The sequence below is a fragment of the Ruegeria sp. N10 genome, from assembly GCF_056531545.1.
Genome location: NZ_JBQFLY010000004.1, coordinates 226,445 through 283,586, shown reverse-complemented (window position 1 = coordinate 283,586; position 57,142 = coordinate 226,445). Strand labels below are relative to the sequence as shown.

Below are 57,142 nucleotides of genomic sequence, written 5' to 3'. Positions count from 1 at the left end.
GAGAACTGACTATCCGAGGTCTGACGCACTCCATAACCTTGGAAGCCAACCTGTACCGCCAGCCTGGTACAGCCGCGAACGACCTGAGCCGCCTGTCCATAGGTTTGATCGGGACTTTGAACCGGCACGATTTCGGTGCCTCGGGTTATCCCGATCTGGTAGGACAACATGTTGGGCTGGACATTCGTGCCGAGATCATTCGAGCAACCTGACTGACAAAAAGCAAAAAACGACTGGATAAAGTCGAATAGTTGCGCGCATTGTCCGGTGACGCCGCCTATCTGAGAAAACCATGCGCACGATCATTTCATTTGCCGCCCTGTTTCTGTCGGTCATTCTGCTTCAGCTTTCAACAGGCGGCGTCGGGCCACTGGATGCCATCTCCGGGATCACGTTAAGCTTTTCGACCGAACAGATCGGTATGCTGGGTTCGGCGCATTTTCTTGGCTTTTTCATAGGTTGCTGGTGGGCGCCGCGACTGATGGGCAGCGTCGGGCATTCCCGCGCATTTGCCGTATGCACAGCGCTGGGCGCGATGGGGTTGATCGGCCACACCCTGACAGACAATCCTTATGTATGGGCGGCGCTGCGCATCGCCTCGGGCACATGTGTGGCAGGCTGTTATACCGTCATCGAAGCCTGGCTGAATGCAAAAGTAACCAATGAGACACGTGGACGAGCCATGGGCACCTATCGCATCGTCGATATGGGTGCCTCGCTGAGTGCTCAGTTGATCATCGCTGTCCTGCCACCCGCCTCGTATGTATCCTACAACCTCTTGGCGATCCTGTGCTGCGCCTCGTTGCTGCCGCTGACGCTGACACGCGCAAGTCAACCGAAGACGCCTGACGCCCCCCGCCTGCGCCCGAAACTGGCGTGGCACAGTTCGCCATTGGCCGTAGCAGGCGTCATTGTTTCTGCACTCAGCTCAGCATCTTTCCGAATGGTCGGGCCCGTCTACGGTCAGGAAGTCGGGCTGGGAGTGGATCAAATCGCCTTCTTCCTAGCTTCTTTCGTTCTGGGCGGGGCACTGGCGCAGTATCCGATGGGGTGGCTCGCTGACAAGTACGACCGGCGCTGGGTCTTGATCTGGCTTTCGGTCGCGGCGGTACTAAGCTGCGGGGTCACAATGGCGGCAAGCGACACGGGAACTGTCGGTGTCATGCTGGCAGCAGGGCTTTTTGGGTTTACGACATTCCCGATCTTTTCGGTGTCATCCGCACATGCCAACGATTTTGCGACAACCGAGCAGAGGGTCGAGTTGTCTGCCGCCCTGATGTTCTGGTACGCGCTGGGGGCAATTGCGTCACCCTATATCACATCAACACTGATCCAGGATTTTGGACCCAGCGCGCTGTTTGCATTTGTCGCGGTCGGCCACGTATTCCTGATCGGCTTCGGCCTGGCCCGAATGCGGTCGCGTCCAACACCCGCGGAAAGAACCAATTACGTCTACGCACCGCGTACATCCTTTACGGTCGGAAGGTTGCTGAAACGCGCCCGCGAGGAATGAAAAGCGAGCCCGCAGCCCTGCATTGCGGAGAGTCTGCGAATTGGCTGACTACAATCTGACCGTATTGCAACGGCCATCGGCGGCTTGGTCGTCCCATCAGGGGCGCGTCACAAATCAGAGTTATTCCAGTCATCTACGAAACCGGGCTTTTGCTGAGCGGTGACATAGGTTAGACGAACGCGCAGTTAGATATGCGGAAACGGAATATGGCTCGGATTCTCATCACCTCGGCAATCCCATACATCAATGGGATCAAGCACCTCGGCAACCTGATCGGCTCGCAACTGCCTGCCGACTTGTATGCACGCTATCAGCGTGGCCGGGGGAACGAGGTCATGTTCCTGTGTGCCACCGACGAACACGGCACCCCGGCCGAACTGGCCGCTGCTAAAGCTGGAAAGCCTGTGGCCGAGTATTGCGCGGACATGTACGAAATTCAGGCCGACATCGCCAAGCGTTTTGGGATGAGCTTTGATCACTTTGGCCGTTCATCCAGCGAGCAGAACAAAAAGCTGACCCAACATTTCGCCGGAAAGCTGGATGAGGCCGGGTTGGTCCGTGAAGTCACGGAAAAGCAAATCTATTCCAACGCGGATGGTCGTTTTCTTCCCGACCGCTATATCGAGGGTACCTGCCCCAATTGCGGGTATGAGAACGCACGTGGCGACCAGTGTGAAAACTGCACCAAGCAGTTGGATCCGACCGACCTGATTGAACCGCGCTCGGCCATTTCGGGCTCGACCGATCTGGAAGTGCGTGAGACCAAGCACCTCTATCTGCGCCAATCGGCGATGAAGGATCAGCTGGATGCCTGGATTGACAGCAAAACTGACTGGCCGATCCTGACCACATCCATTGCCAAGAAATGGCTGCATGACGGCGACGGGCTGCAAGACCGGGGGATCACCCGCGATCTGGACTGGGGTGTTCCGGTCAAGAAAGGCGATCAGGACTGGCCCGGTATGGAAGGCAAGGTCTTCTATGTCTGGTTCGACGCGCCGATTGAATACATCGCCTGTGCCAAGGAATGGGCGGATTCCACGGGGAAACCCGATTCCGAGTGGGAACGCTGGTGGCGCACCGACAAGGGCGCGAACGATGTGCGCTATGTCCAGTTCATGGGCAAGGACAACGTGCCGTTTCACACGCTTTCTTTCCCCGCCACCATTCTCGGGTCGGGCGAGCCGTGGAAAATGGTCGACCACCTGAAATCCTTCAACTATCTAAACTACGACGGCGGCCAGTTCTCGACCTCGCAGGGTCGTGGCGTTTTCATGGATCAGGCGCTCGAGATTCTGCCAGCTGACTACTGGCGGTGGTGGCTGCTGAGCCATGCACCGGAAAGCAGCGACAGCGAGTTCACGTGGGAGAACTTCCAACAATCCGTGAACAAGGATCTGGCCGATGTTCTGGGCAACTTCGTCAGCCGCATCACCAAGTTCTGCCGCTCGAAATTCGGTGAGGTGGTGCCCGAAGGCGGTGAGTTTGGCGAGCGTGAGAACGCTCTGATCGATGAACTTACCAAACGTGTCCGCGCCTATGAGGCGCATATGGAAGCAATGGACGTCCGCAAATCGGCTCAGGAGCTGCGGGCCATCTGGGTGGCTGGCAACGAATTCCTGCAAGCTGCGGCGCCGTGGTCAACCTTTAAGGAAGACCCCGAACAGGCCGCTGCACAGGTGCGTCTGGGTCTGAACCTGATCCGGTTCTATGCCGTGCTCAGCGCGCCGTTCATCCCTGATGCTGCGGCCAAGATGCTAAGCGCCATGAACACGCTTGATACCAGCTGGCCGGAAGACGTAGCCGCAGCGTTGAACGCGCTACCCGCGGGTCACGACTTTACCGTGCCAGACGTTCTGTTCGCCAAGATCACAGACGAACAGCGCGAAGAATGGCAGGCAAAATTCGCCGGTAAACGCGGCTGACCACCCAGATATTCGGAAGCTCAAACGGGGGCCGTTGGCCCCTGTTTTCGTTCGGCACCTCGGAACGGGCCGACACCTAAACCAGCTTAGTTGCACAAATTTTTGGCGTCATCGCGAACCACCTCGGGATTCATCGCGCTTGAGAAATCGTGGTAAACAAGCCATCCTGCAACCAAGTTTTGTCGACTCGCGCGATTGTGACCGCCGGGATGGGCACCAATTGTTTCTGAAATGCACGAGGCTTTCGCCATGTCCCAAGTTTTCCCTTTTCCAACTCAGGCCAGCAATCCAATTGCCACCGCATTATTGCTGATATCCCTGGGACTGGCCCAACCTGCAACTGCACAGGACGAAGGAGCGGCACCGAAAGTTACGATTGCGGCCGCCTACACCGAAGAAATCACCGACGAGGCTTCCTTCATAGGGCGCGCTCAGGCGATCAATAAGGTCGACATCGTCGCCCGCGTGAACGGTTTTCTCAACAGCCGAAATGTCGAGGATGGGGCAACGGTCAAAGAAGGCGACCTGTTGTTCACCATCGAACCGGACCTTTACGAAGCGACATTGGAGGCCCGAAAAGCTGATCTGAACCGGGCCGAGGCAAATCTTGAGTTGGCCAAGGTTGACCTGGCGCGTAAGGAAGAGCTTTACAAGCGCGACGCGACACCTGAATCCGAACGTGACATCGCGCGGGCAAACGAACTGGTCGCCGAGGCTCAGGTCAAGGCCGCAAATGCAGCGATCCAGCAGGCCGAACTGGACCTCAGCTATACACAGATCCACGCGCCTTTTGATGGGCGTATCGGCAGCATCACCACCAGTGTCGGTGATGTGGTCGGCCCGACCAACCCCCCACTGGTGAACATTGTCAGCGAGACGCCAATCTATGTGAATTTCTCGCTGAACGAAAAACTTTTCACTTCGGTTCTTCAGACCGTTGGCGCAAATTCCGCTTCTCTTGCTGACAGCCCGCAAAGCCCCAATGTGCATATTACGCTGCCAAATGGAACCAAGTTGGATGAAACAGGCAGGATCGTATTCGTTGACAATCGTATCGACCCGTTAACCGGTGCGATCACAATGCGCGCCCAGTTCGAAAATGCCGACCGTTTGATCCTGGATGGTGCATTCGTGAATGTGCAGATTGAAGCGCTGCAACCAACCCTGCAAGTTCTGGTGCCGCAAGCTGCACTGCAACGCGACCAGCGTGGTGACTTTGTTCTTGTAGTAAACGACAAACAGATGGTGGAGCAGCGATACATCACCACAGGCAACACGGAAGGTACTGCCATCATCGTTACGGAAGGCTTGCGTGAGGGCGAAAGCGTGATTGTCGAGGGCCTGCAACGGGTCCGCCCCGGCGTGGCCGTTGACGCGGTCTTCGCTTCTGAACAGCCGGGAGAATAAACGATGTTCTCAGCCCTGTTCATTAGCCGGCCAAAGCTGGCGTTTGTCATCTCGCTGGTACTGACCATCATGGGTGGCATCGGCTATCTGGTGCTGCCGGTCGCGCAGTTCCCTGACATTACCCCGCCCGTCGTCAACGTATCCACCAAATATACCGGCGCAAATGCGGAAACAGTGGAAAACACTGTTGCCGCACCGATCGAGGCGCAGGTCAACGGTGTGGACGACATGATCTACATGACGTCCAGATCGTCTGACAACGGCTCGTATTCATTGGACGTAACCTTCGAAGTTGGCACCGACCCCGATATCGCCTCGGTCAACGTGCAGAACCGGGTGGCGCAGGCAATGTCGTCGTTGCCCGCCGAAGTGACATCTTCGGGCGTTGTCACACAAAAATCGTCGACCAACATGCTGATGCTGGTCACGCTGACCTCGCCCAACGGCACCTATGACAGCGTGTTTCTTTCCAACTATGCCTCGATCAACCTGCGCGATGCGCTGGCGCGTGTGCAGGGCGTGGGCAAGGCTGATGTTCTGACCAACCTGGAATACGCCATGCGGGTCTGGATGGACCCGGACAAGATGGCAGCCCTGTCCATCACACCAGGCGATGTGATCAACGCGATCCGCGAACAGAATATCGAAGTGTCCGCAGGCTCGATTGGTGCACCGCCTGTTCCCGAAGGCCAGACCTTTCAATACACGATCAAGTCCAAAGGGCGACTGACGTCAGCCGAAGAATTTGGCAACATCGTGATCCGTACCGGAGATGCCGGCGCAATTGTCCGCGTAAGGGACATCGCCCGGGTTGAGCTTGGTGCACAGTTTTACTCGGCGTCCGGTTATTTTCAGTCCGTGCCCGCCACCGTGATCGGTATCTATCAGGCCCCCGGCGCAAACGCCCTGGCCGTTTCAGAGCGCGTGCAGGCGGAACTGGAGCGGCTGTCCCGCGCATTCCCGACGGATGTGGAGTATGATGTCCCCTTTAACACGACAGACTTTGTCGAAGCTTCTTTGAATGACGTCGTATCGACACTGATCCTGACCTTTACCCTCGTGATCTCGGTCGTTTTTGTGTTCCTGGGAAGTTGGCGCGCGACGATCATTCCGGCGGTTGCCATCCCGGTCTCACTGATCGGCACGTTTGCTTTCTTGCTGGCCTTCGGCATGTCTTTGAACACGATCTCGCTGTTTGCGCTGGTTTTGGCCATCGGCATCGTGGTCGATGACGCCATTGTCGTGGTCGAAAACGTCGAGCGCATCATCGCTGATGAGGGGCTGCCCCCAGCCGAAGCCACCCGTAAGGCTATGGGGCAGATCACCGGCCCCGTCATCGCGACCACACTGGTTCTGTTGGCGGTGTTCGTACCGGTGACCTTCATGCCGGGTATCTCCGGGCGGCTGTACTCTCAGTTCGCTGTTACGATCTCGACCGCTGTTGTAATATCATCCATCAACGCGCTGACACTGTCGCCCGCGCTGTGTGGGCTGGTCCTTAAGGCCCGCTCGGGGCCACCCAAGGGGCTGCTTGCGCTGTTCGAAAATCTCATTGGTGGCGTTCGCAATGGCTATGTCGCCATTGTTCGCAAACTGCTTGTCTTTCCGGCTATCGCGCTAGCCATCGTGGTTGGGCTCGGCATGGGAACAGGGGCAATCATGTCGAACACGTCAGCTGGGTTTATCCCGCTGGAAGACAATGGTTATCTCTTTGTTGACGTACAACTGCCTGACGCCGCGACGCTGGAACGGACCGAGGCCGTGACAAAGCGCCTTGATGACCAGATACGCGAGATCCCGGGTGTGTCCAGCACCGTTCTGATCAATGGCTTCTCATTGCTGAACGGCACAATCACCAACGGCGCTGCGATCTTCGTGAACCTCGACAACTGGAGCGAACGGCAGGAGGAAGACCTGAGCGCCGAAGCCATTTTGGCTAAGGTGCTGGCCATCGCGAATAATGAGACCGCAGCCTCGACCGTTGCCTTCAACCCGCCACCAATTCAGGGTCTCGGCATGTCGGCCGGGGTCGAGATGGAGGTGCAGCAAACCGGCGGCGGTTCACCGCAGGATCTGGCATCGGCTGTGGGGTCGTTTGTCTATTCGGCCAACCAACGACCCGAGATCGGGCAAGCCTATACGACATTCCGTGCCAACGTTCCGCAACTTTTCGTCGACCTGGACCGCGAGAAAGCCAAGACACTGGACGTCTCGGTGGCTGAGATTTTCCAGACCATGCAGGCCCAGCTGGGGTCGTATTATGTCAACGACTTCAACCTGTTTGGTCGCGTCTATCGCGTAATGATCCAGGCGGAAGGCAGCTATCGCGACAATGTCGATGACATTGCCAGCCTCTATGTGCGTTCACAGAAGGGCGACATGGTGCCACTGGGTACCCTGATTGACGTGGAAAACGTTTTGGGGCCGGTTCTGCTGAAGCGACATAACCTTTTCCGGTCGGCAACGGTGACAGCGGTGCCAGCGCCGGGCCTGTCCAGCGGCGATGCGATCACCGCGATGACAGAGGTCTCTGCTTCGGCTCTGCCGCCGGGATACTCGTTCGAATGGACGGGAACGGCACAACAACAATTGGCGTCCGGCAGCTTGGTGATCGTCATTCTGGGGCTGGCTATCCTATTCGGTTACCTGTTTCTGGTTGGACAGTATGAAAGCTGGACTATGCCGGTCTCGATCCTGCTGTCTGTGGTCGTGGCCCTGTTCGGGGCGGTGGCCGCGGTTGCCATCGTTGGCAGTGACATCAACCTCTATACGCAGATCGGTATGATCATGCTGGTGGGCCTTGCTTCGAAGAACGGCATTCTGATCGTCGAGTTTGCAATGGAACAGCGCGCCAAGGGTCTTTCGATCAAGGACGCTGCCGTCGAGGCAGCTCATCAGCGGTTCCGCGCTGTCATGATGACCGCCCTGTCTTTCCTGCTAGGCGTCGTACCGCTGCTGGCTGCCAATGGTGCGGGTGCGGCCAGCCAAAAAGCCATCGGTGTCGCCGTGTTCGGTGGCATGTTGGCCGCGACGCTGGTAGGCGTGATCGTGGTGCCTGTCCTCTACGCCCTGATGCAAAGCATGCGTGAGTGGCTGAAAGGCAGCAAAAACGATCCCGGCCCTTCAGAAGAAGCGGCCTGATCCGATCAAAGCCCCGCCCATCAGCGGGGCTTTTTTCTGGCGTCAGTCTGTTCTTCCCCGCCGACGTTCAGAGAGTTCGTGGATCACCACCTTTGCCTCTGGTGTCGGTGCCTGCTCGACCCGGCGATAATCCGATCCATCCCGGTTCCGTGTCAGCAGCCCACAGGAAATCATGGTCCGGCGCAGGGTTGCAGGGTCATCAAAACAATGTTCGGCATTGAGGCACGCGTTGACGTCACCCTCTTGCAGCACCGCGGCTGCCGGTACCGCAGACCAGAGCCCCCACAAGGACAAAGTCTGCACCAATCGTTTTGACGGCCATTGCCGAAGTCTGCCCTGCCCGTCGAACAGGTGCAATGTGCGCTCAACCGTGCGCATGTCAGCAACTGGTTGTTTCGGGCGGGCCTCGGTCCGCCGGGCAGCGGCACTGGTGGCGCGCATATGTTGCACGTTCTGAAACCCGGCGGCACGGGCGACCATATTCATCAGGGTCAGGTGCGACGGGCTGGAGTCGCCAAGTTGTTGGGACAGGATACGCACGAATCCGGTCAGATCATCGGCGTGCAAGGGTACAGGAGTTTTGCTCATCACAAATCCATATCGGGCGTTTTGCGCGATCGTTGGTCGCTGACTTGACGAAACAACGCCCTGATGGTTGCGATAGTTTCACATACACTGGCAGGTTTAGCACTCTGGGTAAGAGCAGCGACGCCTCGGTGTCTGCCGACCGTATCCAACGGCTAGCACAACACTCATCACGCGCCAAGAGGATAGAAAGATGGATCAGGTCGAGCCGGGGGCCAGCCGTTCAGTCATCCAGCCGTCGATCCGCGCATTCTGCTCGGCATTCAGTCGCAGGCCCAGCTTGTTGCGCCGCCAGACGACATCTTCGGCGGTCCGTGCATATTCCTTGTCCATCAACCACGCGACTTCCCGCGCGGTCAGGGTTGCGCCAAAATCCTCACCCAGATCAGACAGCTGTTGCGCATCCCCAAGGACATCTGTTGCTTCGGTTCCATAGGCCCTGATCAGGCGTGCAGCCCAGGCGGCACCCAGAAACGGATACGCGGCCTGAAGCTGATCAGTCAGGGCTTCAACAGCGTCAACCGGAAAGTCACCGCCCGGCAGCGCCACACCAGCGGTCCAGGGGCCCGGCATATTCGGAAAGAATTCACCAACCTTCTCCAGAGCACTTTCCGCGAGCCTGCGATAGGTGGTGATCTTGCCGCCAAACACGTTCAAAACAGGCGCCCCACCCTGCGCATCGACTTTCAGCGTGTAATCTCGCGTTGCTGCGGTGGCACTGCTGGCACCGTCGTCATAAAGCGGCCGCACACCGGAATAGGTCCACACAACATCTTCGCGGGTCACAGGGCGCATGAAATACTTCGATGCGAAGGCGCACAGATACTCCTGTTCGACCTCGGTACAGACGGGTTTCGTGTCAGGGTCCGGATGATCCTGATCCGTTGTGCCGATCAGGGTAAAGTCCTGCTCATACGGAATGGCGAAAATGATGCGGCCGTCTTCGCCCTGAAAGAAATAACACTTGTCGTGGTCATACAGCCGGGGTGTCACAATATGGCTGCCCCGAACAAGCCGAACACCCTCGCGTGAGTTCACACGGATCTTGGTCTGGATGATGTCCCCGACCCAAGGGCCACCCGCATTGATCAGCATTCTGGCCCGGACAAGACGGGTTTCGCCGCTGTTGCGATCACGAAGTGATACCTGCCAAAGGTCGTCCAACCGCTCGGCCGAAATCACCTCGGTTCGCACCATGATCTGCGCACCGCGCGCCTCGGCGTCGCGGGCATTCAGAACCACCAACCGCGAGTCTTCGATCCAGCAATCAGAATATTCGTATGCCGTTTCGAACGTGTCCTGTAGCGGGACGCCTTCTGGTGCCGATCGCAAGTTCAGCGACGTGGTGCCCAGCAGAATTTTGCGACCACCCAGATTGTCATACATGAACAAACCCAACCGGATCAGCCAGGCCGGACGCCGCCCGCGCATCCACGGCATGACCGTGCTGAGCAGCCGTGAGGTCGGCGTTTCCGAGTCAAACCGCATGTCCTTATGGTATGGCAGCACGAAGCGCATCGGCCAGCTGATATGCGGCATCGCGCGCAACAGGGTTTCACGCTCGATCAGGGCCTCACGGACCAGACGGATTTCGAAATATTCCAGATAGCGCAACCCGCCATGAAACAATTTGGTCGAGGCTGATGACGTCGCTGAAGCCAGATCATTCATCTCTGCCAAAGCAACTGACAGCCCGCGGCCAGCAGCATCCCGTGCGATGCCGCAACCATTGATCCCGCCACCGATGATAAAAAGGTCCGTTATCTGAACGTCCGCTGACTGCATGCCAATGATTCCTTGTCAGGATGGATGATAGGCATTTGCCAGAACATCCTTCGTATGGTCAATGTTTATGTTCGAATTTTTTCGTTTTACAACACTGATCTGAAATTTTCGCATGCCGTTCTTGCAAAACCGGCCAGAAAGAACAAAAACGAAAAGAAACACTTCAAGTCTGGAAACACCCATGTCCCTGTCTTTCCGCCAATCTGACATTCTGGACATTGCCGGGGCCGAAGGCCGCGTCACCGTTGACGGGTTGGCCGAAAGATTTGGTGTCACGGTCCAGACGATCCGGCGCGACCTGACCGAGCTGGCCGAGGCAGGTAAACTGGATCGGGTGCATGGCGGCGCGGTTCTGCGCTCGGGCGTTTCCAACATCGGATATGAAGACCGCCGCGCCCTGAATTCCGACGCCAAAACCCGTATTGCACAGGCTTGCGCCACCGATATCCCCGACGGTGCGTCGATCTTCATGAACATCGGGACCTCAACCGAGGCCGTGGCGCGGCAATTGCTGCACCACAAGAACCTGATGGTTGTGACGAACAACATGAATGTCGCAAACATTCTGATTGAGAACCCGGATTGTGAGGTCGTCATGGCTGGAGGCGTCCTGCGGCGCACAGACGGCGGGTTGATCGGGACCCTGACTGTTTCGACCATTCGGCAATTCAAATTTGATCTTGCCGTGATCGGCTGTTCAGCTTTGGACACTGACGGAGATCTTCTGGACTTCGACTTTCAGGAGGTACAAGTCAGCCAGACCATCATTGCGCAGGCACGCCGAACTTTTCTGGTTGCCGACCATTCAAAGTTTCACCGCTCGGCCCCGGCGCGCATCACTTCCTTGGCTGAAATAGACGCGATCTACACTGATGCGCCGTTACCTGGCGATCTGCACCTGCGCAGTCAGGAATGGCAAACGGACATCGTACTGTGTAACTAGCGGACATTAAGAATAGTCTCAAAATTACCACGTCGCTTGCCAGATGCCACCCGGCCTGACACTATCGTCTGCATAAAGATATGTGCACGGGAGGGGAGCACCGGGCCATGATTGCGCTTTTATTTGCACTACTTACCGCCACGATGGGGCTCAACTATTTCAACATGACGAAGGCAGGCAATGCGCTGTTCTTTGTTACAATTGCCCTGAGTGTCTACTGGTTGAAGTTCCACGCCACCAGTCAGCTGACAATTCAGCTTTGAGGGCCTCGTCATGACACCTGAACTGTCACGAACATTTAACGCGATCGGAATGTTGGCCGTCTGTCTCGTTCTGGCGCTGGCGTTTTTTTATCAACTTTTCCTTTACGAACTGCCTTGCCCGCTTTGCCTGTTGCAGCGTGTCGGCTTTGTTGCTGTCGGCGTCGGGCTGGGCTTGAACCTGCTGTATGGCGCGCGACCGCAGCACTATGCCATCATGCTGATTGCAGCTTTGTATGGCGGCAGTGTTTCGATCCGGCAAATCCTGTTGCACATTGTGCCGGGAACCGGCCACTATGGATCGCCCGTTCTTGGACTGCATTATTACACTTGGGCGGGCATCGCCTTTTTCCTAGTCCTGCTGGGTACGTCGTTCATGCTGCTGTTTGATCGCCAATATGTCTCGGGCGCGACCAGCGAGATACGATTTGGGGGAAACAAGCTGGCAAAAACCGCCTTCTTTGTCATGCTGGCACTGGCCGTGCTGAACGCCGGTTCAACTCTGCTGGAATGCGGACCGGGCATTTGTGATGACCCGCCCACCGACTACAAGTTGATTGACGAACTGAAAGCGAATGACTGAGGATACCCTAACCTTCCCCTGATGGAGGCACACGCATGGGACTACTGGGCCAGCCGCTGGGCTATTATGACTATCTGACATTGGCCGCGCTGATCCTGCTGCTTGCAGCAGTTATGGCGCTGTTCCTTTTCATTATGGGCCTTCCGGGGCGGATCGCGATCAAACGCAATCATCCCCACGCCGAAGCTGTAAAGATCATGGGATGGATGGGGTTCTTGGCTGTCGTGCCTTGGGTACACGCCTTCATGTGGGCTTTTCACGATGGCGTCACGGTCGATATTCGCCGCGGCCCGGACGAGGAAAAAGATGCCATTCGCGATGAAATCAAACGCCTGGGCGGCAAGGTCAAACCCGAATACCAGAATCGTCTGGACACAGACGACACACAACCCAGTTAAGACCGAAGGACCCTAATTCCTATGTTCGTCGCCCTCGGCATCACGCTGTTCTACATCATTTTCGTCTGGCTCATTTTCTTCAAGCTGGAATGGCTGAAGTTCAACATTGCCTGGGGCATTGTTTCGTTCTGGGTGGGCGCACATCTGCTGCTGATCTTCCTTGTGGCGTTGCGCTTCTTTCAGCCGTTTTCGGCAGACAGCCACGTGGTGCGTTCGACCATACAGATCATCCCAAAGCTGACACAGCCGACGATCCTGTCCGAGGTTCTTGTTGAACCGAACACACCGGTCACAAAGGGCGATCCGCTGTATCGGTTCGACGATACGGTGTTTTCGCTGGCGGTCGATAATGCACAGGCCCAGTTGGTGGCGGCAGCGCAGAATGCCAAAATCCTTGAACAGGATGTTATCGCGTCGACCGAAGCTGTCGAACGGGCCAATGCACAACTGGCTTATGCGCAAACCCAACAGGCGCGGTATGAGAACCTTGTTCCCGCCGGAGGTGCCCGTCAGGACGACCTCGACCGTTGGAACGAACAGGTGACGGAAGATCAGGCCGCCGTTAAACAGGCCGAGGCGAACCTGGCCAAGGCTCAGCTGGCGCTGGAATCGCAGATTGACGGCGTGAACACCGGCATCCTTCAGGCGCAGGCGCAATTGGCCGAAGCCGAATATTTTCTGGAAAACACAACAATCTATGCGCCTGAAAATGGCATGATCGTCTCACAGCAGGCTCGCCCCGGATTGGTAGTCGGTGACGTCCGATTGGGTGCGATTGCCAGCTTTGTGACTGATGAAAGCCCTTATATCCTTGCCACGTTCCGCCAGCAGAACCTGAAATTTGTCGAGCCGGGGCAAGAGGTCGAAGTTGCACTTGATCTTTATCCCGGTGAAATCCTGACGGGCAAGGTCGAAGCGATCTGGTGGGCCACCCGGCAGGGGCAACTCATCCCGTCGGGCCGCCTGCCCGGTTTCGAGCTGCCCAAACTGCCCGGTCGGATTGCGGTCCAGATCACCGTCGATGTTCCGGAAGACCACATTTTCCCAGCAGGTGGTCATGCCGCAGTGGCGATCTATACAGGCCAAGGCAAAAGTTTTGAGTTTCTGAGGCGTATCAACATCCGTCTCTATTCCTTCGCCAACTTCATCCGACCTCTGGATATCTGAGGATGCGCGCCATGACACTCCGCAGGTTGTTGGGAACCGCCATTTGTGCCGCCACTCTCGCGGCCTGCACACCCGTTGGGCCGGATTTCGTGCGCCCCAACTCACCGGTCGTGAAACAGTGGATTGAGGTCAACAACCCCAGCGCCGGTCAAAGCGGGCTGACGTCGCGCAGTGCGCCTGTCGTGAAATGGTGGCAAACATTCAATGATCCTACCCTCAACAAACTGATTGCCGAGGCCTACGCCCAGAACCTGACACTTCAGGTCGCTGGCGCGCGGGTTTTGCAGGCCCGTGCACAACTGGGTATCGCCTTTGGCGAGCTTTACCCGCAGTCGCAGGCCATTGGCGGCTCGCTTGAACGGCGCCAGATCAGCGACAATCTGGGGCCGATTTCGGATGTCAATCGCGTCATCCCGCTGGATACCGAATTCTCGACCTCGCAAGTCGGCTTCGATGCCCAGTGGGAGTTGGACGTCTGGGGCGCGCAGCGGCGCGGCGTTCAGGCCGCGCGATCCAATCTGGCCCTGCAAGTGGCGAATTACGACGACGCGTTGGTGACGCTGACCGGGGATGTCGCCGCGCTTTACGTCAATATCCGGGCGTTGCAAGAGACGCTGGCAATTGCGCGTGAGAACATCAAATTGCAGCAGGATTCGGCAGACCTGACTCAGCTGCGGTTTAACAATGGCGTCACCACGGAACTGGACGTGCAGGAATCCACCGCCCTGCTGAACAACACTAAGGCGCTGGTACCCGAACTGGAAAGCGACTTGCAACAGACCAAGAACGCGCTTGCGGTGTTGTTGGGCACGACACCTTCACGCATGACCGGTCTGTTGGGCAATTCCGGCCACATCCCATCGGCCCGAGCAAATGTGGCAGTGGGCGTTCCCGCTGAATTGCTACGCCGCCGCCCGGATGTGCGCGCGGCTGAACTGGCGGCAGCCACGCAATCGGCACAAGTGGGCATCGCGATGGCGGACCTGTATCCCCAATTCATCCTGTCTGGCGCGATCGGGCTGCAGGCATCCGGCGGGCGCGATCTGTTCAGCGGTGGCAGCACAACCGGTCTGGCCAGTGCCGGTGTGGTCTGGAATGTGCTGAACTATGGCCGCATCAAGAACAATGTTCGCGCGCAGGACGCCGCTTATCAGGCGCTGATTGCGAATTATCAGAACACTGTGCTGACCGCTTATTCCGAAGTTGAAAGTGCCATGGTCGCTTATGCGCAGGCACGTAAGCAGGTCGGGTTCTATCAACAAAGTGTCGAGGCCTCACGCAAAGCTGCCGAAATCGCCGTCAGCCAGTATACAGACGGCATTGCCGATTATTCGCGCGTGCTGAACACCCAGACCGCGCTATTGCGGTCGCAGGCCAATCTGATCGAGGCACGGCAGCAGGTATCCAGCAATCTGGTGGCGGTTTACAAGGGCCTGGGCGGCGGATGGCAGATCCGGCAAAACCAGGAATTCCTGCCCGAAACCGTTCTGGCCGAGATGGCCTATCGCACGGACTGGGGCGATCTGCTGCAGAAAACCCCAACCCGCGCAAGCCTGAATTAAGTGCTACTTGGTTAACCCGCGCAATCCGCCCGAGATCAGGATATTGACCTCATACAGAATTCGGGGCGCGGCCAGCCCGCCGGGGCTGGCCAGATAATTCGGGCTCCATTCCGGATCGAACTTCTGCTTGAACGCGCGCAGGCCTTCAAAATGGTAGAATTGCTCGCCATGTTCGTAAACGAACCCACCGATGCGGTTCCAAAGCGAAGCAAGCTGACGGTTTTCGATCCCTGAAAACGGTGCGGCACCCAGTGAAAACCAGTGAAACCCCTGCTGCGCGCCCCAATCCATCATGTCGGCGAAAAGAGCGTCCATAAGGAAACTTGGGCTATCGGGTTCATAGCGCATAAGATCCAGCGACAGCTCCGACTTGTTCCCCCCTTGGAACAGATTGGCAAAGGCCATGATCTTGCCGGTGTTGCCATCACGCAGGATAGCATGATCGAAATAGGACAGGTATTCATCATCAAATCCCCCCAGCGCAAAGCCCTTTTCTGCACCGGCCTTTTGCGCAAGCCAGCGGTCTGAAATCCCACGCAAGTCTGACAACAGAGGCGCCAGTTCTTCCTTCGGAACAATCTCGAACACATATCCTTCGCGTTCAGCACGGTTCTTGGCTTGCCGGAACCGCTTGCGCGACTTTCCGTCCAGCGAGAAATCGTGCAAAGAAACCCGCGCAACCTCGCCAATTTTCAGGATCGACAGTCCAAGATCCAGAAAAGTTGGCAGATATTTGGTCGAGACACTGTAGAACGCGCAAAGTTTACCTTCGCGATCCGCCATTTCCCGAAGCTGCCAAATCAGTTGCTGCCCGGCACCCTCGTCACCAACCGGTTCTCCTTTCGAAATCAGCGCATTGCCTGTGTCGGCGTAGGCAATAAACGCGGTCTCATCCGGTGAGATCAGGAATTGCTTGTCACCGGTAAGCGAGATTTGGGATTCCGTATCCTCACTCTCCATCACTAGCCGCTCGACAACCTCTGGGATTTCAACCCGCTGTGGTGTCGGAATCTCACGCCCGAACAGAGAGTTCATGGCAACAATGCCCACGATCACGGCCACGACAAGGCTGGACCGCAAAAAGCGCGAGGCGTCACCGTTCCAAGCAAACTGCCACCACAGATCATTTTGGTATTCGACATGCGAATATGCAAACAGCCCGATCCAGAAAATCACCGCCAGCAGAACTACGACACTGATCAGCCATGGGATGTTCAACCGAAATATCGACGCGCCACTGACCCGGTAGAACGCACCGCGAAACATGGCCAGCAGACCAATCGTTCCCAGCATCGAAAGCGCTTCGTGGATGTCGAGCCCCTTTGCAAGCGAAGCAAAGAATCCCGCCCCCATCAACACCATCGCAACGACCCATGCCCTGTAGAGCTTGCGGAACAACCCGCGCGAGACCAGCAACAGCAATACGCCTACGACGCTGCCTGCAAGATGCGAAGCCTCGACAAATGACAGGGGCAGCAGATCTTTCAGCGTGCCGAGCTTTTGCGCCCCCGCTGGCAGCGCGCCCGACACCAGCAAGATCACCCCGGCCACTGCGGCAACCCCGGCCGCGACCATTGGAACCATGGGGCGGATCACACGATAGACCCAAACCGCGGCACCGCCGATCATGTGTCTTTGGGTCAAGACCGATGCAACGGCAATGGAAAGGCTGGCGACTGCAAATGGCAAAAAAGTGTAAACCACCCGGTAAAGCAGCAACGCAGCAATCACATCCGAACGACCCGACGCCCCCAGACCGGCAATCAATGTCGCCTCAAACACGCCGATCCCGCCCGGCGCATGGCTCAGGATTCCAACGGCAATGGCAGCGATATAGATGGTGAAGAAATACGGGTACCCGACCCCCAAATCATCCGGCATCAGTACGTAAAGCGCCATGGATGCGCCAAACAGGTCGCCGATGGCAGCCAACGTCAGCAGGCCCGCCAGTTTGCCTCCGGGCAAATCGAAACCGACACCTGCAACAGCCAACCGTCGGCCACCGCTGGACAGCCAAATGAACATCGCGACAAATGCAACCAGCAAGCACAATCCTATGGTGGTTTCGACCGTTTCGCTGACGGGCATCACCTTGGATATTCCATCCGGGTGCAGGGTCAGCAACAGGCCCAGATTCAGGATCAGACCCATCCAGAACGCCACCCATGAGGTTGCGATTACACCAGCCACCCGGCCAAGATCCAAGCCAAGCGACGCGTATATCCGATACCGGATTGCGGTTCCGGTGATGTAGGAAAATCCAAGGCAGTTCGACACCGCGTATCCACTGGCTCCGGCCATCCCCGCCACAGGTAACGGCACCTTGCCATCCGCCACGCTTTGTACCGCGAACACATCATAGAGCGACAGCGACAAAAAGCTGAACGCTGTCCAGCACATCGCAAAAAACATCAACTTCCATGATGTCGCCGAAATATCTGTCTGGACATCCGACCATTTCACATGGGCCGACAGATCGTGCAAAACCGAAAGGGCAATCCCGGTAATAACGACCGGTATCGCGATGCGCAGCCAGGGTTTCTCCAGTAGACCAGCAAGACGTTCGGCCCACTTTTCGGCCAAAGGTTCGTCACCATTATCAGATGTGGTCATGCCGCAAGCCTTCCGGAAATACTGAACCCTTAATCAGCAAGCAGCCTACCTAAGGGTAAGCCGCACCCTGTCTACTCACGAACTCTGGCACAATTCGCATTTATCTCAAAGCACTAGAGCCGCCCCTTGCGCGTTGACAGCAGCAGGTTCGTTTCCGAACGTGTAACGCCGTCGATCCTGCGAATATGAAACAGAACCTCGTCCAGCTCGGCCAGAGTTTCCGTACTGATTTCGGCAATCAAATCCCAACTGCCGTTGGTCGAATGGACCGCCGTGACCTGCCGCATGGCCCCGATCCGGGACATCACGCGCTCGGTACCGCGCCCCTCGATTTCTAGCATCATCAGCCCACGCACAGGGCTTTGTGCCAGATCCCGACGCGTCAACACAGTAAAACCGACGATCTCACCAGATTGCTTGAGCCGTTGCAAACGGCTGCGCACCGTAGTGCGGGTTACGCCCAGCGTTTCCGACAACTCTGACAGGCTGGCGCGCGCGTCACGCTGCAATGCGCCCAGCAGACGACTATCCAATTCGTCCATATCACTTTCTCATTAAGGAGTTTCCTGAACCATTTTGAGCAATTTGCGCTCTTCACGCAAGACACAGTGACGGCCTAAATGGACCACATGGAACGCAATAACATCATTTTAGTCGGCGCGCCGATGGACGCCGGAAAACGGCGTCAGGGTTGCCGAATGGGTCCTGACGCATATCGCGTGGCCGGGCTGGATCAGGCTTTGACAGATCTTGGTCACTCCGTTTGCGATTGGGGCGACGTGCAACCTGAAGAAACCGGCTTGCCCGAACATCCGCACCTGTTCGCGCTGCCCGAATGCATCGGTTGGACGCAAGCGCTGAGCAAGGTCGCGCTGAAAGCGGCTGATCGGGGCATTCCGATCTTCATGGGCGGCGATCACGCGTTGTCCATGGGAACCGTGACCGGGATGGCCGCTTATGCTGCAAAGATTGACCGCCCACTGTTCGTTCTGTGGCTGGATGCCCATAGTGACTTTCACACCCCCGACAGCACAGACAGCGGCAACCTGCATGGCACACCCGTCGCCTATTTCACAGGAAGGCCGGGGTTCGAGGCATTTCCTTCCTTACCTGCCATCGTGCCAACGGACCGCGTCGGCATGATCGGCCTACGCTCTGTCGACCCGGCAGAACGTTCGGCGCTGGAACAAAACCGGGCCATGCTGGCCGACATGCGCAGCATTGACGAACATGGGATCAAGGCCCCGTTGCTGGCGTTTCTGGACCGTGTCAAAGTTGAAAACGCCCTTCTCCACGTTTCGTTGGATGTTGATTTCCTGGACCCGGCCATCGCCCCTGCCGTCGGCACCACTGTTCCTGGCGGTGCGACCGAGCGCGAGGCTCATCTGGTCATGGAACTGCTGCATGAAAGCGGACTGGTCAGTTCGCTGGATCTTGTCGAACTGAACCCGTTTCTGGATGAACGTGGCCGCACTGCAAAACTGATGGTCGATCTGGCCGCCTCACTTATGGGCCGTCGCGTCTTTGACCGCCCCACCCGGAGTTTCTGATGCTATCGCTACAAGCACCGTCTGCAGCAGTAATGATCCGGCCACATGCCTTTGCCTCCAACCCGGAAACACGCGATGACAATGCGTTTCAAACGCTGAGTATCACGTCGGCCGCAGCCACGTCGGAAGCTGCGAGAGATGAACATGACCAGGCAGTTCAACGCCTGCGCGACACAGGAATCACTGTTCACGTTTTTGATGATTTTGGCGATCTCGACACACCCGACAGCGTTTTCCCAAACAATTGGTTTTCCACACATCCTGGTGGTCACATAGCAGTTTACCCGATGTTCGTGCCGTCTCGCCGACGCGAGCGGCGAACCGATGTCATCGAACTGCTCAAACATGAGTATCGCGTGCAGGATGTCATAGACTATTCCGGGCTGGAACAAGACAACCTTGCGCTGGAAGGGACAGGTGCGATGGTGTTGGACCACATTGCCCGCATCGCGTATACAGTCACGTCCAATCGCGCCGACCCGGTCTTGCTGGAGCGGTTCTGCACTCATTTCAACTATGAACCAATTGCCTTTCAGGCCCGCGACGCAAAAGGCAGGGACGTTTATCATACCAACGTATTGATGGGGATCGGCACTCATTACGCGTTAATCTGCCTCGACATGATATCGGACCCCGACCGTCGCTTGACCATTCGCAATCGGTTAGAGGAATCCGGTCGAACCGTGATTGATCTGACTCATGACCAAATCGCCGAATTTGCGGGGAATGCAATTGAGTTGAAGGGACGCGATGGATTGGTGCTGGCATTGTCGAGCCGAGCGTTAGGCGCCCTCACCCCTGATCAAATCAAAATAATCCAAGCCAGTGCAACGCCTTTGCCACTGTCCGTCCCAACAATCGAAACTGCTGGTGGGTCAGTACGCTGCATGATTGCAGGCGTCCACCTTGCCCGCCGATAGGAGAGTACGATGCAACCTTCTGACAAGGCACTCGTGCCTTTTGTGTCCGTCGACAACATGATGCGTTTGATCCACCACATTGGCGTCGAACAGATGATCGTTCAGATCGCCGATCAAATCGAATCCGATTTCAAACGGTGGGAAAGCTTTGACAAGACCCCGCGTATCCCGGCGCATTCTCCGCACGGTGTGATTGAACTGATGCCCACCTCGGATGGTGAGGCATATGGGTTCAAATACGTGAACGGTCATCCCAAAAACACCTCCGAGGGTCTGCAAACTGTGACCGCATTCGGATTGCTGGCGGATGTTTACACCGGATATCCCACTCTGCTGACCGAAATGACGATGCTGACGGCGTTGCGCACGGCGGCAACGTCGGCTCTGGTCGGACGCTATCTTGCCCCGAAGAATGCCACAACCATGGCCATGATCGGCAATGGGGCGCAGTCCGAGTTCCAATGCCTCGCTTTCAAGGCAATGTGCGGGATCGACACTGTGCGGCTTTACGATACCGATCCCGGTGCAACAGCGAAATGCGCCGCAAACCTACAAGGCAAGGGCCTGACGGTCGTCCCATGCAAGACGCCGGAAGATGCTATTGAAGGCGCTCAGATCATCACCACCTGCACGGCAGACAAGAAAAACGCCACCATCCTCACCGACAACATGGTCGGTCCCGGCGTCCACATCAACGCCATCGGTGGCGATTGCCCCGGCAAGACAGAATTGCATCGCGACATCTTGCTGCGCTCAGACATTTTCGTCGAATATCCCGAGCAAACCCGGATCGAGGGCGAGATTCAGGCGCTGGATGCTGATCATCCCGTGACCGAGATGTGGCAGGTCATGACCGGTGCTGCCAAAGGGCGCACAGACAACCGCCAAATCACCCTGTTCGACAGCGTTGGCTTCGCGATTGAAGATTTCTCAGCCCTGCGTTATGTCAAGCAGGCGATCGAAAGCACCGCATTCTTTGAACCTCTGGACATGCTGGCAGACCCGGACGATCCGCGCGACCTGTTCGGAATGCTGATGCGGGCCGGTTAGGCGCACCTAAGGGGGCTCTGCCCCCGTCGCCCGTGCCGGGCGCCTCCCCCGGGATATTTATTAGCCAGATGAAGCAGGGGATCCGTTCTTCATCTGGCTTTAAATATCCCGGAGCGCGAGGCAGAGCCTCGCATCCCACCTAACCCGCAAGCGATGGCAGGTAGAGTACAATACCAGGGAACGCCACAAGCATTGCTATGGTCAGGGCGTCGGCCACGAAAAACGGCGTCACACCTCTGAAGACATCCTGAACACTCAAATCCGGACGCACCCCGGCGACGACAAAGCAATTCAATCCAATTGGCGGTGTAATCAGGCAGAATTCGGCCATTTTGACTACCAGAATTCCGAACCAGATCGCGCACATCGGCCCAGACATGCCAAACGCACTGTCTGCAGCACTGACCATTTCGCCGCCGTTCAGCGCCATGACCGCCGGATAAACAACAGGTAAGGTCAAAAGCAGCATTCCAATCGCATCCATGAACATGCCCAACACGGCATAAGCCAGCAGAATGCAGATCAAGATCATCATGGGCGACATCTCGAGCCCGGTTATCCAGTCAGAAAAGGCGCCGGGAAGGTCTGCAAACCCTAGAAATCGAACATAGATCAGAACGCCCCAGATGATCGAAAAGATCATCGCGGTAAGCTTGGCCGTCTCCAGCAGCGCGGATTTGAACTCGCTCCACCGCATCCCGTGAAACAGCGCGAAGCAGAAGACAATGAAGGCGCCGATTGCACCGCCTTCCGTCGGTGTGCCCCACGCTTTTTCACCAAACGGGTTATAGACAAAGCAGATGATGATCAGGATGACGGCGACAATAGGAATGGCTCCGGGAAGGGCCGAAAAGCGCTGTTTCCATGTAAAGCCTGTGACCGGGGGACCGACGGATTTAAAGATCACGGCGATCCCGACAATCAGCACGGCATAGATGATCGCTGAAAAAGCACCCGGAATGAACCCCGCCAGAAGTAGCTTCCCGACGTCCTGCTCGACGATGATCGCGTAGATCACCAGTATGGCCGATGGTGGGATCAACGAGGCCAGCGTTCCTCCGGCGGCCACCACACCAGCAGCAAAGCGTTTGTTGTAGCCGACCTTTAGCATTTCCGGGATCGCGATGCGGGCAAAGACGGCAGAGGTGGCGACCGAGGCACCCGAAACCGCGGCAAAACCGGCGGTGGCAAAAACAGTTGAAACCGCCAACCCTCCAGGAACCCAGGCGACCCAGCGTTTGGCAGCTTCAAACAACGCCCGCGTGAGCCCTGCGTAATAGGCCAGATACCCGATCAGGATAAAGGTCGGGATCAGGCTGAGGGTGTGAGAGGCAACTTTGGAATGCGGCACTTGCCCGGCGGTTTTGACCGCAACTGTCAGCGCCTTTCCAAACCGCGCAGGATCATACCCAAACTTGGCCCAAAAAATCCAAACCAGCCCGATAAGCCCGGCCAAGCCCGCAGCGAAGGCCACGCGCATGCCGACCACGACAAAGACCAGAAGCCCGCCCGTAACCCAGAGGCCAATTTCAATCGTGTCCATAAATCAGTCCTGCCCTTCGAACTGTTCGGCCTCAGCCGCTGCTTGTGCTGCCGCGTCCTGTATCAACGGAACGGCCACCGGAGCTTCCAGTCCCAGCCATAATGCGCGGCCATAGCCCCAAGCCTGCAAAGCAAGCCGCAGGCACAGTACGGAAAACGCGATGGGGGCCAGTAGTTTGGCGGGCCACAATGGAATTCCGATATCAATGGAACTGTCGCGGCTCCACAATGGTGCGCCCAAGTCAAAGGAGCGGTCGAAGTGAGACCAACTGCCCCAAACCAGTGCAAGCATCAGAAGCAGGATCAAAACCACCGAGACCAGTTCGAACAGCCACAACCCCCTGCCGTGAAGGCGCGATAGAACGATGTCCATGCGGATGTGGCCGCCATCGCGCTGAACATATGAAATGCCCAGAAATGCGATCAGTGGCATCGCCTGTTCGATCCAGTCAACATATCCTGGCAATGGGGCATTCAGGGCATTGCGCCCACTGACCGAAATAACGGCCAGCACCATCAAGCCAAATACTGCGAACCCGCTGATGAGCGCCAGAAAACGCTCCAGTTTCAATAACTTCTGATCCAGCTGGCTCAGACGGCTTCCGTCCACCAGCACTGTGGCCTGTCCTGCCATTCCGGTGTTCCCTAATATTGGTGTACCGGGTGCCTGGCAGGCACCCGGGTTCAGGATCAGTTGCCGCCGCGCTGTTGCGTCAGCGTCATCTGCACGAGATCATAAAGATCCTGCGCTGGCAGTCCCTGTTCCGTCATTTCCGCGATCCACTTCTCACGGATCGGGTCGGCTGCCTTGGTGCGGAATTCTGCGATCACGGCATCATCGATCATGACTTTCTGGACACCCTTTTCTTGCAGAACACTGTCCCATTGCTCGAGCAATCCGTCGTAATTTGTCAGGTAATGGTCAATCGCCTCATCAATCGAGCTGTCCAGCGCCTCGCGATGCGCGGCTGGCAGGGCCTCATAGGCGTCAATGTTGACCACGACTGGGCAGTTTACCGTTCCTGGGTTCAGGTTTGCCGTCCACCAGTCGGCTTCGTTGATCGTCCCGAAAGACAGATGTGCGTGCTGGGCAAAGGCCACGGTGTCGACGACACCTGATTCCATGGCATTGAACGCTTCGGTTGCGGGGACCGATGTCGGAACACCTCCGACCGCCTCAAAGGCTTGCCCCAAACCACCAGTTGCACGGACTCGCATTCCGTCAAAATCAGACAGTTCATCGCGTGGCTCGCCGGTACCGACCAGGTTATACTGCGGCATCGGTGAGGTCATGATGATGCGGGCGTTCCATTGGGCCATCTCATCTTTGACTGCGGGATGATCATAAACCGCATGGCTGACCGCCACCTCTTCCTTCAGGTTGTTTACGCCAAGGAAGGGCAGCTCCAGAACAGTAATCGCGCGGTTTTTGTCGCGGTGGTAGCCTGCGCAGAACTGAGCCATCTCGAAGGCGCCGATTTCAATACCGTCCAAGTTCTCGCGCGGCTTGGATAGTCCGCCATAGCTGACATTGATGGTGAATTCACCGCCGGTTTTTTCGCTGACAAGCTCGGCCAGTTTTTCAACATGCTCGGTGAAGGCACGACGTTTGCCCCAGACTGATGCGTTCCATTCAGTTGCAAAGGCTTCACCGACAAAAGCAAAGCTCAGGGCGGCGACGGCCGCGCCGCTCAACATCTTTTTCATCATTTGATCTCCCATTGCTGCGCCTCCTCCCGAGGCGCTTGAGGATCAAGCTAGCGCCAACATTCTACTGTGCCAACCCTGCCTTGGCTTTCCGCTGGTATCAGAAGAAGTTCCCGCTTGCATTGCGCATGCAGGAAAACCAGGTGTTCGTGGACTGACCCCCGCTTGTGTCAAGCAATGCAAGCAGGACATGTGTTACACCTATCCATTTACTTTAAAAAGATTTTCACAAAATTTACGCGTTTTCTTTACTAGATGTGGCCGTAGTTAGAAATTTCTTTACAAATAAATTCAGGGATTCCGGCAATTTATTTATTTATTTTCAGAACTCGGTAATATTCGACCTTGGGGAGGAACGGGATCGACATTGCCAGACCAAGTGGCAAAAAATGTCCCAACGTAATCCAGTCCAGAGGGAGGAGCCTCAAAAATGACCACCGCTGCCCAGGCAGATGCCAAGACCTATCCGCCATCCGCAGAAACCGTCGCCCGTGCGCATGTTGATGCCGAAAAATATGCCGGCATGTACGCCGCTTCGATCAGTGACCCCGACGCATTCTGGGGCGAGCAAGGCAAGCGCGTTGACTGGATCAAACCCTTCACCCAGGTCAAAGACGTTAACTACGATTTCGGTTCGGTTAAAATAAACTGGTATGCCGATGGCACCTTGAATGTCTCGGCCAACTGTTTGGATCGCCACCTGAAAACCCGCGGTGATCAAACGGCAATCATCTGGGAACCGGACGATCCAAATGATCCGGCTCAGCATATCTCTTACGCAGAACTGCACCGCCGCACCTGCCGCATGGCCAACATCCTTGAATCTATGGGTGTGCGCAAAGGCGACCGCGTCGTCATTTATCTGCCTATGATCCCCGAGGCCGCTTATGCCATGCTGGCCTGCGCGCGGATCGGCGCAATTCACTCTATTGTTTTTGCAGGCTTCTCGCCGGACGCTCTGGCAGCCCGGATCAACGGCTGTGACGCCAAGGTTGTCATCACCGCGGACGAGGCTCCGCGCGGTGGTCGTAAGACGCCGCTGAAATCCAATGCTGACGCGGCACTGCTACACTGCAAGGATACGGTCAAGTGCCTTGTCGTCAAACGCACCGGTGGCCAGACCACCTGGATTGACGGTCGTGACTTTGACTACAACGAAATGGCCCTTGAGGCGGACGACTACTGCGCACCAGCCGAAATGAGCGCCGAAGATCCGCTGTTCATCCTCTACACCTCCGGCTCGACAGGTCAGCCAAAAGGCGTTGTTCACACAACCGGCGGCTATCTTGTTTACGCCGCAATGACGCATGAGATCACCTTCGATTACCACGAAGGCGACGTTTACTGGTGTACGGCAGATGTGGGCTGGGTCACCGGCCACAGCTATATCGTCTATGGCCCCCTGGCCAATGGTGCGACAACGCTGATGTTCGAAGGCGTTCCAACCTTCCCCGACGCGTCGCGTTTCTGGCAGGTCTGCGAAAAACACAAGGTGAACCAGTTTTACACCGCGCCCACAGCGATCCGCGCCCTGATGGGTCAGGGCAAAGAGTTTGTCGAGAAATGCGACCTCAGCGATCTGCGCACTCTGGGAACCGTGGGTGAACCGATCAACCCCGAAGCCTGGAATTGGTACAACGAAGTCGTCGGCAAGGGCAAATGTCCCATCGTGGATACATGGTGGCAAACTGAAACCGGCGGTCACCTGATGACCCCCCTGCCCGGCGCCCATGCAATGAAGCCCGGATCGGCAATGAAACCGTTCTTTGGCATCGAACCGGTGGTGTTGGACCCGCAGTCCGGCGTTGAGATCGAAGGTAATGGTGTCGAGGGTGTGCTCTGCATCAAAGACAGCTGGCCCGGCCAGATGCGCACTGTCTGGGGCGATCATGAGCGGTTCGAAAAGACCTATTTTTCGGATTACAAAGGCTACTACTTCACTGGTGATGGCTGTCGTCGCGATGAAGATGGCGACTACTGGATCACCGGGCGCGTGGACGATGTGATCAACGTGTCCGGCCACCGCATGGGAACGGCCGAGGTGGAAAGCGCACTGGTTGCGCACGCCGCCGTGGCAGAAGCTGCGGTTGTTGGGTATCCCCATGAAATCAAGGGGCAAGGCATCTATTGCTATGTCACTTTGATGAATGACCGTGAACCAAGCGAAGAGCTCCGTAAGGAGTTGCGCACCTGGGTCCGGACCGAAATCGGACCGATTGCCAGCCCCGATGTGATCCAATGGGCCCCGGGCCTGCCCAAAACGCGTTCCGGTAAGATCATGCGCCGCATCTTGCGCAAGATCGCCGAAAATGATTTTGGTTCGCTGGGTGACACCTCGACACTGGCCGATCCGTCGGTGGTCGAAGACCTGATCGAAAACCGCGCAAGCAAGTGAGGATGTGATGGACGCCGCCACGATCACCACTCCCGCAGTACTCATCCTTCTCGGCCCTCCGGGCGCCGGGAAGGGCACGCAGGCCCGGATGCTGGAAGAGAAATTCGGGCTTGTTCAACTCAGCACGGGTGACCTGCTGCGCGAAGCCGTTGCAGCAGGCACGGACGCAGGCAAAGCCGCCAAAGCCGTGATGGAAGCCGGTGATCTGGTCAGTGACGAGATCGTCATTGCGATCCTGCGCGACCGTATGGCGCAATCAGATTGCGCCAAGGGCGTCATTCTGGATGGGTTCCCCCGCACAACGGTTCAGGCAGAGGCGCTGGATGGTCTGCTGGCGTCCAATGACCAGAAGATCAACGCAGCAATCAGCCTGGAAGTGGAAGATGCCGAAATGGTGATCCGCATTTCGGGCCGCTACACCTGCGCGGGCTGCGGCGAAGGGTACCACGACCAGTTCAAGAAGCCAGCCGAAGACGGAAAGTGCGACAAGTGCGGCAGCACCGAATTCAAGCGCCGTGCGGATGACAACGCTGAAACCGTGGCTTCGCGCCTGGCGGCTTATCATGCACAGACCGCGCCGCTGATCACCTATTACGACGGTCACGGTGTTCTGAAACGTATCAATGCCATGGGCAGGATCGAAGATATCGCTGGCGATCTCGAAGGGATCGTGAGCGACACCATGAGTTAAGGGGAGGAGATAAGCCACAAGGCTTTGATCCTAAAAAGAATACTTCAAAAGACCGCTTTGGCGGACTGGTGAAGTTTTACCTGGCACCATACGGTGTTGGGCATTGTCGAGAAGCGGACCGACGCACTGGAGGAGTTGAGCACCGGGCCGCCAAACGAGGAAGCGAAGGAGGAACCCGCAATGGCGGATCAATCTACAAACTCCGCGCAGGCAGCCGAAGCCGACAAGGGCTATTGGCAGGCCAACCTGCGCCTCATCTACATCAGCCTCGTGATCTGGGCGCTGGTGTCATTTGGATTCGGCATCCTGCTGCGTCCGCTGCTGTCGGGCATCGCCGTCGGTGGTACTGATCTGGGCTTTTGGTTCGCTCAGCAAGGATCGATCCTGGTCTTTCTGGTGCTGATCTTCAACTACGCCTGGCGCATGAACAAGCTAGACGCCGAACACGGCGTGGATGAAGAGTAAGGGAGAGCGGGGATAATGGATCAGTTTACCATCAACCTGCTGTTTGTCGGCGCATCCTTCGCGCTGTACATCGGCATTGCGATTTGGGCCCGCGCGGGTTCCACATCAGAGTTCTACGCCGCCGGTCGCGGCGTACACCCGGTCACCAACGGTATGGCAACAGCGGCGGACTGGATGTCTGCGGCCTCGTTCATCTCGATGGCGGGCCTGATTGCCTTTACCGGCTATGACAACTCGACCTTCCTGATGGGGTGGACGGGTGGCTACGTGCTGTTGGCCCTGCTGCTTGCGCCGTACCTGCGCAAATTCGGCAAGTTCACCGTATCGGAATTCATCGGCGACCGTTTCTACAGCCAGACAGCGCGCATCGTTGCGGTGATCTGTCTGATTGTCGCATCGGTGACCTACGTTATCGGTCAGATGACCGGTGTTGGGGTTGCCTTTGGCCGCTTCTTGGAAGTGTCGAACACCACCGGGCTGTTGATCGGTGCAGGCGTTGTGTTTGCCTACGCGGTGTTCGGAGGGATGAAGGGCGTGACCTATACACAGGTCGCTCAGTACTGCGTGCTGATCACCGCCTACACCATCCCTGCCATCTTTATCTCGCTACAGCTGACCGGCACTCCGATTCCGGCGCTGGGTCTGTTTGGCGACACTGCAAGCGGTGTACCGCTACTGACCAAACTGGACGGCATCGTAACAGAGCTGGGCTTCAACGAATACACGGCCCATCACTCCAACACGCTGAATATGGTGCTGTTCACCCTGTCGCTGATGATCGGTACCGCCGGTCTGCCGCACGTTATCATGCGCTTCTTCACCGTCCCCAAAGTGTCTGACGCACGTTGGTCGGCTGGCTGGGCGTTGGTCTTCATCGCGCTGCTGTATCTGACCGCTCCGGCTGTTGGCGCAATGGCCCGTCTGAACATCACCGACATGATGTGGCCCAATGGTGGCATCGAAGGTGGTGCCGTTACAGTCGAACAGATCGACAATGATGCACGGTACGACTGGATGGCCACATGGCAGAAAACCGGCCTGCTGGATTGGGAGGACAAGAACGGCGACGGCAAGATTCAGTACTACAATGACAAATCTGAATCGATGCAGGCGATTGCGGAACAAAAAGGCTGGGTCGGTAACGAGCTGACCAAGTTCAACCGCGATATCCTGGTTCTGGCCAACCCCGAGATTGCCAACCTGCCCGGTTGGGTAATCGGTCTGGTCGCTGCCGGTGGTCTTGCGGCTGCTCTGTCGACTGCTGCGGGCTTGCTGCTGGCGATTTCGTCGGCCGTGTCCCACGACCTGATCAAGGGCGCAATCAACCCGCAGATCTCGGAAAAAGGCGAGCTTCTGTCGGCACGGATTGCGATGGCTGTGGCGATTGCTGTAGCGACCTGGTTGGGTCTGAATCCTCCGGGCTTTGCAGCACAGACTGTTGCTCTGGCCTTTGGTCTGGCGGCAGCCTCGATCTTCCCGGCACTGATGATGGGGATCTTCTCGACCCGCATCAACAACACCGGTGCTGTTGCAGGTATGCTGGCAGGTCTGGTCGTTACCCTGGTCTACATCTTCCTGCACAAGGGTTGGATGTTTATTCCGGACACCAACTCGTTCACCGATGCCGATCCGTTGCTGGGTCCGATCCAGTCGACCTCGTTCGGCGCTGTCGGTGCCATGGTCAACTTTGCTGTCGCCTATGTTGTGGCTGGCATGACCAAGGAAACTCCGCCGGAGATCAAGGAACTGGTCGAAAGCGTTCGCATTCCCCGTGGTGCGGGTGCAGCTCAGAACAAGTGAGCATGATGCGGTCGTTGGCTCTTGCTTTCGACCGCGTCTTTCGATCCACTACTCCCGCCCGGCATACCACTGGGCGGGATTTTTTCACCAGAACACCGGAGACATCAGATGCCCCTGTCCCACGATGAAATCGCCCGGTTTCTGAAATCCGTTCATCCCTATGACGCGTTACCGGCTGAAGCCCTGGATCAGATCGTAAAACAGATCGAGGTCTGGGAAGTAGAGGAAGACACCTCGGTCTATGAACTGGGTCATGCGCTTCCCGGCGTATTCGTGATCTATGAAGGACAGGTTGAAATCACCGATGAGAATGGTGCAGTTGTCTCTCAACTAGGCTTGCGCAATTCTTTTGGAGAGCGCGGACTGCTGAAAGACGGCAAGGCAGCCACCAAGGCGCGTGCGCACACTCCGTCGGTCCTGATTGTTTTGCCACCGGATCTGGTGCGCGAGTTGATCGACGGTCACGATGTGGTCGCCAAGTTCTTCAACCGCACACGCGGCGACAGAAGCGGCCCGCAAAGCCTTGCGACCAGTTCCATTGATATTCTGATGGCACATAACCCGGCTACCTGCCCCGCGGATACGCCTGTTCAGAAAGCGGCGCAGATCATGCGCGACAAACACATCTCGTCACTATGCATCACAGACGGCGACACGTTGCAGGGCATCGCGACGCTCCGGGATATCTCAGGCAAATATGTTGCGGACGGCCTGCCTCCGTCCACACCGGTTTCCGAGATCATGACCGCGAACCCCGTCACCCTGTCACCCGGTGACATCGGCTCAGACGTGTTGCACATCATGATGGAACGCGGCATCGGCCACGTCCCGATTTCCGAGGGCGGTCGGCTGGTCGGTATCGTCACACAAACCGACCTGACACATTACCAGGCCGTGAACTCGGCCGAACTGGTGCGACGCATCGCCCAGGCAAATACCGCCGAAGATATGGCGCGGGTAACGGCGGAAATCCCACAGCTGCTGGTACAACTGGTTGCAGGAGGGAACCGGCACGAAATCGTCACGCGCCTGATCACTGACGTTGCTGACACGGTTACCCGGCGCCTTCTGGCCCTTGCTGAACAGAAACTGGGCCCGCCCCCTGTGCCGTATCTGTGGCTGGCATGCGGCTCGCAAGGGCGGCAGGAGCAGACAGGCGTGTCGGATCAGGACAACTGCCTGATGCTGGATGACAGCATGACCGATGCGGATATGGAGTACTTTGCAATGCTGGCCAGGTTCGTGTCGGACGGGCTGGATACCTGTGGCTATTTCTATTGTCCCGGCGACATGATGGCGACCAATCCGCGCTGGTGTCAGCCGGTGCGTGTCTGGCGCGACTATTTCAAGGGATGGATCGCCAAACCGAACCCCGAAGCGCAGATGCTGGCCTCGGTCATGTTTGACTTGCGCCCGATAGGCGGCACGTTCGACCTGTTCGCCGACCTGCAGGCCGACACATTGGCGGCGGCCAGGTCCAATTCGATCTTCGTCGCACATATGATCTCGAACTCGTTGAAACACACGCCGCCGCTGGGATTGCTGCGTGGTTTTGCGACCATCCGGTCGGGCGAGCACCGCAACACGCTGGATATGAAACACAATGGTGTTGTTCCGGTCGTGGATCTGGCGCGAATCTACGCCCTGCAAGGCGAACTGCCCGAGGCCAATACGCGCGCCCGTCTGAAGGCTGGCGAGGCCAATGGCGTTCTCAGCGCGTCGGGCGCACGCGATTTGCTGGACGCCTATGATCTGATCGCCGAAACCCGGCTTGAACATCAGGTCCAGCTGGTCAAATCGGGCAAGAAACCAGACAATTATCTGCCACCATCCGATCTTTCGGACTTTGAGCGAAGTCATCTTCGAGACGCCTTCGTTGTGGTAAAAACGATGCAATCAGCGGTCGGCCACGGCAAGGGAATGCTGGGCTGACTTGCATCTGAAGAACGGAGAGACACGATGTTTCTGGAACTGATCGGCACTGTTTTTGCGGGCTTCGCTTTTGCGGGTATCGTTCTTGTGCTGAACAAGCTGACCGGAGGGCGGTTGCCGAAATGGGTTACTCCGGTCGCGGCGGGTTTGGGGATGATCGCTGTGACCATATCCAGCGAGTATTCCTGGTACGACCGTATGCGCGAACAACTTCCCGAGGAAATGGCAATCGTGCAAGAGGTTGAAAGCCGCGCCCTCTACCGCCCGTGGACCTATGCCGTGCCCTTCGTCGACCGCTTTGCCGCTATTGACACCGTGTCGGTGCGAACAAACGAAAACGTTCCCGACCAACGACTTGTCGATCTTTATTTCTTCGGTCGCTGGGCTCCGGTTTCCAAACTGCCCGTGGCCGTGAATTGTGCCGAGAACCGTCGCGCCAATCTGGCGGACGGCGCTGAGTTTTCCGATGACGGACGTCTGCTGAATGCAGACTGGATATCCGCCGGGCCCGCCGACCCCATCATCGACGCCACCTGCGGGGTTTGACAATGCTCACAGGGTTAAGCCTGCGGCTCAGGATATTTCTGTTTTTCTGTCTGCTCGCGCTCGGCGGGATATCAATCAGTTCCGCCGCCCTGTGGATCACCTATGCCCGGGCCGCACAACCTGACCTGTTTGATGACTTCATCTTTGCCGAGGTTCTGATCGGGTTTGGACTGCTGGCTTTGATCGCGGGTGTCTGGCTGTTGTTTGACGACAATGTCGCCAAGCCGATCGAACGGCTTTCAGCGCAACTGCGGGCCCGCGCTCATGCCGGTGTCAGCACCGACCTGGACATGCAAGCCGCGCGGTATTTGGGAGATCTGGCCCCGGCTGCAGCTGGCCTGGCCGAGCAACTTGCCGCAAATGCCATGCACACGGCCGAGGCGGTGGCCGCTGAAACCGCTCATCTGGCGGCGGAAAAACAGCGCCTTACTGCCCTTCTGACCGAGATCCCGGTCGCCATGTTGCTGGCCAGTCCAAAACACCAGATCGTTTTGTATGACGGTCAGGCGGCCGAGGTGCTGGCCCAGATCGCGCATCCCCGCCTGAACGCCTCGCTCTTCGAGTATATCGAATCGACGGGGCTGACGGACGCGTATGGGAAGTTGTGCAAATCAGGTAAGGATGTTTTCTGCGCCCTGACCAGCGTGGACGGCCGACAAACCTATTCGGCCCGAATGAAGCCATTGGGTGACGCACCCGGTTACATGCTGGTGTTCGAAGACAGCGTTGCCCGTATGTCGCCAGATGAGGCCCGCCCGCTGGTCTATGATTTCGAATTGCTGGACACGCCGGGTGACGGCGCGTTTGAAAACCGCTCTTTGCTGGATCTGTGTTTTGTGGTCTTCGACACGGAAACAACCGGCTTGCTGCCACACAAGGATGAGATCGTTCAGATCGGCGCGGTCCGCGTTGTGAAAGGCAAGATCGTCGCGGGCGAGCATCTGGACATGCTTGTAGATCCGGGCATTCCGATCCCTGCTGCCTCGACCCGCGTGCACAAGATCAGTGATCACATGGTTCAGGGCGCACCGGATATTGTCAAAGCCGGACGTGTGTTTCACCAATTCTCACGCGATGCGGTGATTGTGGCCCATAACGCGCCGTTCGACATGGCGTTCCTTCGCCGCCATGCCAAGCGTATGGAAGTCGAATGGGATCATCCGATACTCGACACTGTGCTGTTGTCGGCCGTTTTGTTCGGCGCCAGCGATACACATACACTGGACGCGCTGTGTGAACGGCTGGACATCACTATCCCCGAGGCGCTACGTCATACGGCATTGGGCGACGCGGTGGCAACAGCCGAGGCGCTGGTCAAGATGCTGCCCATCCTGCAAGCGCGCGGGCTGAACACCTTTGGCGAAGTCATCGTCCACACCCGCAAACACGGGCGTCTGCTGGAAGACCTTAATTAACTCCGAAATTTGCAAACGCCGTTCAGCTTTTCGTGGACAATCCGGGCCACGCATGGCACCTGATGCGCGGCCAAGGAACACGCGCGCGATATGACGGAAAAGATTTTCACACCAACCCCGGATCAAAGCCACGCCTTTCGTGAGGCTCTGGGATGTTTCGGAACGGGTGTCACCGTGATCACTGCGCAAACCGAAGACGGCCCACGTGCAATCACCGTAAACTCGTTTGCGTCGGTGTCCCTGGATCCGCCGCTGGTGCTGTGGTGCCTGGCCAGAGAGTCAAACCGCTTCGATACGTTCAGCACCTGCACGCATTACTCGATCCACGTCATGGCTCAGGATCAACAGGATCAGGCGCTAAGATTTGCACGCGACGGTGTGGATTTCACCCATGCCGAGTGGACGACAGACGAGGCTGATCGCCCGCAGCTGGCCAATTGTCTGGCTCGGTTTGACTGCCGTTTGCACGCCCGGCACGAGGCCGGAGATCATCTGATCATTGTCGGTCATGTGGATCAGGTCATGTACCGCACCGGCAAGGGTCTGATCTTCAAGCGCGGTCAGTTCGGCGGGTTTGTAGACCCTTTCTAGTCGTCCAGAGACCCATGCACCGCCAGCACCTCTAGCTGTGCGTCTTGCGGAGTGATCACACGAAAGGATTCGTGCACTCCTGTCTCAGATAATTCTCTGGCGACGGTCAGCAGCGTGTTGGCGGCATGGTCTTCACACAGATCTGACATGTGATCAATCTCAGCCTGTGCCACGCCTAATGCGGCTTCGACCGAGGGCGCTCCATAATACTGCACGAAGTGTTCTGCCAAGTTGCGGGTGACCTGATCCCTTTCAGCGGCTTCGATCTGGGTTACCGCCACAAATGTCACCCGGCCAAAGGTTTCCAGCCCCAGCCAGCCATTCGCAAAAGCCTGACGCGCCTTACCTTCCAGATCCGCGCCGCTCCAGTTCGAAAACTCGAACCCGCCCGAAACGCACCATTCGCCCGTACGTGCCGGAGAATGAAACACGTTCATGTCGCTTTCATCGAAATGGATGGCGCGGGCCAGTTTCATCGTCCGTTCTCCAATAATTCCGTCAACGGGCGCAAACGGGTGTTGACCCCGTCGCGGATCAGCATTCCGAACCGCTCATCCGCTCCAAGGAATACACCGCCATCGACCCGTGGCTCACCTACCCCACGCAGCAGGCCCATCCATTCGGCATGCAGCGGCGCGTTGCCATCCTCCTGCCAGCGGTTGAGCCAGGTCAGCATATGGCGTGACCAGCTTTCGACCAGTTGCGTGGCCGACACCTCGGCGCAGCCTTCATCATAAAGGGCTGTGACATCCGGTGTCTCGCCGGGCGCGGTGCTGGTTTGCATCAATGCGAGCTCCCAGCCGACAATCAGCCAATCCGGTTCTTCTTCCGCGTTTTCCCCGGATGCCGAAACGCGGAACACACCGCATTTCGCGCCATTCACACAGATCACACCGTCCCATTCCAGATGCACCGCCACTTCAGGCGGGGCCAGAGCGCCCAGCGCATTCTGAAACCCGACAGCACAAAGCGGCAGCATCGCCATCGCGTCCCGCAGTGGCACCTCGGGCGCAAATACGATCGCGACACGCAGGTAATCGGCCTGAATGTTATAAACAACCGCCCCCGCATCGCAGCCCAAAGCCGCCATAGCCTGGGCCCGTTCAAACGGGTCTTCCCCACCCTGAACCGGGTGACCCGTCAACAAAGGGGGAAAGACCGGTTGGCTCATACGGTGCCTTTGGTGATCATGTCGCGGGCGATCTTGCGGAAAGCCTCGGCCTGAGGACTGTCTGGCTTGCTGACCACAATTGGCGCGCCCCCGTCTGCGGCTACACGAATGTCCAGATGCAACGGGATTTCACCCAGCAGCGGCACGCCCATCGCCTCGGCCTCAGACTTGACACCACCATGACCGAAAACATGTTCTTCGTGCCCACAGTTCGAACAGATATGCGTGGACATGTTTTCGATCATCCCAACAATAGGTGTCTTGAGCTGATTGAACATGTCGATCCCCTTGCGGGCATCAATCAGCGCCACGTCCTGCGGCGTCGAGACGACAATAGCGCCGTCCACCTTGAATTTCTGGCTCAGCGTCAGTTGCACGTCGCCAGTGCCGGGCGGCAGGTCGACGATCAGCACGTCCAGGGCACCCCATTGCACCTGGCTCATCATCTGTTGCAGCGCCCCCATCAGCATCGGCCCGCGCCAGACAACCGCCTGCCCTTCGTTGGTCATCAACCCCATCGACATCATGGTGACGCCGTGGTTGCGCAGCGGCAGGATCGTCTTGCCATCGGGGCTGGCCGGGCGGCCCGAGACGCCTAACATTCGAGGCTGCGACGGCCCGTAAACATCCGCGTCCAGCAGACCCACGCGCCGCCCTTCTGCGGCCAGCGCACAGGCCAGATTGGCCGACACGGTGGATTTGCCCACACCCCCCTTGCCAGACGCAACGGCGATGATCCGGTCAACACCGGGAACGGCTTGCGGTCCTGTTTGGGATGGTTTGGGTTTCGGCTTCAAATCCGGCGGCGCCTTATCGGAATGCGCAGTCATCAGGGCCGATACATTTGCAACGCCCTCAACCATCTGTGCGGCCTTTTCAGCTGTTGCGCGCACAGGTTCCATCTTTTCGGCATGCTTCGGGTCGATCTCAAGGACAAAGCGAACCGTATCGCCCTCGACATTCAGCGCACGCACGATGCCCGCACTGACAATGTCCTGACCCGAAACCGGATCGGTGATCTTTTTCAGGTTCGCCAGAACCGCGTCACGAACACTCATGCTGTTCTCTCCTTGGTGTGCCCCGCCGACAGGGGCGTGCGTGTCGACATGTATTGGTCGCCGCTCATTGCATGTGTCTCCGTCTCTTTCTGTTCATTTGACGCATCGCAGCCTTCATAGTTAGGCTAAACCATGCGCCTTGTCTTGTTGTGCCTGAGCCTGACGCTCACCGCCACCCCCTCCTTGTCGCAGGAGGCGATTGGCCTTGCGGCTCCGGCAGAGGTTAAAGACTCCGGTCTGTTGCAACATATCCTTCCTCGCTTCTCTCTCAAGACCGGGATACGCGTTGTCGCAGATGATGCCGGTGCCATGGTGCTGGAAACCGCGCCGCCCGGTGATCCTGTCTTTACCCGTGGTGGAGTGGTCTATCACCTGAGGATCGAAGGTGATAATCGTCAAATCCGGTTTCGCGACTGGCTGCATTCAGATATCGGCAAGCGCACTGTCGAAGGTTTTCTTCCTGCGGTGGGTGAGCAGTTCAGCACCGGCTTTGATCCCACATTCACCCAGTCGGACGATACCCTGGATGGCAACACCGTGCTGGGCGAAGAACTATCTATGACCCATTGTGGTCGATGTCATGTGATTGGCCCCCGAAACCGGATGAGCGGGCTTGGCTCAACCCCCTCATTCGCGGTTCTGCGCGCGATGCCGGATTGGTCGGAACGGTTCGAGGCGTTCTTTGCCCTCAATCCCCACCCCGCATTCACGCAGATCGACGGGTTGACACCCCCCTTTGATCCCGAGCGACCATCCCCAATTCACCCGGTCAAGATGACGTTGGACGATCTTGAAGCCATCCTGGCATTTGTTTCGCGCATTGACGCCGCAGATCTGGGCTCGCCGCTAAAGCTTCAGTGATCCTTTCTATCCGAATAGTAATCCTCGGTGGTAACGACCCGAGGCTTTGGTTTTGACTGGAACGGATTGTCCTGCTGCTGGAAATGAGCATTCACCCGGCAATTGTCACACATCTGGATCATCCGTGCCTGTTCCGTTGAGGCAAACATCGGGTGCGTGCCCTCAAGCTTTTCCATGATCCGTTCAACGGTTGATTTCACCCCAAACAAAGCCCCGCATTCGACGCAGGCAAATGGTTCCTCCTCGTTCAGGACCTGCTGAGACAAGGCAGCATCGCTCAGGTCCAGTTGTGGTACCAAGGTGATCGCATCTTCGGGGCAGATCGTCTTGCACATTCCGCATTGCAGGCACGCATCCTGCTGAAAGTTCAGCTGGGGCTTGTCAGGGTTATCCATCAAAGCCCCGGACGGGCACAGAGACACACAACTAAGACAGAGCGTGCAACTGTCAGTATTCACTGCAACGGCACCGTAAGGCGCACCTTCAGGCAATGGCAGCGGGGCTTTGGCCTGCGGATTCAGGGCCTGTGCGGCCAGTCGCGCGATTTGTCGGCGGTTGCCAAGTGGCAAGACCGGATCTGCCAACGGTTCGGGGACATTTTGCGCATACAGCAAGTCTGCCATCGCATCAGGGTCCACCTCCTCAATCAGCCCGATCCCATCCGAACTGGCTATGGCACGTGCCAGTTCAAGTTCGCGATCCAGCGCATCCCGCTCGGTCGTCGGTGCCAGCAGCACATCCACACGCGCAAATCCATGAGCCAGTGAGGCCAGCATTTCCGAATGACCGAACCCGGATATCACTTTCAATTCCAGCGGGATAACATCCGAAGGCAATCCCCGCCCGAACCTTGCTGCAAGCCTTATCATTTCGGCCCCGTGGGCGTCGTGCACAAGCAACCGGGGTGCGATACCGCCTGCCCTTCGATACGTGCGCGCCAGAGTGTGCATCCGTGACAACAAGGCCGAAACAGGTGGATCTTCATAGGTTATCGCCGTCGACGGGCAGACCGCCGCGCATTCACCACACCCGGCGCAGACCATCGGATCAATCGCTACATGCTCGCCCGAGGGCGTGATTGCACCGGTTGGGCAGATATCCAGACAGTTTGAGCACCCGACCTGTTCCGCCCGCGAATGGGCGCAAAGTGTTTCTTCCAGTCGCACGTACAGGGGTTTTTCGAATGTTCCGACCAGTTGGGCGGCGTCGAAAGCCAGACTTTCTACAGAAACCGCATCCTTGGGATCAGCCCGCAAGTACCCCTCGCGCTTGGCCGGGGCCTGCACAAAGGGCGTGCCCCCCGTCAGATCAACAATGATATCGCAGGCCGATTGCGCCCCATCTCTTGGTTCCGTCCAATTGAAAGCACCCCTGCCTGCGGGAACCACTTGCTGCACATTGTCCAGACGCAAAGAAAACCCACCCAGAGCACCCGAAACAGACCGCAACTGTCCCCGGATGACGTCGAAGGCCCGAGAGTCCGGCTCAGCCTGATCTGTGACCAGAACGGTTACAGCCAGTGTCCGGGCCAACCTTTCCGCCAGTCCAAAGGCAACGGTGCCCGGACCCATGATGAAACACGTGCCTTCGCTGATGACATCAACGCTGGGCGTCACGGGTTGCGGCAGGAACGCTTCGGCGGCTAAGGCAGCCATTTTGGCCGTCGCATCCGCGCCCTGATCGGACCACCCAGCGCGATCCCGCAGGTCGACAAAGCCGGGGGTCTCAATATTCATATCTTCGGCAAGCGACCGGAACACCTCTTGTTCTTGCAGACAGGCGATGACGGTATCGCCCTCTTGAATCAAGGCCGCAGCGGATTGCAGTTCTTTTGTACAAAGCGCGGTATGCACCTTTGAACAGGAAATTCCGCAGGCGCTTTCGATCCTGTCCGGATCCAGCGCCTGAGTTCCCGCGCAATCGCAGAGCAAAAGTTTCGTGCCCATGTCCCCTCCCTCGGGAAGCAGTCCCGATCCTCTGCACTTTAGGCTGCATTCCCGATGAAGCAACTTCAACCCTGTGCAGCGTGCAGGGCGCCGGGCAGAATTTCGCGGCAAAATCCCATAAAACAAAAGCATTCTCAGGCTTTGATCACGAAGACGCTACCGGGAATACGACCAAAGTATTAACGCACGGGCTTGGCACGTGGCTATTTTGTGTACCATAGTGGACGTGGAAAGGCAGGGGAGAGCCTTTCGGGGAGGATCCAGTGGCCAAGGCCGCAAGCCAGATCGACATGCCGGTTGGCGTCATTGTGCGCAAAACACCCGGGGTCACGCGTTGGGCCCGCTGGAACTGGCGCGCGGTCGCCGTGTTGCCTGGTGCAGGGCCAGCCGATTGGCAGGAACTGCGCCGCGAAGGCGAGGCGGTCGAATACCACGCTGCCACCCTTCCTCTGACCCTTTGGGCGGACGAGACCGAAGCCTACCTGGTCAACCTGTCGGACGGGCAGCCCTCGATCTATCTTGTACTGCGGAATGAGCTGAAGGGCGACACGCCGCTGAATGCAGTTCTGATCACCGCTTCTCCGTTCCAGGGGCAGGATTACGCAGATACCGGCGAAGAAATTGTCGAGAAAATCCCAATGACCGAAGGGCTGATCGCCTGGGTGCGGGATTTCACCCTGAAACATCACCAGCACGAAGTGTTCGTCAAGCGCCGTCGCGACAAGAAGCGGACGGATCTGGTTGAAGACGGCAAAGGTGATGCACGTATCCGGCAGGCATCGGACGTGTACCGCTCGCCGAGACGGGTGCTGCAATGACAGAGCGGCGTGATTTCTGGTCGCGCCGGAAGGCAGCCGTTCAGGCCGAAGCTGAAGCCGAGACGATGGCCCTCGAAGAACGGGTGATCGCAGCACATCACACCGAACTTGAAGAAAAGAGTGACGCCGAGATTTTGGCCGAATTCAACCTTCCCGATCCGGATACCCTCGGACCCGGCGATGATGTTTCGGGCTTTATGTCCAAGGCAGTGCCTGATCGCCTGCGGCGCCGCGCCCTGCGTCGGCTGTGGCGGTTGAACCCTGTTCTAGCCAATGTCGACGGGCTGGTCGATTACGGCGAGGACTATACCGATGCGGCCTGCGTGATCGAAAACATCCAAACCGCCTATCAGGTTGGAAAAGGCATGCTGGCGCATGTCGAAGCGCTGGCCGCCGACGCGCAAGAAACGGAAGAAAACGAAATCGAAACTGATACGCTCTCTGAACCAGAGGTCGTGTCAGTTGACCCCGATCCCGTGCCACAGCCGGTTTCAGTGGTTAAGGTGGAAGAGCCGGAAGAAGTCGACCGTCCCCCGTCGCCACGTCGAATGACATTTGAATTTGAAGGATGACCGAATGACCGCAAGTGACGCGCACACTCTGGATGTTTCAGCCGAGGATCGCCTGCGCGCGGATTTCTATAACTTTCTGGGTCTGTTACTGGCAGGTCCTCCGGACCAGATGTTGCTGAACCAAATGGCTGGTCTGGTCGGAGATGACACGGATCTCGGCAAGGCCATTCAATCCATGGCGCGGGTTGCCAAGGTCACCAAGCCAGCCGCTGCCGAACGGGAATTCAATGCGTTATTCATCGGATTGGGCCGGGGTGAGTTGCTGCCTTACGCCAGTTTCTACCTGACGGGCTTTTTGAACGAGAAACCCTTGGCTCAGCTGCGCAATGACATGGCGGTTCGCGGGATCACACGTGCCCAAAACGTGTTCGAGCCCGAAGATAACATCGCCTCATTGATGGAGATGATGGCCGGAATGATCGTCGGGCGTTTTGGCAGCCCGGCATCCCTGGATGACCAAAAGGCATTCTGGAGCAAGCATATCGGCCCCTGGGCCACGCATTTCTATTCGGATTTGGAAGCAGCCGAGAACTCGGTTCTTTATGCATCCGTCGGCACTGCCGGTCGGGTGTTCATGGAGATCGAGCGCGAAGCGTTCCGGATGACGGCGGGGTAACCCGCACATCGCCGGTGTCCCATGGGCGCCAAACCGCAATTGGGAAAGGAGGTTCCCATGAGCAAGACCAAGGAAGAAGGCGCCACCCGCCGTGACTTCCTCAAACTGGCCGGAACCGCAGCACCAGCTGCCGTTGCCGCCAGCCTGACCGGGAAGGCCGAAGCCGCCGCGCTGCCGACCGACGAAACCCGCATTCAGGATACTGCGCATACACGCGCATACATCGAGAGCACCCGGTTCTAGGACTGGACGCTTTCACACCCGACAGACGGTTGCGATTGGCCCTGACGTCGGCTTCAGCAGTACCAAGCCAGCCGTGGCTTACACGGCGCGCAAGGGAGGAAAGACATGCTTAGGAAAAAGACCAACGGGGTTGCGAGACGCCCCCAGCGGACAAGTATCCTGTCCCAGGTCGGCGAGAAAACCGTCGATCGCCGCGCATTCCTGCGTGGCTCGGGCCTGACGATCGGCGGCCTTGCCGCGATCAGCGCCACAGGTGGAACCGTGACGCCAGCCAGTGCCCAGACAGCGGCCAATCAGGCCGTCGAAAACATCAAATCCGTATGCACCCACTGTTCGGTCGGCTGTACTGTCGTCGCCGAAGTACAGAACGGTGTCTGGGTCGGGCAGGAACCCGGCTGGGACAGCCCGTTCAACCTGGGTGCACATTGTGCCAAGGGGGCTTCGGTTCGCGAGCACGCCCACGGCGAGCGCCGCCTGAAATATCCGATGAAAAAGGAAGGCGGCGAGTGGAAGCGCATCAGCTGGGAAGAGGCGATCAACGAGATCGGCGATGGCATGATGTCGATCCGCGAAGAATCCGGGCCCGACAGCGTGTATTGGCTGGGCTCTGCAAAGCACAATAACGAACAGGCCTATCTGTTCCGCAAATTCGCCGCCTACTGGGGCACGAACAACGTGGACCATCAGGCCCGTATCTGCCACTCGACCACGGTTGCGGGTGTTGCGAATACATGGGGCTACGGCGCCATGACCAATTCGTATAACGACATCCACAACTCGCGCGCCATCTTCATCATCGGCGGCAACCCGGCCGAGGCGCACCCTGTCTCTCTGCTGCACGTTCTGCGCGCGAAAGAGCAGAACAACGCACCGCTGATCGTCTGCGACCCGCGATTTACGCGCACCGCGGCCCATGCGGATGAATATGTCCGTTTCCGCCCGGGCACAGACGTTGCTCTGATCTGGGGCATCCTGTGGCACATCTTCGACAACGGTTGGGAGGATAAAGAATTCATCCGCACCCGTGTCTGGGGCATGGACCAGATTCAGGATGAGGTGGCCAAATGGACGCCTGAAGAAACAGAACGCGTCACCGGCGTGCCTGGCTCGCAACTGAAACGTGTTGCCCGAACCATGGCCAACAACCGCCCCGGCACGGTCATCTGGTGCATGGGCGGCACACAGCACACCAACGGCAACAACAACACCCGCGCCTATTGCGTGCTTCAGCTTGCGCTGGGCAACATGGGTACCTCGGGTGGCGGTACCAATATCTTCCGCGGCCACGACAACGTGCAGGGCGCGACAGACCTTGGTGTTTTGTCCCACACCCTGCCCGGCTATTACGGCCTGTCTGCGGGCGCATGGGGCCACTGGAGCCGCGTCTGGGGTGAAGACCTGGATTGGCTGAAGGGCCAGTTCGCCACGATCAAGGGCAAAGACGGCAAGGACAAACCGCTGATGAATGAAAGCGGTATCCCGGTATCCCGCTGGATCGACGGTGTTCTGGAAGACCCTGCGAACATGGATCAGGACAACAATGTCCGTGCCATGGTTCTGTGGGGTCACGCGCCGAACTCGCAAACGCGGGGTCCGGAAATGAAAACGGCAATGGAAAAGCTGGACATGCTGGTCGTGATCGACCCGTATCCCACTGTCTCGGCCGTTCTGCATGACCGCACCGATGGCGTCTACCTTTTGCCCGCCTGTACGCAGTTCGAAACCCGTGGCTCGGTCACCGCGTCAAACCGCTCGTTGCAGTGGCGTGACAAGGTGGTTGATCCGCTGTTCGAAAGCCTGCCGGACGAGGTCATCATGGCCAAGTTCGCCAATAAGTTCGGTTGGGCGGATCGCCTGTTCCGCAATATCGAGATGGAAGACCCCGAGACCCCGAATGTTGAAAGCATCACGCGTGAATTCAACTCAGGCCTCTGGACCATTGGATATACCGGGCAGTCGCCGGAACGCTTGAAAAGCCATATGGCCAATCAGCACACGTTCGACCGAACCACGCTGCAAGCCATTGGTGGACCAAACGACGGCGAATATTATGGTCTGCCCTGGCCGTGCTGGGGAACCGCTGAGATGGGTCATACGGGGACTCCGAACCTCTATGACATGTCCAAACCGGTGGCCGAAGGCGGCCTGACCTTCCGCGCCAGGTTCGGAGTGGAACGCGATGGCGACAACCTGCTGGCCGAAGGGGTCTATAGCGTTGGATCAGAAATTCAGGACGGATACCCTGAATTCACGATGCAGATGCTGATGGACCTTGGCTGGGACGGCGACCTGACGGCTGAAGAACGCGCTGCAATCGATGCCGTTGCAGGCCCCGAGACCAACTGGAAAACCGACCTTTCGGGCGGTATCCAGCGGGTGGCGATCAAGCATGGCTGTGCGCCCTTCGGGAACGCCAAGGCCCGCGCGGTCGTCTGGACCTTCCCGGATCCGATCCCACTGCATCGCGAGCCGCTTTATACGAACCGGCGTGATCTGGTGGTGGACTATCCAACCTACGAGGACCGGCACGCATATCGCCTGCCCACCCTTTATGCTTCGATCCAAAAGAACGACTTTTCAAAGGATTACCCGATAATCCTGACGTCAGGTCGTCTGGTCGAATATGAAGGCGGCGGCGAGGAAAGCCGGTCTAATCCATGGCTTGCTGAACTTCAGCAGGATATGTTCGTCGAGATCAACCCGCGCGATGCCAACAACCTTGGCATTCGGGACGGGCAACAGGTCTGGGTCGAAGGTCCGGAAGGCGGTAAGGTCAAGGTGATGGCAATGCTGACCAATCGGGTTGGTGCCGGTGTCGCCTTCATGCCTTTCCACTTTGGCGGCCATTTCCAGGGCGAGGACTTGCGGCACAAATACCCCGCCGGTGCTGACCCCTATGTTCTGGGCGAAAGTTCCAACACCGCCCAGACCTATGGCTATGATTCAGTGACCCAGATGCAGGAGACCAAGTGTACTCTCTGCAAGATCTCGGCAGCGTAAGGAGGACGATTAATGGCTAGAGCAAAGTTTCTCTGCGACGCTGAACGCTGCATCGAATGCAACGCCTGCGTAACCGCGTGCAAGAACGAGCATGAGGTACCCTGGGGTATCAACCGCCGCAGGGTGGTGACGATCAATGACGGCAACCCGGGCGAACGCTCGATCTCGGTGGCCTGTATGCATTGTTCGGACGCACCCTGCATGGCGGTGTGCCCGGTCGACTGCTTCTATCAGAACGAAGAAGGTGTTGTCCTGCACTCCAAGGACCTGTGCATCGGTTGCGGTTATTGCTTTTACGCTTGCCCGTTTGGCGCGCCGCAATACCCGCAGGCGGGCAATTTCGGTTCACGTGGCAAGATGGACAAGTGCACGTTCTGCGCCGGTGGTCCCGAAGAAAACCACTCGACCGCAGAGTTCGCCAAATATGGTCGCAACCGGATCGCCGAGGGCAAACTGCCCATCTGCGCCGAAATGTGCTCCACCAAGGCCCTGCTTGCCGGTGACGGCGACGTGGTGTCGGCTGTTTACCGTGAACGCGTCGTGGCGCGCGGTTTCGGCTCGGGCGCCTGGGGCTGGGGTACTGCCTACGACCAGAAAGACGGCTAAGCCGCTGTCTGCACAAAGCAATGGACAACCCGCTCAGCGCGGGTTGTCCGATCTTGGAAATTGACCGAGGTTCAGATGCTCCGCTTTCTCATCGCTTTTCTGTTCACCCTTGGGCTTACCTTTTCGGGTGCCGCCCAAACGACCGATGACAGCACCGCCACGCCTGAAAGGGTGGGAACCGGCGGAGCGACGACCCTCGAAGACATCCTCGCCCGGCAACGTGGTGAGAAGGTGGATAACGCTTATCGCTCCGACAATACCGGCCAGAGCAATGTCGAGGGTCTGATGGGGCAGCTTGGCACCCGTGGTGTTGCATCGAACAGCGATGTGTACCGTGCGTTGCGCTATGGCTCGGCCGATGTGACCGTGTCGTCAAACGGCCCCGCTGCTAGCGTGTTGATACAGGATGGTGGCATGTGGTGGCTGAATTTCCGCACCGGGCCGCTGCGCGAATATGGCACTTACATCATCGCCGGGATGTTGGGCATCATTTTGCTGTTCTTCCTGATCCGTGGGAAAATCCACATCGATGGAGAGAAAACGGGCCGCACAGTCACCCGTTTCAACGGGATTGAACGTTTTGGCCATTGGCTGTTTGCAGGATCGTTCCTGATCCTCGGCATTACTGGTTTGCTCACGCTCTATGGCCGCGACTTCCTGATCCCGGTATTCGGCAAGGAAGGTTTCGCCACCATCGCACAAGGCTGCAAGTGGCTGCATAACAATCTGGCCTGGGCTTTTATGCTGGGTCTGATCATCGTCACGGTGAACTGGATTGCTCATAACATCCCCAACCGCACTGACCTGAAATGGCTGGCCGCTGGCGGGGGCCTGTTCACCAAGGGCAACCACCCGCCCGCCCGGAAATTCAATGCGGGGCAGAAGATCATCTTCTGGGCCTGCATCCTGCTGGGCGTGTCAATCAGCCTGTCCGGCTTGTCACTGCTGTTTCCGTTCGAGTTGCCTCTGTTCGCCAAGACCTTCTCGGTCGCAAACGCCACGGGCGTTCCGCAGGCGCTGGGTCTGACCTTGCCGGTGCAGATGTCACCGCAGGAAGAGATGCAATTCGCCCAAGTCTGGCATGTCATGATTGCCTATGTGTTCATCGCGATCATCGTTGCGCATATCTATCTCGGCTCGGTCGGTATGGAGGGCGCATTTGACGCCATGGGAACCGGAGAGGTCGAGGAACAATGGGCGCGCGAGCATCACTCGCTCTGGCTGGAAGAGGTGCAGGAAAAAGAGGCTGGTAAAGCAGCCGCCTCACCCGCTGAATAGATGCGTGGGCTGGTTCTGGCGCTGGCGCTGGTGCCCCTGCCTGCCGTGGCAGAGTTCTTTACACTGAAAGGGCATGGCGGCCCCATTATGGGCATTGCCACCGCGCCAGACGGTCGCATCGCAACAGCCAGTTTCGACAACTCTGTGGGTCTTTGGACCGGGCAAAAGCCAGATTGGTTCGAAGGGCACGAAGCGGCGGTGAACGCAGTCGTGTTCAACGGCTCCGCTTTCTATTCTGCTGGGGACGATTTCACCCTGCGCAAATGGCCCAGCGGTGAAGTCATTGGCCGACACAAGGGCAAGATTGTCGGCCTTGCCACGTCAGAAACCCTTATTGCCACGGCCAGCTGGGATGGAACAATCGGCCTGTGGTCTGTCGATGGCACAGAACCCGCGCGGCTTGGACCGACTGGCAGTGGCGTAAACGCGGTCGCATTCTCACCTGACGGCACGCAGCTTTATTCGGCGGGCGTCGACGGCGCTTTGCGGCTATGGGATGTATCCAGCAGGCAGGAAACAAGGCGTCTGGTCGAGCACGGGTTCGGCATCAATGAACTGGCCCTGAATGCACAGGATAACTGGATCGCCTATGGTGCGGTTGACGGTGTTACGCGTATTCTTGACCTTGCCACCGGGGAAGAGCGCGACTTCACACTGGACCGCCGCCCGATCCTTGCCCTTGCACTCAGCCCGGATCGGAGACTCTTGGCCGTAGGCGATGGCGAAGGGTATATTATGGTCATCGACACCGTCAATTGGCGCATTGCACAGGATTTTCGCGCCACGTTGCGCGGTCCGGTCTGGGCTTTGGCATTTTCCGCAGACGGTAAAAGCATCCATGCGGGCGGACTTGACGAGGCGATGTACAGCTGGCCTGTGGACGCGTTGTCCGACCAACACCAGATGGCCTCGGCAGAACCGAGTTTCCTGAAAAATCCTGATGAGATGGACAACGGAGAACGCCAGTTTGCGCGCAAATGTTCGATCTGTCACAGCCTGTCCTCCGATAATGCACGACGTGCAGGCCCCACCTTGCACGGTGTATTTGGACGTCAGGCCGGCACAGTTCGCGGATATTTGTACTCGGATACATTGCAAGGCTCTGATATCATTTGGAATGACGAGACAATAAATGCCCTTTTCGACGAAGGGCCAGACCACTACATTCCGGGGTCGAAAATGCCGATGCAGCGGATTGCCAAAGCACAGGATCGCCAGGATCTTATCGCTTTTCTGCGTCGCGCAACAACTGACCGGAACTAAACCGGAGGAGCCCATGAAAGCCTTTCTCACCGCCGTCGCCGCGATGGTCGTTATTGCAGGCGCAGCCCCGTTTGTGCTGGAACAAATCGGATTCAGTACCGCTGACACAACATCCGGCACCGCCGTGCGCCTCGACTGAATGCCGCAATATCTGACCACCCGTGAACTGGCCGATCTGCTGCGCATTGGCGAGCGGAAGGCCTATGACCTTGCCTCGTCAGGCGAAATACCGTGCGTGCGCGCCATGGGTAAGCTGTTGTTTCCGCGGGCCGAGATCATTGCCTGGCTCAACGCGTCGCGATCCGGTCCTCAGGTCGCCGAACCGCCCCTGCCCCCGATCATAGCGGGCAGCCACGATCCCTTGCTGGACTGGGCGCTGCGTGAAAGTGGATCGGGGCTGGCCACCTATTACGACGGTTCTTTTGACGGGCTGATCAGGCTCAGCAAACGCAGCGCGCAGGCCGCTGTGCTGCACATCCACGAAAATGGCGGATTCAACAAGGAATCCCTGCTTGACACTTTGGGCGAAGCCCCGGTGATCCTGTTTGAAATCGCCCGACGTGAGCGTGGATTGCTTCTTGCCCCGGGCATATCCGACATCAATTCTTTTGACGACCTCAAGTCTCGCACCGTCATGCTACGTCAGGACAGTGCGGCAAGCCAGCGCCTGTTTGACTCCCAACTTGATGCCCACGGTCTGAGCCGGGATGATCTGGACATTCGACCAGGCTGCGCACGCACAGAAGAAGAGCTGGCCATCGCCCTGCATGACCGGAAGGCCGAGGCCGGTTTTGGGCTTGGCGCCCTAGCCGGGCTCTACAACTTGGGTTTTGTCCCCACTCATTCCGAGCGGCTGGACCTCGCGATCTGGCGCCGGGCCTTCTTCGATCCGCCAATACAGAAACTGCTGACCCTGTTGCGCTCGGGTCAATTCGCCCAGCGGGCAAGCGAATTCGGCGGCTATGACCTGTCTGGTCTTGGCACGATCCACCACAATGGGGCCAGCGGGTGAGCTTCCACCCGCGCCTTCATCTTTTCAAAAATACTCGCCCCGCAGGGGCTGGCCGCAGGCCAGCTTATTGCGCATTGGGGAAAAACACCTGCTGACCGTCCAGTCGGAAAGAGGCGATCGCCTCCTGCCCGTCCGGCCCGGTCAACCAATCGATGAACCGCTGTCCAGAGGCAGCGCGCACATGGGGATGCTTTTCGGGATTTACGAGGATCACACCATATTGGTTGAACAGACGCGGATCACCTTCGACCAGGATCTCAAGATTGCCTCTGTTACCAAAGGATAGCCACGTCGCCCGATCTGTCAGAGTATACGCGTTCATGCCGCTGGCCACATTCAGCGTTGCCCCCATACCCGACCCGGTTTCCCGATACCAACTTCCGGATGCGCCGGTTGGATCCAGCCCCGCGGCAGACCAATGCCGCAGCTCGGCCTTATGCGTTCCACTGTCATCTCCGCGCGATGCAAACGGGGCTTCAGCGCTTGCGATCGCAGCAAGAGCGTTCAAAATTTCGGCACCACCGCGAATTCCGGCAGGATCTGCCTTGGGGCCCACCAATACAAAATCGTTATACATCAGGTCCCTCCGCTCCACGCCATATCCATCAGCGACGAATTTCTCTTCGGCGGATTTGGCGTGAACCAGCAGGACGTCACCGTCACCGTTCACTGCGTTGCGAATTGCCTGACCTGTTCCTACGGCCACGACGCGCACGTCAATGCCCGAATCGGCCTCGAACCAAGGCAGAATATAGTCCAACAGCCCCGAGTTCTGGGTGGATGTCGTAGATTGAACGACAATGAACGGAGTCTCTGCCCTGGCCGCATTTGCCGACAGACCAAGGGCTATCACTGCTGCCCGAAATATTGCGCGGAACATCATACTCTCCGTTTTATCTTTTAAGTAACCAATCCACCCGCGAGGTAGCGGCGCGATGCTTCGCTTACCGGGGTATCCAAAACCTGTTTTGCGGGGCCGTGTTCAACCACATGACCGCCCTGCATCATGACCACATCTGAGGCCAAACGACGGGCCTGCCCAATATCATGTGTCACCATCACGATCCGTACACCCCGCGCCGAGGCGCGCAGAACCATACGTTCGATCATCTGTGTCGCGCCGGGATCAAGGGCGCTGGTGGGTTCGTCCAGAAACAGTGTTTCGGGCTCCAGGGCTAAGGCACGCAAAATGGCCAACCTCTGGGCCTCGCCCCCCGAGAGAGACCGGGCAGATTGCCGGGCCTTCCCCTCCAGCCCGCCTTCAGCAAGCAACTCGATGATACGTGCCTTTCTCGCCGCTCGCCCCATGCCCTGGCGCTTGAGGACAAAGCCCAGGTTTGCAGCAACAGACCGTCGCAACAGAACCGGTCTCTGAAATACCATGGCTTGGCGCGTTTTCTGCGCGGCGCCCAGAGGGTTTCCGTCCTGCACCACCCGCCCGCGATCCGGCGAGATCAGGCCATGCAAGCACCGCAACAACAGGCTTTTTCCCGCACCGTTGGGGCCAAGAAGCAACGTCGGCCCCGGACCATCCAGAATCAATGAAGGGACATCCAGCAAAACCTTGCCGTTGCTGCGAATTTGCACTTTTTCAACCATCAGACAGTTCGACATTTCACAGATCACGTCACGCATGGCGCAACCCCTCCTGTTCGGCCCGCAAACTGACCGCGCTGACCATCGCGTTTACCGCAATTGCAATCCCGATCAGGATCGCCCCCAGCGCCAGTGCCAGAGACAGATTTCCCTTCGACGTTTCAAGCGCAATGGTCGTCGTCATCACGCGGGTCACATGATTGATGTTTCCGCCAACGATGATAACCGCGCCCACCTCGGCGATGGCGCGTCCAAAACCTGCAAGCAAAGCCGTGACAAGTGCCAGTCGCGCATCCCACAACAAAACCGGCACCGAGGCCAGCCGTGACACACCCAAGGAGCGCAGCTGTTCGGAATATTCCTCAGCCAGCATCTCAACAACCTGTCGCGTCAAAGCCGCGACAATGGGGGTGACCAAAACGACCTGCGCAATGATCATGGCAGTCGGAGTGTACAAAAGCTCAAGCACCCCAAGGGGACCGGAACGGGACAGCATCAGATAGACCAGCAGGCCCACGACAACCGGCGGAAACCCCATCAGTGCATTCATCAGGACGATCAGCATCCTGCGGCCGGGGAACCGGGCGACGGCCAACGCAGCCCCCACGGGCATTCCGATCAGAGCAGAAACCAGCACCGCAAACACGGACACTTTCAGAGACAACAACACAATTGCCCACAGCTCAGAATCTCCCCCGAGGATCAAGGCGATCGCAGCGCTGAATTCTGATGAAAATTCCTGCATTTTCTTCCTAGTTATCTACGCTTCGTACAGAACGCGCTAGATTACAGGGAAATACTACTTCTTTTCGGCGCCAAGTACAGGCACAATTCCGACATCCCGAATACGAAACGCGGCCCCGATTGGGACCGCGTTTTTTTTCACTCAGATGAACCGTTGGCGTCAGTTCAGAGCAGCGTCCGTGATCTGATGCGTCCAGGCCCCTTCGGGTGTTTTGGTGATCACCGGATCAGAACCTCCGGCCAGCAGGGTACCAACGGTGCGATCAAAATCCGCCGGGTCCAGCGCGCCGTTCGAACCTGCGGTCAACTTGGCGATCTCACCCATCATGCGTTTCTGATGCTCTTCTGTCTGCGCACCCGTTGCATCGTTCTCCAGCACGATATCTGCCGCTTCATCGGGGTTCTCCTCGGCGTATTTCCAACCTTTCATCGAGGCGCGCACAAACCGCTGCATCTTGTCGGTGAACGCCGCATCGCTGAGATTTTCTTCCAGAACGTAAAGACCGTCTTCCAGCGTCGCGACACCCTGGTCTTCGTATTTGAAAGTCACCAGTTCATCCGGGCTGACACCGGCATCGATGACCTGCCAGTATTCATTGTAGGTCATGGTGCTGATGCAATCCGCCTGACGTTGCAGCAGCGGATCGACGTTGAAGCCCTGTTTCAGAACTTCCACACCGTTGTCGCCCTTCCCATCAGTGCTGATGCCCAACTGGCTCATCCAGCTCATGAACGGGAATTCATTGCCAAAGAACCAGACGCCCAGCGTGCGGTTCTTCAGGTCCTCGGGCGACGAAATACCGGCATCTTTCCAGCAGGTCAGCATCATGCCCGAGCTTTTGAACGGCTGGGCGATGTTCACCAACGGCAACCCTTTTTCACGTGCGGCCAGAGCGGCAGGCATCCATTCAACGGTCACATCAGCACCGCCGCCCGCAATCACCTGTGTCGGAGCAATGTCAGGCCCGCCGGGCAGAATGGTAACGTCCAGCCCTTCTTCCTCGTAAAAGCCCTTGTCCTTGGCAACGTAGTAGCCCGCGAATTGTGCTTGCGTGACCCATTTCAGTTGCAGTGTCACTTCATCCGCCGCCAGCGCCGTACTGGCTGCCAGACCAAAGGCGGCAACCGCCCCGCTGAATAGCTTGTTCATCTTCATTTCTCCTAGTTGCTTGTTGCGCCCCGATTTTCAGGGTCTGTTGATTTTCTTCGTCTTATCCGCGTTGTGAGGGGTGCCAGAACGTCACCACTTTTTCGATTCCCGCCACCAGGCCATAAAAGGCCGTACCTGCGATAGCGGCAACAACGATTTCGGCCCAGACCATGTCCAACGACAATTGACCGACGCTGGTGGATATCCGAAATCCCATACCGAGTGTTGGCGATCCGAAGAATTCAGCCACGATGGCGCCAATCAAAGCCAAAGTTGTCGAAATCTTCAACCCGTTGAAAATGAAAGGCATCGCCGCAGGCAGCCGCAACTTCAGAAAGCTGTGCCAATAACTTGCAGCATAGGTTTCCATCAAGTCACGCTGCATCGCTGTGGCCTCGCGCAGACCGGCCACGGTGTTGACCAGCATCGGAAAGAACACCATCACAACGACCACCGCCGCTTTGGAATGCCAATCAAACCCGAACCACATGACCAGAATGGGTGCCGTCCCCACAATAGGCAAAGCCGCGACGAAATTCCCGACTGGCAATAGCCCCAAACGCAGGAAATCCCACCGATCAACAGCAATCGCTATAAGGAAGGCCGATCCACAGCCGATGACATATCCGCTGAGCGCGCCTTTCAGGATAGTCTGAACAAAGTCGGCCCAAAGAATGTCAATGCTACCTGCAAATCGCACCGCTATGGCGGAGGGTGCAGGCAGAATGACCAGCGGCACTTCAAGCCCGCGGACCACCAGCTCCCAGGCTCCGACGATGGTCAGACCAAAAATCACCGGTGCCAGGAAGCGTACCATCTGGCTGTCGGCTTGCGGGCCACTGGCCAATCGGCTGTTCAACCACCAGCCGAAGGCCCACAGCAGCAAAGCAAAGACAACCAACATCACTGCGCCATCCCCATTCGCCTCAGAACCGACCGTTCAATCAATCCCAGCAAACCGACCAGGCACGCGGCCAGAATGGCTGCTGCAAACAGCGCTGACCATATCTGCACGGTTTGACCATAGTAACTGCCTGCCAGCAACCGAGCGCCCAATCCTGCGACAGCGCCTGTCGGCAGCTCGCCCACGATTGCGCCGACCAGCGATGCCGCAATACCGATTTTCAACGAGGTGAACAGGTATGGCATCGACGCAGGCAAGCGCAGTTTCCAAAACCCTTGGGATTGGCTGGCATTATAGGTCCGCAACAGGTCAAGTTGCATCGCGTCAGGGCTGCGCAACCCTTTGACCATGCCTACAACAACCGGAAAAAAGCTCAGATAAGCTGAGATGATCGCTTTGGGAATGATCCCCTGAACCCCAACCGAGTACAGGACCACGATAATCATCGGTGCCAGAGCGATAATCGGGATCGTCTGGCTCACGATAGCCCATGGCATGACCGACAAATCCATCACGCGGCTATGCACGATCCCAACGGCCAACAAGACTCCCAGCCCGGTCCCGATGACAAAGCCCAGCATCGTAGCGCTGAGTGTCACCCACCCATGAAAGATCAGCGATCTTTTCGAGTTGATTTTCTTCAGGACAGTTGTATCCCACAGTTCAGTCGCCACCTGATGAGGTGATGGCAAACGGGGCTTACCCTGCTCCCAAGTTGCTGGAATCGCGAACGAGTTATCCTGAACCAGACCGAACTCTCCCAGATCCCGACGCGCGCTTGCGGTGGGCGGCTGAACCTCGGCTCCACCACGTTCAAGTTCGGTCAAAACCCCTTTGATGTTCATTGGAACGCAAGCGGTATACCAGAACAGAACGATCACGGCGACGACGGTGAAAACGGCGATGATCTGCTTCATGCGTGCCACTCCATACGATAGACGGGCACTGTATCCGGCGGTGCAGGCAGTTCTTCGGCGGTTACCTCGAACCCTTCACGGCGGTAAAACCTCTGCGCCGCCTGATTGGGTTTGTGTGTTGTCAGCCAAAGGTGGGTCCGACCCTCCTTCGCCTTGTCAACGAAACGCTTGCCAATTCCCTGCCCCGTCCGGCTGCAATACAACGCACCGATTTTACTCTGCGCCGGATCAACGGACATGTAGCAATCAACCGGATCACCCGCGACCCAGATCTCACGGCTGTCGAACGCATCGCGGATCAAGGCCGCCAATTCCTCCACCGGCATTTCATCAGGCATCCAGTCCGCCTGCGAGGCCCAATTGTAAATCACGCGGGCACAAGCCGGCACGTCACCTACCACGGCCTGTCTGATGGTTTCTGCCCCCGGATCAGTCGTCATAAGAATGCCCCGCCCGCAACCCGTCGCGAACACGATGGGCCACTTCGATGAATTCTGGGGTGTCACGAATGTCCAACGGTCGTTCCTTTGGCAGCGGGCTGTCGATCACATCCGTAATCCGCCCCGGCCGCGGGCTCATCACGACAATCTTGGTGCTCAGATATACGGCTTCGGGAATCGAATGCGTCACGAATCCGATGGTCTTTTCGGTTCTTGCCCAAAGCGCCAGAAGCTGCTCGTTCAAGTGGTCGCGCACAATCTCATCCAAAGCGCCGAACGGCTCATCCATCAACAAGATATCGGCATCAAAGGCCAAGGCCCGCGCGATGCTGGCGCGCTGCTGCATCCCGCCGGATAACTGCCATGGGAATTTCCCACCGAACCCTTCAAGATCAACCAGTTCCAGGACTTTTCTCACCCTTTCTTCCTGCTCGGACGCGGAATAGCCCATGATCTCAAGCGGCAACTTGACGTTCTTTGCTATGGTGCGCCAGGGATAAAGGCCCGCTGCCTGAAAGACATACCCATAGGCCCTGTTCCGCCGCGCTTCGTCCGCTGTCATTCCGTTGACAGTCAGCGACCCGCCGGTCGGTGACTCCAAGGCCGCGATACAGCGCAGGAAAGTGGTTTTCCCACAGCCCGAGGGGCCAATGAAACTAACAAATTCACCCTTGTCGATCGTCAGGTTCACGTCTTTCAACGCGTGAACAGGCCCGTCATTGGTTTGAAAGGTGAGGTCAAGCTGCCTTGCTTCGATGACGTGCTGGGTCGTGCTTTCAGTGGTCATTCTACTGCCTTGAAAAGAGTGGTACCGGGGCCGCCCAAATAGCGGCCCAACGGATCAAACCCCCGTCGCCGGGATACCTGTCCGCTCAACTGGCCGAGGGGCGGTTAGTTCTTTCCACGCGCTCAAAGCCTTGTTGACGGTCGTATTTGCCTCGCGCGCTACGAACTCGCCATGGCCTTCCTGCGTGCGGATTTCACCATCATGTACCGCAACCTGTCCACGGGTCAGCGTAAAGCGCGGCAAGCCTTTGACCTCTTTGCCCTCAAACACGTTGTAGTCGATCGAAGATTGCTGCGTACTGGCCCTGATCGTTTTCGTTTTCTCAGGATCCCATACGACGATATCTGCATCCGCTCCAACAAGGATCGCGCCCTTTTTCGGATAGCAATTCAGTATCTTGGCGATGTTTGTAGAAGTCACCGCTACAAATTCGTTGTGCGTCAGGCGCCCGGTATTCACACCGTGCGTCCACAGCATCGGCATCCGATCCTCCAGACCGCCGGTCCCGTTAGGGATCTTGGTGAAATCCCCAACTCCAAAACGTTTCTGTTCGGTCGTAAAGGCGCAATGGTCGGTTGCCACAACACTCAGCGACCCTGATTGCAGGCCATTCCACAGGCTGTCCTGGTGCTGCTTATTGCGGAACGGGGGGCTCATGACCCGCCGCGCGGCGTGGTCCCAATCCTGATTGAAATATTCACTTTCATCCAGGGTCAGATGCTGAATCAGCGGTTCACCCCACACCCTCTTGCCCTGCATTCGGGCCCGGCGAATGGCCTCATGAGACTCTTCGCAGGATGTATGAACAACATAAAGCGGCACGCCCGCCATATCAGCGATCATGATGGCCCGGTTGGTGGCCTCACCTTCCACCTGCGGTGGTCTGGAATAGGCATGCGCTTCGGGGCCAGAGTTCCCCTCAGCCAGCAGCTTGGCGCTCAGCTCGGCAACGACGTCACCATTCTCGGCATGCACCATTGCGATGCCGCCCAGTTCGGCCAAACGCCTGAACGAGGCATAAAGCTCATCGTCATTCACCATCAATGCGCCTTTATAGGCCATGAAATGCTTGAACGTGTTGATGCCGCGCGTCTCGATCACGGTCTTGAGGTCGTCAAATACCTGTTCACCCCACCATGTCACTGCCATGTGGAACGAGTAGTCGCAATTCGCCCGCGTTGATTTGTTGTCCCAGCGCTTCAGGGCATCCAGCAGGCTTTCACCCGGATTGGGCAGCGCGAAGTCAACAACCATCGTCGTGCCCCCGGCCAGGGCCGCCCGCGTACCGCTTTCGAAATCGTCGCTGGAATAGGTGCCCATGAACGGCATTTCCAGATGGGTATGCGGATCAATCCCGCCGGGCATCACATAACAGCCGGTCGCGTCCAACTCGCTATCCCCTTTCAGACCCATCCCGATCCCGGTGATGACGCCGCCTTCGACCAATACATCCGCCTTGTAAGACAAATCCGCGGTGACAACGGTTCCGTTTTTGATAACAGTACTCATTTTGAACTCCCTGATGCGGTCTGCGCCGCTTGCTTCATCTGGCCAATAATATCCCGGGGGAGTCGCCCAATGGGCGACGGGGGCGGCGCCCCCTATTCCACGATTTCGGCAGTCTCGACCACGGCATGCAGCAGGACATCTGCCCCGGCTGCCGCCCAATCCTTG

General features: G+C 57.7%; 54 protein-coding genes (2 of these 54 cut by a window edge). 33 read left to right on the top strand and 21 right to left on the bottom strand.

The features are described 5' to 3' along the window. The 5 genes from ACR0JI_RS08715 to ACR0JI_RS08695 form a co-directional block, all read left to right on the top strand. Positions 1 to 212, top strand: the final stretch of a protein-coding gene (locus ACR0JI_RS08715; RefSeq protein ID WP_480493347.1) for a YceI family protein. The gene continues 385 nt to the left of window position 1, outside the view; only the last 212 of its 597 coding nucleotides appear in the window; the start codon falls outside the window, past its left edge; it ends in the stop codon at positions 210 to 212. Between the two features lie 80 nt (positions 213 to 292). Then, positions 293 to 1,513, top strand: coding sequence for an MFS transporter (locus tag ACR0JI_RS08710; RefSeq protein WP_480472365.1), 1,221 nt, complete (start codon positions 293 to 295; stop codon positions 1,511 to 1,513). Between the two features lie 206 nt (positions 1,514 to 1,719). Further along, positions 1,720 to 3,438 (top strand): methionine--tRNA ligase, encoded by a 1,719-nt coding sequence (metG, locus tag ACR0JI_RS08705; protein WP_480472363.1) that lies wholly within the window; start codon positions 1,720 to 1,722, stop codon positions 3,436 to 3,438. A gap of 249 nt (positions 3,439 to 3,687) precedes the next feature. Continuing rightward, on the top strand, positions 3,688 to 4,845 hold the full coding sequence (locus ACR0JI_RS08700) for an efflux RND transporter periplasmic adaptor subunit (RefSeq protein WP_480472361.1): 1,158 nt from the start codon (positions 3,688 to 3,690) through the stop codon (positions 4,843 to 4,845). A gap of 3 nt (positions 4,846 to 4,848) precedes the next feature. Next, positions 4,849 to 7,986 (top strand): efflux RND transporter permease subunit, encoded by a 3,138-nt coding sequence (locus ACR0JI_RS08695; RefSeq protein ID WP_480493349.1) that lies wholly within the window; start codon positions 4,849 to 4,851, stop codon positions 7,984 to 7,986. 42 nt (positions 7,987 to 8,028) lie between these two features. On the opposite strand, the gene ACR0JI_RS08690 is transcribed toward ACR0JI_RS08695, so the two are convergent. Beyond that, complete coding sequence (locus tag ACR0JI_RS08690) at positions 8,029 to 8,574, bottom strand: DUF2087 domain-containing protein (RefSeq protein ID WP_480493350.1); 546 nt, start codon at positions 8,572 to 8,574, stop codon at positions 8,029 to 8,031. Between the two features lie 195 nt (positions 8,575 to 8,769). Next, the gene (gene glpD, locus ACR0JI_RS08685) at positions 8,770 to 10,356 is read right to left on the bottom strand and encodes a glycerol-3-phosphate dehydrogenase (RefSeq protein WP_480493351.1); all 1,587 of its coding nucleotides are present in this window, start codon (positions 10,354 to 10,356) and stop codon (positions 8,770 to 8,772) included. A 181-nt stretch (positions 10,357 to 10,537) separates the two neighbouring features. On the opposite strand from glpD, the gene ACR0JI_RS08680 reads away from it, so the two are divergent. The 6 genes from ACR0JI_RS08680 to ACR0JI_RS08655 all read left to right on the top strand — a co-directional run bounded on the left by ACR0JI_RS08680 (position 10,538) and on the right by ACR0JI_RS08655 (position 15,269). Then, positions 10,538 to 11,299 (top strand): DeoR/GlpR family DNA-binding transcription regulator, encoded by a 762-nt coding sequence (locus tag ACR0JI_RS08680; protein WP_480493353.1) that lies wholly within the window; start codon positions 10,538 to 10,540, stop codon positions 11,297 to 11,299. Positions 11,300 to 11,406: 107 nt separating this feature from the next. Further along, on the top strand, positions 11,407 to 11,562 hold the full coding sequence (locus ACR0JI_RS08675; RefSeq protein WP_480493354.1) for a DUF5993 family protein: 156 nt from the start codon (positions 11,407 to 11,409) through the stop codon (positions 11,560 to 11,562). A 10-nt stretch (positions 11,563 to 11,572) separates the two neighbouring features. Further along, a complete protein-coding gene (locus ACR0JI_RS08670) occupies positions 11,573 to 12,142 on the top strand; it encodes a disulfide bond formation protein B (RefSeq protein ID WP_480493355.1) in 570 nt (189 codons plus the stop codon). 35 nt (positions 12,143 to 12,177) lie between these two features. After that, positions 12,178 to 12,540, top strand: coding sequence for a DUF3302 domain-containing protein (locus ACR0JI_RS08665; RefSeq protein WP_480493356.1), 363 nt, complete (start codon positions 12,178 to 12,180; stop codon positions 12,538 to 12,540). 21 nt (positions 12,541 to 12,561) lie between these two features. Continuing rightward, positions 12,562 to 13,707 carry an HlyD family secretion protein gene (locus ACR0JI_RS08660; RefSeq protein ID WP_480493357.1) on the top strand — a complete coding sequence of 382 codons (1,146 nt, stop codon included), beginning with the start codon at positions 12,562 to 12,564 and terminating at the stop codon, positions 13,705 to 13,707. A gap of 11 nt (positions 13,708 to 13,718) precedes the next feature. After that, positions 13,719 to 15,269: an efflux transporter outer membrane subunit gene (locus ACR0JI_RS08655; protein WP_480472349.1), complete on the top strand. Its 1,551-nt coding sequence runs from the start codon at positions 13,719 to 13,721 to the stop codon at positions 15,267 to 15,269. Between the two features lie 3 nt (positions 15,270 to 15,272). Here ACR0JI_RS08655 and mprF read toward each other — a convergent pair whose 3' ends face one another. Both mprF and ACR0JI_RS08645 read right to left on the bottom strand, forming a co-directional pair. Continuing rightward, complete coding sequence (mprF, locus tag ACR0JI_RS08650; RefSeq protein WP_480493359.1) at positions 15,273 to 17,882, bottom strand: bifunctional lysylphosphatidylglycerol flippase/synthetase MprF; 2,610 nt, start codon at positions 17,880 to 17,882, stop codon at positions 15,273 to 15,275. A gap of 113 nt (positions 17,883 to 17,995) precedes the next feature. Continuing rightward, positions 17,996 to 18,424, bottom strand: coding sequence for an Lrp/AsnC family transcriptional regulator (locus ACR0JI_RS08645; protein WP_480472343.1), 429 nt, complete (start codon positions 18,422 to 18,424; stop codon positions 17,996 to 17,998). A gap of 87 nt (positions 18,425 to 18,511) precedes the next feature. Between ACR0JI_RS08645 and rocF the strand changes: the two genes are divergently transcribed. The 3 genes from rocF to ACR0JI_RS08630 are packed head-to-tail and all read left to right on the top strand — an operon-like array spanning position 18,512 to position 21,402. Further along, complete coding sequence (gene rocF, locus ACR0JI_RS08640; RefSeq protein WP_480493559.1) at positions 18,512 to 19,432, top strand: arginase; 921 nt, start codon at positions 18,512 to 18,514, stop codon at positions 19,430 to 19,432. Then, positions 19,432 to 20,352, top strand: coding sequence for a citrulline utilization hydrolase CtlX (gene ctlX / locus ACR0JI_RS08635; RefSeq protein ID WP_480472341.1), 921 nt, complete (start codon positions 19,432 to 19,434; stop codon positions 20,350 to 20,352). The genes rocF and ctlX overlap by 1 nt, the downstream gene beginning before the upstream one ends. Positions 20,353 to 20,361: 9 nt before the next feature. Then, on the top strand, positions 20,362 to 21,402 hold the full coding sequence (locus ACR0JI_RS08630) for an ornithine cyclodeaminase (RefSeq protein WP_480476704.1): 1,041 nt from the start codon (positions 20,362 to 20,364) through the stop codon (positions 21,400 to 21,402). Positions 21,403 to 21,541: 139 nt separating this feature from the next. On the opposite strand, the gene ACR0JI_RS08625 is transcribed toward ACR0JI_RS08630, so the two are convergent. Genes ACR0JI_RS08625 through ACR0JI_RS08615 form a run of 3 tightly spaced genes read right to left on the bottom strand, consistent with a single transcriptional unit; the run spans position 21,542 to position 24,651 of the window. Further along, positions 21,542 to 22,945: a TRAP transporter large permease gene (locus ACR0JI_RS08625; protein ID WP_480476702.1), complete on the bottom strand. Its 1,404-nt coding sequence runs from the start codon at positions 22,943 to 22,945 to the stop codon at positions 21,542 to 21,544. A 3-nt stretch (positions 22,946 to 22,948) separates the two neighbouring features. Next, positions 22,949 to 23,578 (bottom strand): TRAP transporter small permease subunit, encoded by a 630-nt coding sequence (locus ACR0JI_RS08620; protein WP_480472339.1) that lies wholly within the window; start codon positions 23,576 to 23,578, stop codon positions 22,949 to 22,951. Between the two features lie 56 nt (positions 23,579 to 23,634). After that, entirely contained in the window at positions 23,635 to 24,651 is a 1,017-nt protein-coding gene (locus tag ACR0JI_RS08615; RefSeq protein ID WP_480493561.1) for a C4-dicarboxylate TRAP transporter substrate-binding protein, read from the bottom strand. A 430-nt stretch (positions 24,652 to 25,081) separates the two neighbouring features. On the opposite strand from ACR0JI_RS08615, the gene acs reads away from it, so the two are divergent. The 8 genes from acs (at position 25,082) to ACR0JI_RS08575 (ending at position 34,486) form a co-directional block, all read left to right on the top strand. Then, a complete protein-coding gene (acs, locus tag ACR0JI_RS08610) occupies positions 25,082 to 27,046 on the top strand; it encodes an acetate--CoA ligase (protein ID WP_480493360.1) in 1,965 nt (654 codons plus the stop codon). A gap of 7 nt (positions 27,047 to 27,053) precedes the next feature. After that, complete coding sequence (locus ACR0JI_RS08605; protein ID WP_480493362.1) at positions 27,054 to 27,737, top strand: adenylate kinase; 684 nt, start codon at positions 27,054 to 27,056, stop codon at positions 27,735 to 27,737. Between the two features lie 180 nt (positions 27,738 to 27,917). Further along, positions 27,918 to 28,202, top strand: a complete 285-nt coding sequence (locus ACR0JI_RS08600; protein ID WP_209504901.1) for a DUF4212 domain-containing protein — start codon at positions 27,918 to 27,920, stop codon at positions 28,200 to 28,202. 15 nt (positions 28,203 to 28,217) lie between these two features. After that, positions 28,218 to 30,002, top strand: coding sequence for a sodium:solute symporter family protein (locus tag ACR0JI_RS08595; RefSeq protein WP_480476698.1), 1,785 nt, complete (start codon positions 28,218 to 28,220; stop codon positions 30,000 to 30,002). Between the two features lie 108 nt (positions 30,003 to 30,110). Then, entirely contained in the window at positions 30,111 to 31,934 is a 1,824-nt protein-coding gene (locus ACR0JI_RS08590; RefSeq protein ID WP_480493364.1) for a DUF294 nucleotidyltransferase-like domain-containing protein, read from the top strand. A 27-nt stretch (positions 31,935 to 31,961) separates the two neighbouring features. Continuing rightward, positions 31,962 to 32,480, top strand: a complete 519-nt coding sequence (locus tag ACR0JI_RS08585; RefSeq protein ID WP_480493365.1) for a hypothetical protein — start codon at positions 31,962 to 31,964, stop codon at positions 32,478 to 32,480. Positions 32,481 to 32,482: 2 nt separating this feature from the next. Then, the gene (locus ACR0JI_RS08580) at positions 32,483 to 33,895 is read left to right on the top strand and encodes a 3'-5' exonuclease (RefSeq protein WP_480476692.1); all 1,413 of its coding nucleotides are present in this window, start codon (positions 32,483 to 32,485) and stop codon (positions 33,893 to 33,895) included. A 90-nt stretch (positions 33,896 to 33,985) separates the two neighbouring features. Beyond that, complete coding sequence (locus tag ACR0JI_RS08575; protein WP_480476690.1) at positions 33,986 to 34,486, top strand: flavin reductase family protein; 501 nt, start codon at positions 33,986 to 33,988, stop codon at positions 34,484 to 34,486. Here ACR0JI_RS08575 and ACR0JI_RS08570 read toward each other — a convergent pair. The 3 genes from ACR0JI_RS08570 to ACR0JI_RS08560 are packed head-to-tail and all read right to left on the bottom strand — an operon-like array spanning position 34,483 to position 36,715. Continuing rightward, the gene (locus tag ACR0JI_RS08570; protein WP_480493367.1) at positions 34,483 to 34,962 is read right to left on the bottom strand and encodes a DUF6505 family protein; all 480 of its coding nucleotides are present in this window, start codon (positions 34,960 to 34,962) and stop codon (positions 34,483 to 34,485) included. The two genes, ACR0JI_RS08575 and ACR0JI_RS08570, sit on opposite strands and share 4 nt — an antisense overlap. Continuing rightward, on the bottom strand, positions 34,959 to 35,657 hold the full coding sequence (locus ACR0JI_RS08565; RefSeq protein WP_480476686.1) for a biotin/lipoate--protein ligase family protein: 699 nt from the start codon (positions 35,655 to 35,657) through the stop codon (positions 34,959 to 34,961). Before ACR0JI_RS08565 ends, ACR0JI_RS08570 begins: the two co-directional genes overlap by 4 nt. After that, entirely contained in the window at positions 35,654 to 36,715 is a 1,062-nt protein-coding gene (locus tag ACR0JI_RS08560; protein ID WP_480476684.1) for an Mrp/NBP35 family ATP-binding protein, read from the bottom strand. The genes ACR0JI_RS08565 and ACR0JI_RS08560 overlap by 4 nt, the downstream gene beginning before the upstream one ends. A 132-nt stretch (positions 36,716 to 36,847) precedes the next feature. Between ACR0JI_RS08560 and ACR0JI_RS08555 the strand changes: the two genes are divergently transcribed. Next, the gene (locus ACR0JI_RS08555) at positions 36,848 to 37,576 is read left to right on the top strand and encodes a hypothetical protein (RefSeq protein ID WP_480476682.1); all 729 of its coding nucleotides are present in this window, start codon (positions 36,848 to 36,850) and stop codon (positions 37,574 to 37,576) included. On the opposite strand, the gene ACR0JI_RS08550 is transcribed toward ACR0JI_RS08555, so the two are convergent. Then, positions 37,570 to 39,522: a 4Fe-4S binding protein gene (locus tag ACR0JI_RS08550; protein ID WP_480493368.1), complete on the bottom strand. Its 1,953-nt coding sequence runs from the start codon at positions 39,520 to 39,522 to the stop codon at positions 37,570 to 37,572. The two genes, ACR0JI_RS08555 and ACR0JI_RS08550, sit on opposite strands and share 7 nt — an antisense overlap. Before the next feature lie 263 nt (positions 39,523 to 39,785). Here ACR0JI_RS08550 and ACR0JI_RS08545 point away from each other — a divergent pair, with 263 nt between their 5' ends. The 10 genes from ACR0JI_RS08545 (at position 39,786) to ACR0JI_RS08500 (ending at position 48,930) form a co-directional block, all read left to right on the top strand. Next, a complete protein-coding gene (locus ACR0JI_RS08545; RefSeq protein ID WP_480476678.1) occupies positions 39,786 to 40,340 on the top strand; it encodes a DUF3305 domain-containing protein in 555 nt (184 codons plus the stop codon). Then, positions 40,337 to 40,912 (top strand): DUF3306 domain-containing protein, encoded by a 576-nt coding sequence (locus tag ACR0JI_RS08540; protein WP_480476676.1) that lies wholly within the window; start codon positions 40,337 to 40,339, stop codon positions 40,910 to 40,912. The genes ACR0JI_RS08545 and ACR0JI_RS08540 overlap by 4 nt, the downstream gene beginning before the upstream one ends. A gap of 4 nt (positions 40,913 to 40,916) precedes the next feature. Continuing rightward, a complete protein-coding gene (locus ACR0JI_RS08535; RefSeq protein WP_480476674.1) occupies positions 40,917 to 41,528 on the top strand; it encodes a TorD/DmsD family molecular chaperone in 612 nt (203 codons plus the stop codon). Positions 41,529 to 41,585: 57 nt separating this feature from the next. Beyond that, positions 41,586 to 41,771, top strand: a complete 186-nt coding sequence (locus ACR0JI_RS08530) for a ubiquinol-cytochrome c reductase iron-sulfur subunit N-terminal domain-containing protein (protein ID WP_480476672.1) — start codon at positions 41,586 to 41,588, stop codon at positions 41,769 to 41,771. A 105-nt stretch (positions 41,772 to 41,876) separates the two neighbouring features. Further along, positions 41,877 to 44,771, top strand: coding sequence for a formate dehydrogenase subunit alpha (locus ACR0JI_RS08525; RefSeq protein ID WP_267365565.1), 2,895 nt, complete (start codon positions 41,877 to 41,879; stop codon positions 44,769 to 44,771). Positions 44,772 to 44,783: 12 nt separating this feature from the next. After that, the gene (gene fdh3B / locus ACR0JI_RS08520) at positions 44,784 to 45,377 is read left to right on the top strand and encodes a formate dehydrogenase FDH3 subunit beta (protein ID WP_209504177.1); all 594 of its coding nucleotides are present in this window, start codon (positions 44,784 to 44,786) and stop codon (positions 45,375 to 45,377) included. A gap of 75 nt (positions 45,378 to 45,452) precedes the next feature. Further along, positions 45,453 to 46,655 (top strand): formate dehydrogenase subunit gamma, encoded by a 1,203-nt coding sequence (locus tag ACR0JI_RS08515; RefSeq protein ID WP_480493370.1) that lies wholly within the window; start codon positions 45,453 to 45,455, stop codon positions 46,653 to 46,655. Next, on the top strand, positions 46,656 to 47,918 hold the full coding sequence (locus tag ACR0JI_RS08510; RefSeq protein ID WP_480493371.1) for a c-type cytochrome: 1,263 nt from the start codon (positions 46,656 to 46,658) through the stop codon (positions 47,916 to 47,918). Positions 47,919 to 47,931: 13 nt separating this feature from the next. Then, the gene (locus tag ACR0JI_RS08505) at positions 47,932 to 48,057 is read left to right on the top strand and encodes a hypothetical protein (protein WP_480493372.1); all 126 of its coding nucleotides are present in this window, start codon (positions 47,932 to 47,934) and stop codon (positions 48,055 to 48,057) included. Then, positions 48,058 to 48,930, top strand: a complete 873-nt coding sequence (locus ACR0JI_RS08500) for a substrate-binding domain-containing protein (protein WP_480493374.1) — start codon at positions 48,058 to 48,060, stop codon at positions 48,928 to 48,930. A 64-nt stretch (positions 48,931 to 48,994) separates the two neighbouring features. On the opposite strand, the gene ACR0JI_RS08495 is transcribed toward ACR0JI_RS08500, so the two are convergent. From ACR0JI_RS08495 to ACR0JI_RS08450, 10 genes are all read right to left on the bottom strand, one after another. Next, positions 48,995 to 49,810, bottom strand: coding sequence for an ABC transporter substrate-binding protein (locus ACR0JI_RS08495; protein WP_480493376.1), 816 nt, complete (start codon positions 49,808 to 49,810; stop codon positions 48,995 to 48,997). A gap of 20 nt (positions 49,811 to 49,830) precedes the next feature. Further along, positions 49,831 to 50,565 carry an ATP-binding cassette domain-containing protein gene (locus ACR0JI_RS08490; protein ID WP_480493378.1) on the bottom strand — a complete coding sequence of 245 codons (735 nt, stop codon included), beginning with the start codon at positions 50,563 to 50,565 and terminating at the stop codon, positions 49,831 to 49,833. Then, on the bottom strand, positions 50,558 to 51,271 hold the full coding sequence (locus tag ACR0JI_RS08485; protein WP_480485912.1) for an ABC transporter permease: 714 nt from the start codon (positions 51,269 to 51,271) through the stop codon (positions 50,558 to 50,560). The genes ACR0JI_RS08490 and ACR0JI_RS08485 overlap by 8 nt, the downstream gene beginning before the upstream one ends. 159 nt (positions 51,272 to 51,430) lie before the next feature. After that, on the bottom strand, positions 51,431 to 52,420 hold the full coding sequence (locus tag ACR0JI_RS08480) for an ABC transporter substrate-binding protein (protein ID WP_480476654.1): 990 nt from the start codon (positions 52,418 to 52,420) through the stop codon (positions 51,431 to 51,433). 61 nt (positions 52,421 to 52,481) lie between these two features. Next, complete coding sequence (locus ACR0JI_RS08475; RefSeq protein ID WP_480476652.1) at positions 52,482 to 53,327, bottom strand: ABC transporter permease; 846 nt, start codon at positions 53,325 to 53,327, stop codon at positions 52,482 to 52,484. Beyond that, positions 53,324 to 54,241, bottom strand: a complete 918-nt coding sequence (locus ACR0JI_RS08470; protein WP_480476650.1) for an ABC transporter permease — start codon at positions 54,239 to 54,241, stop codon at positions 53,324 to 53,326. The genes ACR0JI_RS08475 and ACR0JI_RS08470 overlap by 4 nt, the downstream gene beginning before the upstream one ends. Continuing rightward, on the bottom strand, positions 54,238 to 54,681 hold the full coding sequence (locus ACR0JI_RS08465; RefSeq protein WP_480476648.1) for an N-acetyltransferase family protein: 444 nt from the start codon (positions 54,679 to 54,681) through the stop codon (positions 54,238 to 54,240). The genes ACR0JI_RS08470 and ACR0JI_RS08465 overlap by 4 nt, the downstream gene beginning before the upstream one ends. After that, positions 54,671 to 55,468, bottom strand: coding sequence for an ABC transporter ATP-binding protein (locus tag ACR0JI_RS08460; protein WP_480476646.1), 798 nt, complete (start codon positions 55,466 to 55,468; stop codon positions 54,671 to 54,673). The genes ACR0JI_RS08465 and ACR0JI_RS08460 overlap by 11 nt, the downstream gene beginning before the upstream one ends. A gap of 54 nt (positions 55,469 to 55,522) precedes the next feature. Next, positions 55,523 to 56,977, bottom strand: coding sequence for a dihydropyrimidinase (gene hydA, locus ACR0JI_RS08455; RefSeq protein WP_480476644.1), 1,455 nt, complete (start codon positions 56,975 to 56,977; stop codon positions 55,523 to 55,525). Positions 56,978 to 57,069: 92 nt separating this feature from the next. Beyond that, on the bottom strand, positions 57,070 to 57,142 hold the 3' portion of the coding sequence (locus ACR0JI_RS08450) for a Zn-dependent hydrolase (RefSeq protein ID WP_480493380.1). Its footprint extends 1,178 nt past the window's final position; 73 of the gene's 1,251 nt are visible here — the last part of the coding sequence; the start codon falls outside the window, past its right edge — the gene reads right to left on this strand; it ends in the stop codon at positions 57,070 to 57,072.

Bases quoted from the DNA above. Each gene is read 5' to 3' on its own strand.
- ACR0JI_RS08710 (WP_480472365.1), top strand. From the start codon at position 293: ATGCGCACGATCATTTCATTTGCCGCCCTGTTTCTGTCGGTCATTCTG.
- metG (WP_480472363.1), top strand. From the start codon at position 1,720: ATGGCTCGGATTCTCATCACCTCGGCAATCCCATACATCAATGGGATC.
- ACR0JI_RS08700 (WP_480472361.1), top strand. From the start codon at position 3,688: ATGTCCCAAGTTTTCCCTTTTCCAACTCAGGCCAGCAATCCAATTGCC.
- ACR0JI_RS08695 (WP_480493349.1), top strand. From the start codon at position 4,849: ATGTTCTCAGCCCTGTTCATTAGCCGGCCAAAGCTGGCGTTTGTCATC.
- ACR0JI_RS08690 (WP_480493350.1), bottom strand. From the start codon at position 8,574: ATGAGCAAAACTCCTGTACCCTTGCACGCCGATGATCTGACCGGATTC.
- glpD (WP_480493351.1), bottom strand. From the start codon at position 10,356: ATGCAGTCAGCGGACGTTCAGATAACGGACCTTTTTATCATCGGTGGC.
- ACR0JI_RS08680 (WP_480493353.1), top strand. From the start codon at position 10,538: ATGTCCCTGTCTTTCCGCCAATCTGACATTCTGGACATTGCCGGGGCC.
- ACR0JI_RS08675 (WP_480493354.1), top strand. From the start codon at position 11,407: ATGATTGCGCTTTTATTTGCACTACTTACCGCCACGATGGGGCTCAAC.
- ACR0JI_RS08670 (WP_480493355.1), top strand. From the start codon at position 11,573: ATGACACCTGAACTGTCACGAACATTTAACGCGATCGGAATGTTGGCC.
- ACR0JI_RS08665 (WP_480493356.1), top strand. From the start codon at position 12,178: ATGGGACTACTGGGCCAGCCGCTGGGCTATTATGACTATCTGACATTG.
- ACR0JI_RS08660 (WP_480493357.1), top strand. From the start codon at position 12,562: ATGTTCGTCGCCCTCGGCATCACGCTGTTCTACATCATTTTCGTCTGG.
- ACR0JI_RS08655 (WP_480472349.1), top strand. From the start codon at position 13,719: ATGACACTCCGCAGGTTGTTGGGAACCGCCATTTGTGCCGCCACTCTC.
- mprF (WP_480493359.1), bottom strand. From the start codon at position 17,882: ATGACCACATCTGATAATGGTGACGAACCTTTGGCCGAAAAGTGGGCC.
- ACR0JI_RS08645 (WP_480472343.1), bottom strand. From the start codon at position 18,424: ATGGACGAATTGGATAGTCGTCTGCTGGGCGCATTGCAGCGTGACGCG.
- rocF (WP_480493559.1), top strand. From the start codon at position 18,512: ATGGAACGCAATAACATCATTTTAGTCGGCGCGCCGATGGACGCCGGA.
- ctlX (WP_480472341.1), top strand. From the start codon at position 19,432: ATGCTATCGCTACAAGCACCGTCTGCAGCAGTAATGATCCGGCCACAT.
- ACR0JI_RS08630 (WP_480476704.1), top strand. From the start codon at position 20,362: ATGCAACCTTCTGACAAGGCACTCGTGCCTTTTGTGTCCGTCGACAAC.
- ACR0JI_RS08625 (WP_480476702.1), bottom strand. From the start codon at position 22,945: ATGGACACGATTGAAATTGGCCTCTGGGTTACGGGCGGGCTTCTGGTC.
- ACR0JI_RS08620 (WP_480472339.1), bottom strand. From the start codon at position 23,578: ATGGCAGGACAGGCCACAGTGCTGGTGGACGGAAGCCGTCTGAGCCAG.
- ACR0JI_RS08615 (WP_480493561.1), bottom strand. From the start codon at position 24,651: ATGAAAAAGATGTTGAGCGGCGCGGCCGTCGCCGCCCTGAGCTTTGCT.
- acs (WP_480493360.1), top strand. From the start codon at position 25,082: ATGACCACCGCTGCCCAGGCAGATGCCAAGACCTATCCGCCATCCGCA.
- ACR0JI_RS08605 (WP_480493362.1), top strand. From the start codon at position 27,054: ATGGACGCCGCCACGATCACCACTCCCGCAGTACTCATCCTTCTCGGC.
- ACR0JI_RS08600 (WP_209504901.1), top strand. From the start codon at position 27,918: ATGGCGGATCAATCTACAAACTCCGCGCAGGCAGCCGAAGCCGACAAG.
- ACR0JI_RS08595 (WP_480476698.1), top strand. From the start codon at position 28,218: ATGGATCAGTTTACCATCAACCTGCTGTTTGTCGGCGCATCCTTCGCG.
- ACR0JI_RS08590 (WP_480493364.1), top strand. From the start codon at position 30,111: ATGCCCCTGTCCCACGATGAAATCGCCCGGTTTCTGAAATCCGTTCAT.
- ACR0JI_RS08585 (WP_480493365.1), top strand. From the start codon at position 31,962: ATGTTTCTGGAACTGATCGGCACTGTTTTTGCGGGCTTCGCTTTTGCG.
- ACR0JI_RS08580 (WP_480476692.1), top strand. From the start codon at position 32,483: ATGCTCACAGGGTTAAGCCTGCGGCTCAGGATATTTCTGTTTTTCTGT.
- ACR0JI_RS08575 (WP_480476690.1), top strand. From the start codon at position 33,986: ATGACGGAAAAGATTTTCACACCAACCCCGGATCAAAGCCACGCCTTT.
- ACR0JI_RS08570 (WP_480493367.1), bottom strand. From the start codon at position 34,962: ATGAAACTGGCCCGCGCCATCCATTTCGATGAAAGCGACATGAACGTG.
- ACR0JI_RS08565 (WP_480476686.1), bottom strand. From the start codon at position 35,657: ATGAGCCAACCGGTCTTTCCCCCTTTGTTGACGGGTCACCCGGTTCAG.
- ACR0JI_RS08560 (WP_480476684.1), bottom strand. From the start codon at position 36,715: ATGAGTGTTCGTGACGCGGTTCTGGCGAACCTGAAAAAGATCACCGAT.
- ACR0JI_RS08555 (WP_480476682.1), top strand. From the start codon at position 36,848: ATGCGCCTTGTCTTGTTGTGCCTGAGCCTGACGCTCACCGCCACCCCC.
- ACR0JI_RS08550 (WP_480493368.1), bottom strand. From the start codon at position 39,522: ATGGGCACGAAACTTTTGCTCTGCGATTGCGCGGGAACTCAGGCGCTG.
- ACR0JI_RS08540 (WP_480476676.1), top strand. From the start codon at position 40,337: ATGACAGAGCGGCGTGATTTCTGGTCGCGCCGGAAGGCAGCCGTTCAG.
- ACR0JI_RS08535 (WP_480476674.1), top strand. From the start codon at position 40,917: ATGACCGCAAGTGACGCGCACACTCTGGATGTTTCAGCCGAGGATCGC.
- ACR0JI_RS08530 (WP_480476672.1), top strand. From the start codon at position 41,586: ATGAGCAAGACCAAGGAAGAAGGCGCCACCCGCCGTGACTTCCTCAAA.
- ACR0JI_RS08525 (WP_267365565.1), top strand. From the start codon at position 41,877: ATGCTTAGGAAAAAGACCAACGGGGTTGCGAGACGCCCCCAGCGGACA.
- fdh3B (WP_209504177.1), top strand. From the start codon at position 44,784: ATGGCTAGAGCAAAGTTTCTCTGCGACGCTGAACGCTGCATCGAATGC.
- ACR0JI_RS08515 (WP_480493370.1), top strand. From the start codon at position 45,453: ATGCTCCGCTTTCTCATCGCTTTTCTGTTCACCCTTGGGCTTACCTTT.
- ACR0JI_RS08510 (WP_480493371.1), top strand. From the start codon at position 46,656: ATGCGTGGGCTGGTTCTGGCGCTGGCGCTGGTGCCCCTGCCTGCCGTG.
- ACR0JI_RS08505 (WP_480493372.1), top strand. From the start codon at position 47,932: ATGAAAGCCTTTCTCACCGCCGTCGCCGCGATGGTCGTTATTGCAGGC.
- ACR0JI_RS08500 (WP_480493374.1), top strand. From the start codon at position 48,058: ATGCCGCAATATCTGACCACCCGTGAACTGGCCGATCTGCTGCGCATT.
- ACR0JI_RS08495 (WP_480493376.1), bottom strand. From the start codon at position 49,810: ATGTTCCGCGCAATATTTCGGGCAGCAGTGATAGCCCTTGGTCTGTCG.
- ACR0JI_RS08490 (WP_480493378.1), bottom strand. From the start codon at position 50,565: ATGCGTGACGTGATCTGTGAAATGTCGAACTGTCTGATGGTTGAAAAA.
- ACR0JI_RS08485 (WP_480485912.1), bottom strand. From the start codon at position 51,271: ATGCAGGAATTTTCATCAGAATTCAGCGCTGCGATCGCCTTGATCCTC.
- ACR0JI_RS08480 (WP_480476654.1), bottom strand. From the start codon at position 52,420: ATGAACAAGCTATTCAGCGGGGCGGTTGCCGCCTTTGGTCTGGCAGCC.
- ACR0JI_RS08470 (WP_480476650.1), bottom strand. From the start codon at position 54,241: ATGAAGCAGATCATCGCCGTTTTCACCGTCGTCGCCGTGATCGTTCTG.
- ACR0JI_RS08465 (WP_480476648.1), bottom strand. From the start codon at position 54,681: ATGACGACTGATCCGGGGGCAGAAACCATCAGACAGGCCGTGGTAGGT.
- ACR0JI_RS08460 (WP_480476646.1), bottom strand. From the start codon at position 55,468: ATGACCACTGAAAGCACGACCCAGCACGTCATCGAAGCAAGGCAGCTT.
- hydA (WP_480476644.1), bottom strand. From the start codon at position 56,977: ATGAGTACTGTTATCAAAAACGGAACCGTTGTCACCGCGGATTTGTCT.